The organism is Pseudoalteromonas sp. SR43-7 (assembly GCF_014163785.1).
In the GTDB taxonomy this organism is placed as follows: Bacteria; Pseudomonadota; Gammaproteobacteria; order Enterobacterales; family Alteromonadaceae; genus Pseudoalteromonas; species Pseudoalteromonas distincta.
Genome location: NZ_JACJDY010000007.1, coordinates 1 through 57,671 on the forward strand (window position 1 = coordinate 1; position 57,671 = coordinate 57,671).

Sequence of the window (57,671 nt, forward strand, 5' to 3'; positions counted from 1 at the left end):
CTCGGCAATTGCTCCTGCATTGCTCTACCTTCTGCATCCATGCAGTCGTAAATGAGAATTTTTTAACACAGGTAGCGACACGTTTAGCCCCGCAAAATGATTAAGTATTATTGCGGATTGGTATAGAATAAAAGAGTGCATAAAATTACAATTAAGCTGGCTGATTTATTATGTAAACATTTAATAAAATGATAGTTTATAAGTAGGCAACACTTTCAACTTTACTTAGGCGAACCCCATCAGCAATCAATATCTTAAACAGTTAGATACAGATTTAAAAAGTGATGAATCTGGAATTATTAACACCCAACTAAAAATAGCCACATTTAACCTGTTTAACTATCTTGAGCCGCCCAATGCATACTATGAGTTTGAGAAAATTTATACCGCGCAGCAGTGGGCTAAAAAGCAGCGTTGGATTGTTGATTATTTAACAGAACATGCCCCTGATGTGATTGGTTTTCAGGAAGTGTTTAGTATTGACTCGTTAAAAGAGCTAGTAGGCGAGCAAGGTTATAATTACTTTGCTGTAGTTGATACGCCAGAGGTGATTGATGACTTTATTTATAAACGCCCTGTAGTGGCAATCGCCTCTAAATACCCCATAGTTGAAGTAGCAGCGGTTGAGCACGATAGTGAGCTTGCAAATGCGCTTGGCCTTAATAGTGAGTTTACTTTTAGTCGTAAAGTACTAAGAGCAACTATAACGCTGCCGCATATAGGTAATACCGATTGTTACGTGGTGCATTTTAAATCTAAGCGCCCAATGATTAATGTTGATGAGCATAATAAAGAGCTTACACCCGAGCAAAACATAATTGAAATTTTAAAAGCGAATGTAGCGGGTGGGTGGGGCTCAACTATTCAGCGTGGCAGTGAAGCTACATTACTAATGATACAAATGATTGCCCGTCGCGAAGCTACGCAACAACCCATGCTATTAATGGGGGACTTTAATAATGAACTAGCGGATGGCGTATTAAGCCATTTGCTGACAAGTACGCTACGCTTTGCGCCTGCATTTGATGCTAAAACCTACCTCGCTAAATATTGTTTAAATGATTCATGGGATTTGTTTGTTAAGTCGCAGCTAAGCGAAGATGACCTATTAAATGGTCGGGCAATGACTAGCGATGAAATAAGCGACAGTGAAAGCAATAGCATTTTTGATTTAGCTGATGAAAACGAAGCAAAAAATGTTAATGCAACTAAGCTTATGCCTTTAAGAGCACCAACACATTATTATGGCGCGAGCAGCTCCGTGCTTGATTATATTTTATTATCTTGTGAGTTTGATGCCAGCTACCTTGGCAGTTTTTTTGAGGTGATTGAGTATAATACTTATGATCGTCACTTAATTAACCCCGAATTTGAGCGTGATGATTTAAGTACCGATCATGGTATTGTGTTAGTTACACTAAAACTAAGAAGCTAGGCTTGCTCTATGCATAATTATGCTAAAATTATAAATTAAAAGTATTCATATAGCAGCAATACTTGATGTATTGCGCCGGTTTGTATATTTTATCATCAGCCTTTTGAATTGTATTAATAATAAATTACTAAAATGGTAAATATGGAATTTTATACCTACTTGAATCATAAGCGAAATATGGATTTACCTTCGCAAATACATAGTTTCATTGTAAAGCGAATTTATAATTTTACATTTTTAGTGAAAGCTTTGCTTTTTGCTTTGTTTGTTAGCTTAAACAGCGCTTACGCACAAGAAACCACCTCATACAATTTAACTAATGAATCTAATGCAGGGCTGCTAAAAAGAGCTGAATTACTTATAGATACTGACGTTATAACAAGTATTGAACTAAGTAAGTCGTTGTTGTCACAAGCGCAAAGTGCTGATGACACGTTACTCAGCGCAAAGCTACATAACTTGCTAGGTAGGGCGAATAAAAAGAATAACAATATTAATGAATCTCTCGAGCACTTTTTACAATCCTCTGTTTACTACAGCAAATTAAATGATTCACGAAACCAAATAAAGGCATCTATTAATTATATAAATATATTATTAGAAGAAAAACGCTATGACGAACTTACTACCCGCATTGAAACTTTATTACCAACAACCCTTGTGTATGGCGATGACTTTTTTATAGCGCAAGTGCTCCTTACTAAGGGGGATTCGTTTTATGAACAAAAAAAGTACAATAACGCGAACGCGCAATATACATCTGCTTTAAAATACCTTGTTGACGAAGACGAATTAATACAAAGACAGTTAGGTGAAACGTATAAAAAATTAGCTCAGTCGTATAAACGCCTCAAAAATAGAGAGCAAACGGCTCACTTTTATACAAAAGCTTTAGAGGTATATTCTAATTTAGGTGATTTAAAGCTAATGGCGCGTACTTTAAATACACTAGCAGAAGCCCACCGTTATTTAGATAACTTAGTTTTAGCCCTTGATTACTCCACTCGCGCATTAGAAATACATAAAGACATTGACGATCCTGTTGGCTTTGCTAAGGCATTACTAGGGGCGGGTATTATTTATCGTCATATAAATCTTTATGAAAAATCACTTGAACATATAAATGAGGCATATTTATATTATAAAAAAGTAAATAACATGCTTGGGATTGCTAAAACATCAAATCAAATGGGACTGGTATATACACGATTAAGGCAGTTTGATCAGGCCGAATTTTTCTATCAAATAACCATTGATTTACCAAAAGGTATGGTCGAGGAAAAAACGCTCGCTTCAGCTTTAAGAGAAATGGCTGTTATTAACCTCGAATCTGGCGACTTAGCATCAGCAATGCAATATGCTAAAAAAGCTTATATCACTTATAAAAACAAAAACCTTACATCGTACATTTCTACAACAGCACGTATTATTGGTAATATTTATCGTGCCCAAGGAAATAACAACAAGGCTATAGAGTATTACAAAGAGTCATTGTCGTTTGCCAGAGAAACAGGTGGTAAACTTTATGAGATAAAGTCGCTTACTGCGCTTGCGGGCATTTTAATTGGTATTGATACAAATGAGGCGATTACTTTACTGAAAAGGTCACTCGCTTTATCAACCGAAATAGATGATAAATTACATATGCTATATGCCTATCGTGAAATTCGAATAGCAGAAAAATTGCGTGGTCGTATAGAAGAGTCACTTCGTTATGCAGAAGAAGAAATAGCCCTAACCGATATTATTCAAAATGAAAGAAATGAAGATAAATTGGCGCTTGAAAAAGCACATTTACATTCGCACAAAATGGAAATAGAGCTTGAGACGTTAAGAGAAAAAGAAAAACGCCATCAGCTTGAGCTTGAAAAGAAAAATAATCAAATTGAAATCGCCGCCCAAGCTAGAGTTATATCAGAGCTAGAGCTTTCAAAGAATAAATACGCCAGTATTGCGCTCGCATTTTTATTAGCCGCTTGTTTAGCTATTGTATTACTGGTTTATAGAAGTTTTATTGCCTCTAAAAAACGTAATGAAGAGTTAGACTATTTGGCAGCAAGAGACCCTTTAACCAATTGTTATAACCGTCGTATTTTATTTGAGGTTATGAATCGCGACTTTTTGGATTTACCTCAGATTGAAGAGTACTGTATTTTAATGGTCGATATTGATCATTTTAAAAGCGTTAACGACACCTATGGGCATAGCATTGGCGACACAGTACTTTGTGGCGTAGCCGAACTTTTACAAGCTAATATACGTAAAAGTGATAGCGTGGCCCGTTTTGGTGGCGAAGAATTTTGTATTATTTTGCCCAACACAACTCAAGAGCAAGCAATACGTATAGCTGAGGCTATTCGTATTAAAGTTGAAAAAGCGACATTTGATGATATTCCTGTTACGTGTAGCTTTGGGGTTACGTCTATTAAATTTAAAGCCAGAACACCTTCTGAGTTGATTGAACAGGCTGATTTAGCTCTTTATGAGGCTAAGTCCTTGGGGCGTAATCAGGTAGCGTTATGGGATGCTTCGCTTGAAGAGTTTAAACTTTATAGATCGGAGTAAACCCAGCAGTATACAGTTTAGTTTTGATGTTATTTTTTAAAATTATAACAAGTAAATTTTATACAATGCTGTGTGTTACTTACATATGTAATTAGGCTTATTAGATTAACTCTTTTAATATCAGTGTATTAACTTAGGCTTTAAAATTGCAATCAATACTAAGTTAAAAACAAAACAAGGGATTTTATAATGACTGAAGTTGCACTTTCGGCCTATTTGGCATTTTACCTCTATTTAATTATGTTGCTTGTACAGTGGGCTGTGGCTACGTTTAGCAAAGCTAAAGAACCAAATGCTGTACCAGGTAAAATTGACGAGGATTTATCGCACGACAGCTTTATATTTAGAGCACATCGTACGTTTCATAATACGCTTGAAAACAGTGCATTATTTATAGGTACGGTGTTATTTGCGTTTGTAATTAATTATCAAAGCCCGATTTTTGCAATGTGTATTTGGGTGTATTTAATTGCGCGTTTAATTCACATGGCGCTGTACTACGCTATAGCAACGGAGAAAAACCCAAGCCCACGTAGTTACTTTTTTTTAATCGGCGTACTTGCTAATGTGGTTATGCTGATAATGATAGGGTTAAGACTAATCTCTTAATTTATAAAAAAGTTATAAAATTTATTTATAACGATAAAAAAAGCGAAGAGCCTCTAAGGCATCTTCGCTTTTTTGTTTAAAGTAGAAGCAGAATAAAACTACCTCTACTGTAAGGTAATATTAATGGCTAATCGACGCCTATAAATCCGCCTGTTTGGTGTGTCCATAGGGCTGCGTATATTCCACCCTTAGCGATTAATTGTTCATGAGTGCCTTGCTCAACTACGCCGCCGTCATCAAGTACAATTAATCTATCCATTTGTGCAATGGTTGATAGCCTGTGCGCTATGGCAATAACTGTTTTACCTGTCATTAAGTCATCAAGACTTGCCTGAATTGCGGCTTCTACTTCTGAGTCGAGTGCGCTGGTGGCTTCGTCGAGTATAAGTATGGGTGCATTTTTAAGTAGTACACGTGCAATAGCAATACGTTGACGTTGACCGCCTGAAAGCGTAACACCGCGTTCGCCAACTTGTGCATCAAAGCCTTTATTGCCTTTGCTATCTACTAAGTCGTTTATAAACTCAAGCGCCTTAGCTTGTTTGGTCGCGTTGATCATCTCATCGTGGGTTGCATCGGGGCGACCATACAAAATATTGTCTTTTACTGAACGATGAAGCAAGGAGGTATCTTGCGTTACCATAGCTATATATCGGCGTAGGCTTTCTTGGCTTACGTCTGTGATGTTTTGCCCATCAATTTTTATTGTTCCAGAGTCGGTATCGTAAAAACGCAGTAATAAGTTAACAAGTGTTGATTTACCCGCGCCAGAGCGACCGACTAAACCAATTTTTTCACCAGGTTTAATATTTAAGTTTAAACCGTTCATTACAGGGCTGCGATTAGTCTCGTTTTCAGCTTTGCCGTAGTTAAAGTGTACGTTGTTAAACTCAATAGCACCTTGGCTTACGTTAAGCGTATCAGCATTTGGTTTATCGGCAACTTCAATAGGGTTAGAAAGTGTTTTCATACCATCGGCTACGGTGCCAATGTTTTCGAACAAGCTGCTTATTTCCCACATGATCCACTGCGCCATACCGTTTAATCTGAGCGCTAAGCTGACAGCAACTGCAATGGCGCCGGCGCTAATTGCACTAAGTGACCATAAATAAAGTGATACAGCGGCAACCGAAAAAACTAATAGGTAATTTAAGCTTTGAATAACAAAGTTTAAGCTGGTTACTAAGCGCATTTGCTTGTACACAGGCTGTAAAAATACATCCATGCTTTGTTTTGCGTATTGCTCTTCACGCTGGGTATACGAAAACAATTTAATAGTTGAAATGTTAGTGTAACTATCAACAATACGGCCGGTCATTTCTGAGCGCGCATCGGCTTGTGAGCTGGCAATTTTTTTAAGGCGCGGTACAAAGTAAAGTTGCACGCAAATGTATAAAACCAACCAAACTAATAAAGGGATCATTAAGCGCCAATCGGCTTCGGCAACTAAAAATACCATTGAGCCAAAATAAACCACTATATACATTAATACATCGAGTAGTTTGGTCACTGTTTCGCGAACGGCTAAAGAAGTTTGCAGTACTTTGGTGGCTATTCTTCCTGCAAATTCATTTTGATAAAAGCTAACACTTTGGCGCAGTAAATAACGATGCGCTAACCAGCGAATTGACATAGGGTAATTGCCAAGCAATGCTTGGTGCAAAATAGCAGAATGAAAAAATACGACTACGGGCAATACTAATAGCAGCATGACAGCCATTTTAATAAGCTCTGACTTTTGCTCTACAAACAAGGTTTCGGGCGTGTAGGCTGTTAACCAATCAACAAGCTGCCCCATATAGCTAAATAAAGAAACCTCTAAAATAGCGAGCATGGCGGCACTGATTGACATAAGCAGCAACGACAGTTCCATTCCTTTGGTGTAGTGGCGACAAAAAGCAAATAAAGTCGAAGGCGGCTGAGTGGGTTGGTCCTCAGGAAATGCTTTTGTCATTTTTTCAAATAATCGATACATTTTAAAAACTTAAATGGCAAATAATGACGAGTATCATACCATTTAAGTATTTTTAAATGCAGTTTTGTAGGGTATTAATTATGAGTATTATTTTTATTTATTGCGTTGGGCTACTTAGGTTTATTCCTTCGCTCATGTATAAATCGTCATATCTGAGACCACCATTTCCGTAAGGCTTTTTTATTGGGCCTGTATTACAGTTTGCTAAAAAGTATATAAGAGGTTGTTCGCGCTTCATTCTAAATTGTGCATTTTTATATACCAGTGTTTGCTTTTTAAATTCACCACCTCTTACGTAAACATCATATTGCTGACCTTGCTCTGAGGCTGCTGCGTTATTAACAACGTACCATACGTCGTACCAGGTATTTGTTTGCAGAGGTTTAGCTGACTGTTTTGTAGTGTAGTTTTGAATGTTGCTATACCCGCTGTCGGTTTTAACCATTAAAGCGCCATCGTTTACAAGACCGTTTGATTCTGTTTTATCGGTTACGCGAAGTGTTGGCTCAAACGCATCGTACGCATGTTTATTAATTAACTCTGGAGTAAGATTACTCAGTCCAAAAGCATGATTATTAGGAAACGCAGCAACGTTTATACGTATATAAAATGTGTAGGTTTGACCAACTTCAACCGCTTGTGGAAGCTTTGTATAAGAAAGTGCTTTACGATTGCCAACAATACCATCGCGTGCGGGCTTTTTTAGTAAATAATGATTTGTTGATGAGTTTGCTTGTTCTGATTGTATAACCGTTATTTGTGGGTTTTTAACTTGTGGCTTAATTTCATTTTGGGTATCGACACTTTGCCAGTCACTAAGAGAGTTTTCAAAATTATCAATAAGCAGCCAATCGCTCGATGTGTTTTTGTGAATGTTTGAACACGCAGATAGCGCGCTGAATAAGCAAAGAATTAAAATGTGTTTGGAATGCATAATTGGCTCTCAGTAAATTTAGGTTTTTGGTTAACCAATTATTGTTTTGGCTATAACTTTAAGGTAAAGGTTATGTAACCAATTTAATGTTTTTATGTCAATCATTAAAAATAGGTATGGCGTGGTAACTGCACAAATATAAAAATTATTATTTCATTCAGAAAATTAACCAGTAAACTTATCCATTAAATCAACTCAGCAAATTTCAGCTGAGTATAAAACAATCTAATAGTTAGGATGTTATATGTATACGGGTTCGTGTTTGTGCGGTGAGGTAAATATTGAAGTGTCGGGCAGTATAACTAGCATTATTCATTGTCATTGTTCACTGTGCAGAAAAAACAGTGGGACTGCATTTGCAACCAATGGCTTTGTAAATACAGGTGACTTTACAATAACAAAAGGGCAAGAACGACTTAGTGAATATAGTTTTAAAGCAGGGCGCACACGTTATTTTTGTAGATGTTGTGGCTCGCCTGTTTACAGTAGCAACAATGATGACAAAAGCAGAATACGAATTCGTTTAGGAATATTCGATACCGATATTACTGAGCAGGTATTATCGCATAATTTTGTTACGTCTAAAGCTAACTGGGAGCAGCTCGAAACAAGCTTACCGTGCTATGAAAAACATGAACCTGGTCGATAAAGCGTTTTATTCAATGTGGTAAATGCTGTTAATACTTTTATAAAGGTCTGGCGCAAAGTTTATAAACACCGGTGAGTTTTGTATTTCATCAACGTTTATATGCATTAATGTTTGCTGGCTTAGTATGATGACTATATTTTTGTATTCGTTAAACTCTATTATCGCTAAGCACTTAAAGTGTTGTCTTAAAAGTACTAAAAGCATTTGCAGCTCTTGGCCTGTTTGTGGGTTTAAATTAATGATTACTTGCGTATTTTGCTCACTGCAGCGATTTATATTTTGCCAAAAGCTATCGCTGGTTAAAAAAGGCTGATGATATTCACCACTAAAAATATCGATAGTGATTACGTTAAAGTGATCAGTGCATTGGGTAATATATTGCTCGGCGCATTGTAAATAGCTGCTGTGCTTAATTGGTAACTTAAAGTGCTGGGCTGCAATTAAGGCAATGCTTGGGTTTATTTCTACCGTGTTAAATGTATTGATGGTGTTTATGTAAGGCGTATTACTTTGTAAGTGATACATAATTCGCTCAAACCCTGCCGTGCCTAAACCTAAATTTAATATATTTAGTGTATCTACTGGTTTAAGTAAAAATAACATCATACATTGGTTTACAGGCACTATTACTTGCTCAGGGTGTATAAGGTTCATAACGCCTTGAATTGTTATATCTTCATTGGTTTTTTGTGCAAGCGTTAACCAACGGTATTCTTTGTTTTGATACACGCATACTGGGCCGTATGCACTTTGCTGCGACTCAATAAGGTTACTTTTAATTGTATCTTCTTTTAGCTGACGCATAACTTAAACTATTAATGTATACACAATTACAGTGTGCCACGAAAATCGCATTTTTTTATAGATTATTGTGTAACAAGGTTTGTAATTTAACCTCTAAATATAATATTGTATTAGCAATTAATTACTTAGACGTTATTCAAGGATTGGAAATGGGGTTGATTCTAGGGCCTGCTGTTTTAGCGTGGTTTGCGGTATTTATCTATTCTTTACGATTAGGGTATGTGCTTATTTATAAAAATATGAGCGTGTTAACCACAGTGTCTACTTTTGCAATTAGTATTGTTGGTATGTTGGCTTTTATGACGTATGGATATAGGCAGTTTTTAAACAATACCTCTGTTTGGGCATTTGAGATCCCGAGTTACTTTTTATTTAGCAAAATAGCCTTTATAGGTGTATTGAGTGGTTTTTTACTTAACTACTATATTAATCCTGAAAATAGTTCGGAGTTTTTGAGCTGTTTAGCATTTGTATTAATATTTATGTTTTCTGCTGGTGTGCTTGCAAGCTTAGGAGGACATGAGGACTTTTTGAAAGAATTTGATATTAAAACTACTCATTAAAAGTATGCATAATAAATTTTGGCCCAGTACCTATAAAAGGTAGTGGGCTTTTTACTATCCTAATAACCTCTTGTAAATGCGCTTTAGCGTGATCCTTTCTACATCTACCTCAAATGTATTGCCATAAAACCTTAGTTAAGTAATGGTTACACTATAATAATTAGGAGCTAATAGATGCTTAAAACACCTTTGAAAATCACAACAACGTTACTTAAATTTACTGCAATTGCAGGCGCCTGCACACTTGCATTATCAGCACATGGGAAAACACAACTTCAATACACAGAACAGCAAAAATTACGTGATATAGCAGCTCAAGTATCAGCCGAACGTATTGGTAGTGACATTCAAACGCTGGTGGATTTTGGTACTCGCCATACGCTTTCAGAAACTAAATCGGATACTCGAGGCATTGGTGCGGCTAGGCGCTGGATAAAAAATGAATTTGAAAAAATATCCGCGCAGTGTGGCGGTTGTTTGGAAATTATTGAAGTAAAGGACACTATATCGGGCGAAAAGCGCATTCCTAATCCTGTTGAAGTGGTTAACATTGTGGCTATTCAACGAGGGTCAAGTGAGCCTAATCGCATGGTGATTATGTCGGGTGACATAGACTCTCGTGTAAGTGATGTTATGGACTTTACGAGTGATTCACCTGGGGCAAATGATAATGCATCAGGTGTGGCGGGAGTAATTGAAGCAGCTCGTGTTTTAAGTAAATACAAATTTAATGGCTCAGTCGTTTACGCGGCGCTTTCGGGCGAAGAGCAGGGTTTGTTTGGCGGAAAAATATTAACGGCTTATGCACAAAAGCATGACTGGCAAGTTCATGGCGTTTTAAACAACGATATGATTGGCAATATTACCGGTATTAATGGGGTAACTGATAATACAACTGCGCGTATATTTTCAGAAGGTACCCGTGTTGTAGAAACAAAAGAGCAAGCTAATACTCGGCGCTTTACGGGTGGTGAAGTTGATTCGGCGAGTCGAAATTTAGCTCGCTACATAGATACTATTGCTGACAGATACATTCCTAACTTAGATACAATGCTTGTATATCGATTAGATAGATTTGGCCGTGGTGGGCATCATCGTCCATTTAATGATGCAGGTTTTGCAGCAGTGCGTATTATGGAAACTAACGAGCACTACGATCGTCAGCATCAAGATTTACGCACTGAAAATGGCGTTGAGTATGGCGATACTATTGAAGGCGTTGATTTTGATTATACGGCTAAGTTAACTTCACTTAATGCGGTAACGATGGCATCTATGGCATGGGCGCCCGCACCGCCAAAAGAAGTTAAAATAAAGGGCGCTGTTACAGCTGATACGTCGTTTTCATGGCAACAAAGCAGTGATGAAAATATTGCTGGCTATAAAATTTATTGGCGTTACACGAGCGAGCCGCAATGGCAGTTTAGTAAATACGTTGGTAGGGTTTCACAGTACACACTTAAAAACGTAGTGATTGATAATTATTACTTTGGTGTAGCGTCTGTTAGTAAAGACGGTGTTGAATCGCCAGTAGTATTTCCGGGTGATGTGGGGTCGTTTTATCACAATATAAAATAATAGTTTGGCTAAAAACACAGCAAACAGAGCGCTTTAAGGTGCAAATGACCGTTTTATACTTGCACCTTATTTACTAAGCCCTTAGAGTGTTAAAAAAGAAGTAAAAGGTTAATAAAAATGCAGCAACAAGAAAAAAAGTCGTTAACAGCAAAAGAACAAGTTATAACTGATGAGCAAAGAATGCAGTGGCAACGCGAATGTTTTCAAACAGCGCAAAAGCATCTAGCTGAAAAGGGCATTATGCCAAAGTCAGTAGTTGATAAAGACAGTCGGTTTTTAGCACCACTTTGTGCAATGTGGAAATTTAAAGCACAGAACGGTAAAACATATTGGGTAGTAACAGGGCGGTTACCTACAGATCATGCTGAGGTAAGTGCAGCTACAGATGCTCGTGATGCAATGCGTTACTTTTCTTTGCAGTGGCAATTAAAAGCGGATCAGATTATGAGTACAGGCGCGCGTGATAAAACGCAGGTAGATTTTGCTAACTTACTTATAAATAGAGCACATGGCTTGTACGAAATGTATGATAATGAACCGCTGTGGGCAAATGAGGCAAAGTAACGACAGTTTGGGTTAAGTAAAAAAGTAGAGGGTGATAGCTTATTTATTGCCCTTTCCTTTATCTAATGGAGAAGTGTGAAGGGGGTTGTATTAAACGCTGAAACAGGGCATTGCATACGTTGCCTAGGAATTCCCGCCTCCATAAATACATTCCCTTGCTGAATAAAGCCATTTCGCTTAAAACGCTCTACTTCATTTAAAATACAATTAATGCTTACTTCTTCAATACCTTGTTTTGACGCTAATTCTACAATAAAGTTGAGAAGCGATTTATATACTTTGCGATTACGGTGCTCAGGTAATACAGCTATTCTGCCGATTAAGCCATCTTTACATAATCTACCTGTTGCTATTGGGCAGTTTGCATCGTCTGTAACAAGTACATGTAATGCAATTTTATCTAGGCTATCAAATTCGATGTGTTTGGGGATATGTAACTCGTAAACAAAAACTCGCTCTCGAATTTTTTGTAGCATATCTTTTTTTATATCCCATTCAACCTTATCAACCAGATAGCCCATTGCAAACTCCTATTGATACCAAATTAGAATGAGTAAGCAATCACAGCAAAATTATTTAAGCCAATATCAGATGAAAATTAAAAATTTTAACTGACCTGTATACATCATATTTTACGCTGAAAAATGCTCATCATTATTAATATAATTGGCATTATTACTCGTGGTCTATATTAAACCAGATCCCCTCATTAACAAGTGTAGTAAAAGTTTGAGTAAAAACTAAACTTGGATTTGTTAAATTTAATGCTGAAGTTTCAAACTCAGTATGATCGGTAAGTAGTTTTACCGCCGCTAAGTCGGTTAGCGGCATAGCGTAATTTTCGCCATTTACACTTAGTAAAACTTCTGTATCGAGTTGCTGATAAATAGCGCGTGTGCCGCCTAAGCGTTCAAACACTGTTTCTTCATCACTTAAATCATCGCTTATTTGCTCTGACGTAAATGGAGGCTCTACTGGCGCTAAATCCATTTCATGTTTGGGCTGACTAAGTGTTGAGCCTAACCATTGTTTAAATAAATCGTCATTTTCTAAAAGTGCTGCCATCAGTGTTTTAACTTTATCAACTTCAAGGCTTGTAAGTTCACCTTTAGATTTTCTTAGTGTGATGTTGTGATCGGTATAACGTTTTTGGCCGCTTTCGGTATCAATAATATGATCGGCAAAGCTCGATAATAAATCTTGTTGATTTGGCGCTCTAAAACCAACTGAATAATTGAGCGCGTTTTCTACGGCGTAACCTTCGTGAGGGCACCCTGGTGGAATATATAAAATATCGCCAGGCTCTAATATGCAATCAATTACGGCTTCAAATGCTTCTACTTGCAGTAATTTTTTGTTTTGAGCAAACTGCTTAAGGGTTGGATCGGGCAGCCCTACGCGCCAATGACGTTTGCCTTCGCCTTGAATAATAAACACGTCATATTGGTCTAAGTGTGGGCCAACACCACCATTAGGCGTTGAGTAGCTGATCATTAAATCATCTATGCGCCAGTTTGGAATAAATCTAAATGGCTCTAGTAGTTGCGCAGCTTCGCTATGCCAGTGATCAACTGCTTGCACGAGCAGTGTAGAATGATCGTCTGTTAACTGCTCAAAGTCTTCAAATGGACCTTGGTAGGTTTGCCAATCATTTTTATGATTAGTGATAATACGTGACTCTATGCTTTCTTCCATTGCGAGGCCGGCAAGTTCATTAGCATCAAGTGGGTCTTGAAAGTCTGCAAAACCTTGTTTGATTAAAAGCGGCTTTTTTTGCCAAAAATGGCTTAAAAACTCTTGCTCAGACAAATTATTTATTTTTAATTGATACATACATTATGCCTACTAGTTAGTGCAATGGGTTAAAACAAAAAAAGCGAAAGGATAATCCTTTCGCTTTTTAAAAGAGTAATTTAGTTTTTAAACTAAGTCATCAATAAACTCAACAGCACGACCAATGTAATTAGCAGGTGTTAGTTTTTTCATTTCTACTTTAGCGTGCTCTGGAAGGTCAAGACCATCGATAAAGTCAGCCATTATTTCTTGATTTACACGTTTACCGCGTGTTAAATCTTTAAGTTTTTCGTATGGCTTTTCAATACCATATTTACGCATAACTGTTTGAATCGGCTCGGCTAGCAATTCCCAGTTTTGATCAAGCTCGTCTGCTAAACGTTGCTCGTTTACTTCAAGCTTGCTCACACCTTTAAGTGTTGATTGGTATGCAATAATCGCATAACCCATACCTACACCTAAGTTACGTAATACCGTTGAATCGGTAAGGTCACGCTGCCAGCGAGAAACTGGTAATTTTTGTGCAAGGTGAGCAAAAATAGCGTTTGCTAAACCTAAGTTACCTTCTGAGTTTTCAAAATCAATTGGGTTAACTTTATGCGGCATTGTAGATGAACCAATTTCGCCCGCAATTGTTTTTTGCTTAAAGTGATTAAGTGCGATGTAACCCCACATGTCACGGTCAAAATCGAGCAAAATAGTGTTAAAACGTGCAATTGCGTCAAACAACTCTGCAATATAGTCATGCGGTTCAATTTGTGTAGTAAATGGGTTAAGTGTTAAACCTAAGCTTGATACAAATTTATCTGCGTGAGTATGCCAGTCGTAATCTGGGTATGCACTAAGGTGAGCGTTGTAGTTACCAACAGCACCGTTAACTTTACCTAGCATTTCTACTTGTTCAATTTGGTCGCGTTGACGCTTTAAACGCATGTATACGTTAGCAAACTCTTTACCCATCGTTGATGGTGTAGCTGGTTGCCCGTGCGTACGAGTCATCATTGGGATTGCTTTGTATTCAATCGCTTTTTCTTTAATTGCACTTAAAAGTTCATCGCAATAAGGAAGTAAAACCTTGTTACGTGCTTCGCTAAGCATTAAACCATGAGATAGATTGTTAATATCTTCTGAAGTACAAGCAAAGTGAATAAATTCATTGATTGCATGAAGCTCACTGTTATCGGCTACTTTTTCTTTTAATAAGTATTCAACCGCTTTAACATCGTGGTTTGTAGTGCGTTCAATATCTTTAACGCGCTGTGCATCAGCTTCGCTGAAGTTATCTACAATAGCGTTAAGTAGTGCATTTGCTTGCTCACTAAATGCAGGTACTTCTTTTATATCGCTTGCTGCAGCTAACGCTTGCAACCAACGCACTTCAACAATTACGCGGTATTTAATTAAGCCAAATTCGCTGAAAATACTGCGTAGTTCAGTGGTTTTGCTGCCGTAGCGACCATCCACTGGAGAGATAGCCGTTAACGCTGAAAGCTCCATAATAACTCCTAAATTTTAGTTTGAACGATAGTTAAATTTTTGTTTTAGCAATGGCGAGTATTTTTCTTTTTGAAAAGAAAAAGTGACGGCGTTTACCGCCCATTTGTCGCCATAATACTGCACTTCTAACACCGGCTAGTAATAGGGCACGGATTTTATTTTGAGTGAGCTGCTGTTTTAATAACTCGGGTTTACCATAAACCTGTATTCGGTGCCCAAGGGGGCTCAGCACCGACGAGTATATATCTGCTAAACCGGCAACAACGCTCTCGTCGGTAATAGCAAAATGATCTAAACGACGATGAATATCATCAATTCGTTTGCCTAATTCGTTTAAGCTCTTGTCGTTTGCATTTAGTGCACGCTCAAGCTGCATTAAACCACCTACGTACTTTACTATTTCAACATCTTTTTGAGCGCCTGCAGTAAGCTGCGCCATTAATGTTTTATAGCCATCACGCAGGTTATCTGTACCTTGATAAACGTCCTCTGGAGATTCAGGAGTTGTTTGAATAATACATGAAAGTAAGATTTCTAAATCGTGTTCGTTGTTGCTGCCGTATTGGGCAATTTTTTGAACTTGTTTAGCAACCTGGCACATGGCGGCAAGCGCCATGACTTGGTATTCATTCATTACTTAATCACCGAGTCAATAATACCACCACCTAAACACACATCTTCTGCATAAAATACGGCAGATTGACCTGGCGTAACTGCTTTTTGTGGTTCGTCGAATAATACACGAGCCATGCCGTCTTCACCTACAAGTAGGGTACAGCTTAAGTCTTCTTGACGGTAACGTGTTTTAACTGTGCAGCGAGTGGTACCTTTAGGGCCAACGCGGTCTACCCAATGTAATTGGTTTGCATTAAGACCATTACTGTATAGGCGAGGGTGATCTTTACCTTGACCAACAACAAGTACGTTACGTTCTAAGTCTTTATCAACTACGTACCATGGTTCACCAGAACCTTCCTTCATACCACCAATTAACAAGCCTTTGCGTTGTCCAAGCGTGTGGTACATTAAGCCTTCGTGCTCGCCTACGTTGTTACCGTCAGTGTCTTCGATAACGCCAGGTTGAGCTGGTAAGAACTTTTGTAAAAAGTCTTTAAATTTACGCTCACCGATAAAGCAAATTCCGGTGCTGTCTTTTTTATCGTGAGTGATTAGGTCTTGTTCTTCTGCTATGCGGCGTACTTCTGGTTTTTCGATATCGCCTACAGGGAATAACGTTTGGCCAATATGTTCATGGCTTAGGGTATATAAGAAGTAGCTTTGATCTTTATTGTTATCAAGCCCGCGACACATTACGTATTTGTCATCGCGAAGTTCACGGCGAACGTAGTGTCCGGTTGCAATAAAGTCAGCACCGAGTGCTTGAGCCGCAAATTCTAAAAAGGCTTTAAATTTAATTTCTTTATTACACATTATATCTGGGTTTGGCGTACGACCAGCTTTGTACTCTGCTAAAAAGTACTCAAATACATTATCCCAATACTCTGCTGCAAAGTTTACTGTGTGAAGCTCAATGCCTAATTTGTCGCACACGGCTTGTGCATCTTTTAAGTCATCAGCGGCGGCACAGTATTCATCATTGTCGTCTTCTTCCCAGTTCTTCATAAACAGGCCTTCTACTTGGTAGCCCTGTTGTTGTAATAAATATGCAGATACAGAAGAATCAACACCGCCGGACATGCCAACAATGACTTTAATGTGACTATTTTCGCTCATGAATAATTTCGCTTATACAGATTGCTGTTAACTTGGAAAGGCCGCGATTATAGCATGTATTTTGTTTGTGCTTAAAGAGCGTAGGGCGGCAAAGGACATAATTTGTCACTATTTTATTTGTATAACAAATAGCAAACTAGACTTAAACGCATTATCAGGCTGTAACTTTAGTAATATTAAAGTGATCTTTACTAATAAATTAAGACTATAGAATAATTCATGTAGTTATTGAGTTTTATTAATAGTATTTTCTTTCAAAACTACTAGGGTAAATATACACTTAATAAAAATAAAATAGTGGTGGGTATATGGTTGTAAACCATTTTAAAGCCGCTTGAAATATAGTCAATGGAATGAATATATGAATTATGCCTATCAAATAAACAAGATAAATTCTTTAGTCGAGCATTACACACAAAAATCTGATTTTGTGGATAGCGAATTACTTTCTAGCAAGACGACAGAGTTTAAAAAATCAGCCTATAATCTTTTTTATGAGTTAATAAAACTCAAAAACCCTCATATTTACCAAGAGCCAAACCATGTACATGAGTTATTTAGCTTAATAAAAGGTTCAACAGTTAAAAAGAACGTTGAGTTAAAGGTGCTTGAGCATTTAGAGCACTGGTGGCTTGAGTGGTATTTCGCTTTAGAAATGGACGAAAAGCTTAGTATAGAAAAAAATGATATGCCAATGAGTTACTTGCCTCAAAGTACACTCAACCCTATGCGCAAACATGAGATAAGCCACTACGCTAGGTTATTTACCGTTTTGCCAATGCCAGTATGTAATGTATGTGCTAAGACGGGCGATATTTTGAAAGTTAATCAACGTTTTGTAGATGTTTTTGGTTATACAGTAGAAGATGTGCCGAATCTTAAATCATGGTGGGAAAAAGCGTATCCAGATCCCCAATACAGAGCACTTGCAAAAGAGCTGTGGCAAGACTCACTTGAAAAGGCACTAAATAACAATAACGACATACCTGCAAATAACTATCGAGTGTCTTGTCGTGATGGTTCGCAAGTGATGATGGAAATTTCAGGGATTGATATAGGTGAAGAGTTTTTAGCTGTTTTTAATGATGCAACAGAGCGTTTAGAAGCAGAGGATATACTTAGGGATATGGCCTTTTTGGATGCATTAACCAAAATTGCAAATAGGCGTCGGTTTGATGAAAAGCTAACGCATGAGTATGAACGAGCAAAAGAATGCGAAGGCATGCTATCGATGATTATTATCGATATTGACCATTTTAAACAATTTAATGATCGGTATGGGCATGTAGCGGGCGATACATGTTTATATGACGTGGCTCAAAAAATTGCTTCAACGGTTAGTCGCCCAGAAGATTTTGTGGCGCGCTATGGTGGAGAGGAATTTGTTGTTTTACTTCCACAAACAGATAGGCAAGGAGCGCTGTTTATAGCAGAGCAAATACAAAAGGCTGTAGAAAGCTTAGCTATTGCTCACCAGGATAGCTTTACCGGATTTTTATCAATAAGTATGGGCATTAATACAATTAGCAACTATACAAATAGTAATGAAATCAGCTTTGTTAAAGCCGCTGATAACGCCCTTTATTATGCTAAAAAACAAGGACGTAATTGTATAGCGCTAAGCTCAGAGTAAATCAATTATAAATAGTTTCTAAGCTTAACGGTGGTCGATTCAAGCTGTCATTAATGCACTTGAGCACTAAAGGGCTTCTAAGAGGTAATGATTTTATTTGCTCTAATGTATGCCAGCTAGCGCTAATGATGTCGGAATCCATTGGTGTTGGTGCTTTTATATTATTAGGCGCTTCAAATAAAAAGCAGAACCGTAAATAGTGCACTGCGTTATCAGCATGCAAATTATAAACACCTAAAAACCCAATAGGCTCAAGCGCTAAGCCGGTTTCTTCAAGTAGCTCTCTGCTTGCAGCTTGTGCAAGCGTCTCATTTTTCTCTAAATGACCCGCAGGTTGATTGTAACAAATTTGCTTTGTAAATTTATCGCGCTCTTTTACAAGTAAAAACTCATTTTGCTTTTTTACTATTGCTGCAACCGTAACATGCGGTTTATGCATCAACTACGCCCTTAATTACTTTGTATTCACCACAATTAATATCATCCAACGTATAGTTGCCAATACTGTAGCGAATAAGGCGAAGTGTAGGGTGGCCAATATGCGCGGTCATTCGACGAACTTGTCTATTTTTACCTTCATTAATGGTAATACTTAGCCAAGTAGTGGGGATTGCTTTTCGTTCACGTACAGGTGGATTACGAGCCCAAATTGTTGGTTCATCAATTATTTTAACGTTAGCGGGGAGTGTAAGCCCGTCTTTAAGTTCTACGCCATTACATAAATCATTAATTGATTCACTCGTTGGTTCACCCTCAACTTGTGCCCAGTAGGTTTTATTCGTTTTTTTATCAGGAGCAGTTAAGGAGTTTTGTAATTTTCCACAGTTTGTTAAAAGCAATAAACCTTCACTATCTCTGTCTAACCTTCCTGCTGCGTAAACTTCTTTAATAGGAATAAATTCAGCAAGCGTTTTTCTGTCTGCGTCATCTGTAAATTGGCATAGCACATCAAACGGTTTATTGAATAACACAATTTTTCTGTCTTTAGATGCTATTTGTGGCTTTATTTCTCTTTTACCTGAAGGCGTTTTATTAAGTGCACTGCGAGAATAAGTACGCCCAGTACTTCTTTTTGGCTTGGCTTGTGATGCTTGATTATTACCTGATTTAGCTCTCATTATATGCACCTAGCTGGTTTTGGTAATCCGGCAATTTTTGTTGCTTGCTTGGCTGGGCCTTTAGGAAATAATTTATATAAATAAAGGCTATTTCCTTTATCTTCACCGAGTGCTTTAGCCATTGCTTTTACAAGCATTCTAATTGCTGGACTGGTGTTATATTCAATGTAAAAATCACGAACAAAGTTAATAACTTCCCAGTGCTGCTCACTCAGTGTGATGTTTTCTTGAGTAGCAATTATAGGCGCCAGCTCCTTTGACCATAAAGTATGGTCGAGCAAGTAGCCTTGTTTGTCGGTTTCAATCTGTTGGTTGTTAAATTCAAGCATGAGTTACCACGTAATTGATTGATTAGTTGATAAAGTGATTGCCACAAAGTCTTCATAGCTAATTGCTTTATCGTTATCTGCTAATTTTATTGCACGTACTTGCGCGTCTTGTTCAAGTATTAACAGTGTATCTGCAAATTGCCTAAATTGTTTTTTTGCAAAGCAGGCATCACCAACAAGTAGTACCTTATCGCCTGATAAAATTAAATTCTCAAGCTGATTTGCCGAGTAATAGTTAAGCGGCTTTGAAAAAATATGTAACGTACTCATAGATTCACCACATGTTGCTGCGCTTTAATTAGTGTTTGTTGTTGACTAAAGTTAAGAGCTTTTGCCTCTATAAGTAAATCATGTTTATTTAAACCATAATCAAGCAATGATTTTTCACACACGAAAATATTTTCAACATCATAAATTTCGAGCGTTTTAATATTTTTAAAAAAGTCTTTTAAGCCAATAATGTTTGGTAGCTGATGCTTTTTTAAAGCCAAAACGGCGGGGCCGCTAAACAACCAACTTACATTTTGGTCAACAGCAGCAAATATCAATGTCATATCTAGTGCATCACGAATATTTAAATCGTCAAATGGGCTGCACTGACTCATTACTAATACGTTTATCATTTAAATTGCACCCATTTATCTGCGTCGCTTGCAAGCATTGCAAATTCAGCTAACCCTGCGACTTTAAATACACCTGTGTTTTTAATATCCAACCCGCGCTTTTGAGCTGCGGTAACACACAGCATTAAATTTAGTTCTTGATCAGCGAGTTGCTGCCAAAGTGCTGAAATTTGAAGTTCGTCTGAGGATAAATCAAAGTGGGTAGATGCATGATAAATACCTTGCTGGTATAAAAAAATAGCATCAATGGTGTGCCCTTGGGCTAAACATGCATTCGCAAATTTAACTATGCGTTGCGTGGTATCGTGATCGGATGGTGGTGTATGTAATGAAAGAACAAAGCGTGCCAAAACAATTCCAATAAAAAAGCCCCAATAAAGGGGCTATTTTAACAGAACTATTTAATTAGTCATCACTTGCGCCAAGTAGAGCAAGCAAAGAAGTAAATAAGTTATATACGCTTAGGTATAAAGACACTGTTGCACGAATGTAGTTAGTTTCACCACCGTTTATGATTCGGCTTGTATCAAATAAAATCAAACCAGACATAATCAGTACAACTGCTGCATTAAGCACCATAAACATCAATGAACTGCCAATAAAAATATTAACGATGCTTGCTACAATCACAACGATTAAGCCAACAGTTAAAAAGCCACCCATGAATGAGAAGTCTTTTTTAGTATTTAGTGCATAAGCAGATAAACCAAAAAAGATAAGCGCTGTAGAACCTAAGGCTTGCATAATAAGCATTGGGCCATTTGGTAATGCTGCATAATGGTTAAGCAATGGACCTAAGCCTGCCCCCATTAAACCTGTGAAAGCAAACACCCAAAATACACCAGATGCTGTATCTGCTTTTTTATTGACAACAAATAATAAACCGAACGAAACGAGTGTAAACACAATTCCCATAAAGTAAGGTAATTGTAGTGCCATTGAAATACCGGCTGTAACTGCACTAAATGCAAGTGTCATAGCTAGTAAAAAGTAGGTGTTTTTAAGTACCTTGTTTGTTTCAATGGTAGACATTACCGGTTTCGCGGTATTGTACGATTGATTAAACGCCATTGTAGAGCTCCTTTAAGTGAAACGTGTGTGTTTCGATAATTTAACTAAAATTAGATTACCAACTCTTATATGTTTGGGCAAACCTTTGTAGATCAATAGAGTTAAATATTTAAATAAAAGTATATTGACGGCTAAATTAAAAACACTTTGTTTTATCTTTAAACAAATTAATTGTTTTTTAAGCACTTAAACAATTAATTTAAAAAAAAGCTTCACAAAAGGGATGGGTTTCCCTATTATGCAGGCCGTGCGGAGAGATGGCAGAGTGGTCGAATGCACCGGTCTTGAAAACCGGCATGGGTTTATAGCCCATCTAGGGTTCAAATCCCTATCTCTCCACCACTTATTTATGAGTGTGTGGTAATTTATTTATCATTCATTTAAAAGTTATTAGTACACTCTTACTTTTAACTTAGCAGTATCGGAGAGATGGCAGAGTGGTCGAATGCACCGGTCTTGAAAACCGGCATGGGTTTATAGCCCATCTAGGGTTCAAATCCCTATCTCTCCACCATATAACAAAATAGCCCGCTAATTTGGCGGGTTTTTTTGTGCCTGTAAAATAAATAAGTGCAAATAGAAATTGTCCGTTTTGTCATCATAAATTACGACCATAGTCTCTGTTTCTAACCTTTAGATCTTGGTGCATGCTTTATACACAGAATTTAGATTTGTGTATTAAGGATTTTAAATGAAACATCAGCTAGCAAAAAGCGTAGGGCTTTCGTTATTATCGCCTATTATTGTAGGCAGTTTACTTGGTGTTTATTACTCTCTTACGCTTGAAGGCGAGTTTGTATCAATATTTCTTACCTTATTAATGACCGCTATATCAAATGCACACATAGTAGGCTTAACAATGGCTGCTTTTGTTGTGCCAGGGTATTTACTCATGTTTAAGTATTCTAAAGTTAATTATTCAGGGGTATTAACTCTTGGATTACTAGGCGGAGCGATATTTAGTTACTTATTAAGTGCCACAACTGGCGAGATATTTTTGATCAATAGTGTAATGTCAGCATTCGCTGCTGGGCTGTTTTTGTTTGGTCTTCGTAAAACAGCAAAAAAATAATCGCAGCATTATTAACCAAGCACACTGATAAACGGTGCGATTTCCTTTTTTTTACCTCCAAAAGGTTCCAATTTTTCACGACAAAGAGTACCTTTAGCTACTGTATGTTTAATAAGAAGTAGTTTGGTATGCAAAAGCACGATTTTTACCAGTCATTAGTTAAGCAAACGCAATCGCTGATAGCTGGTGAATCTAATGTAATTGCCAATATGGCAAATATAAGCGCGCTGTTATTTACCTCTTTAGAAGATGTAAATTGGGCGGGTTTTTACTTTATGGATTCTTCTACTGAATTAGTACTTGGCCCGTTTCAAGGCAACCCTGCATGCATCCGTATTCCAGTTGGAAAAGGGGTATGTGGAACTGCCGCTGCAAACGCAGAGACACAACTAATTGAAGATGTTCACGCTTTTGACGGGCATATAGCCTGCGATGCAGCGTCTAACTCTGAAGTGGTTGTACCTATCATGAAACATGGTAAAGTATTTGCAGTTTTAGACATTGATAGTCCAAGTATTGGCCGATTTGATGCTGACGATAAAGTGGGTCTAGAAGCATTAGTAAAATGCTTAGAGGCGAGCTTGTAATGAAAGATTTGCTAAATGTTCAAGACTACCTATTTGCTGTACAAGATGTCGGTGACTGGGAAGGCGATGAAGAACATGTAGCGGAAACGCTCAATGATTTGATTCATATTGCATGGGATCGTCTTCCAGATGATTCAGAATGTGAATTTATTGATGAAACAATTAATGGTATTTGGGAACACCTTCGAGGTGATATGGCTGTTATAGAAGCCGATTTCGAAGAGTTGGTCGACTGGGTAATACACTACGTCGATTCGTCCCTTGATGAAAAGATGTGAAAAATAGGTTCTAAAATGGAAACCACAAACAAGCTAAAAGATATTAATGAAGTGTTGGAATTTTTATATCAAGAATTTCCACAATGTTTTAAACAAAAAGATGGCATCAAGCCGCTTAAAGTCGGTATTTTTAAAGATATTGCTGAGCGTATTGAAGGGTCTGAAAAAGTAAGTAAGACTCAAGTTCGTCAAGCGCTTAGAAAATACACGTCTAACTGGCGTTATTTAGAAGCTGTGACTAAGTCAGAGTTTCGTATTGATCTTGATGGCAATCAAGGTGAAAAAGTTGAGCAAGAGCATATCGACCATGCGCAAAAAGCATTGGAAGAAAGCCGCGCTAAAATGGCTAAACGCAAAAAACAACAGCGTCCTCGCCAAGATTCTGATTCTAAATCTTTCAAGAAAAAACCAGCTCATGCTAGCAAACCAGGCGATAAAAACGCTCCTGCAGCTAACAAACCTGCTAAAGCAGCGCCGGCTAAGCGTTCAGGAAAAATTGAACCTTTGCCAGCAACTGAGGTCAAGGTTAATAATAAGGTTAAGGTTAAACTTGGCCAAGCACTTGTAAATGCAGTAATAACTGAAGTGAACAAAGATGATGTTCATGTTGAGTTAGTAACAGGTATGCAAGTTAAAACCAAAGCTGACAGCTTATACATTGTTTAAGTTGTAAATAAATTAAGGAGTTGTGTATGAGTAAAAAGTTTACGCTCATTCCGTTAGTTGCTGCCCTGTTTTCAGGTTCATTATTTGCTGCTGTAGAAGCCGTCACTATTGACGATTTACCTCAGCTCAAGCAAGAGAGTCAACATGGTACTGCTAGCAAACGAGTGGCTAGCTTATTTGCTCGTTCACACTATACACCGGTTCGATTTAACGATGAGCTTTCTAGTAAAGTGTACGATCGTTATATCGAATCCCTTGATTTTAATAAAAGCGTTTTCTTAGCCAGCGATATCGCCTCATTTGAGCAATATCGTGATGACTTTGATAACGCTATTACTACCGGTAAATTAGATTTTACGTTTGATATTTTTAACTTAAGTCTTAAACGCCGTTTTGAACGTTACGAGTATTCACTTACTCTGCTTGAAAAAGAGATGACGTTTGATAAAGAAGATAAATACTTTTTTGACCGTGAAGATTCAGCATGGCCTGCGTCACAAGCTGAGCTTGATGAAATTTGGCGTGAGCGTGTAAAGTACGACGCACTGCGTTTGAAAATGACGGGTAAAGATTGGGAAGGCATTAAAGAGGTGCTGACCAAACGCTACAAAAATGCAGAAAAACGTTTAGTACAATCAAATTCAGAAGATGCTTTTCAAATTGTTATGAATTCGCTAGCACGCAGCATTGAGGCGCATACGTCTTATTTATCGCCACGTCGTGCAGAGCAATTCAAAATGGATATGGACTTAGAGCTTGAGGGCATTGGTGCCGTATTAAGCCCTGATGAAGATTACACTGTTATTCGCAGCTTAGTGCCGGGAGGCCCTGCAGATAAAACAGATCAAATTAAAGCTGATGATCGCATTATTGGTGTTGCTCAAGATGGCGAAGAGTTTGTAGATGTAATTGGCTGGCGTTTAGATGACGTAGTTGATTTAATTAAAGGTCCTAAAGGGACTAAAGTACGTTTACAGTATTTAAAAGGTGTTGATGCTCACGGCGCTCCGAAAGTTGTAGAAATCACTCGCGATAAAATTCGACTTGAAGATAGAGCGGCTAAATCAGAAGTATTTGAAGCAAAATATTCTGATTTAACAAGTAAAATTGGGGTGATTGAAATTCCTGGCTTTTACAATAATCTTTCGAAAGATGTAAAAGTAGAACTTGCTAAGCTTAAAGAAGAAAAGGTTGATGGTATTATTATCGACTTGCGCCAAAATGGTGGTGGTTCATTATATGAAGCAACACAATTGTCAGGTTTATTTTTTGACCAAGGCCCAGTTGTTCAAATTCATACCTTAAATAACCGTATAGAAGAGCAAAAAGATCGTGATGGTATAACTTACTATGACGGCCCTTTAACTGTGTTAGTTGATCGTTACAGTGCATCTGCTTCTGAAATATTCGCAGCAGCAATGCAAGATTACGGTCGCGCTGTAATTATTGGTGAGCAAACATTTGGTAAGGGTACTGTACAGCAGCACAAAGGCTTAGGCCGTGCTTATGATTTATACGATAATGCGCTAGGTAGCGTTCAGTATACTATTGCTAAGTTTTATCGTATTAACGGTGGTAGCACGCAACATAAAGGTGTGATCCCTGATATTTCGTTTCCATCAGCAATTGATCCTGCAGAGTGGGGTGAGAGTAAGCAAGATAATGCACTTCCTTGGGACAGCATTGTTAAAGCGAAATATAAAAAACTAGGTAATTTAACCCCTATTATTACGTACCTTGAAAAACAACACGAAGTACGAATTAAATCAGAGCCAGAATTTGGTTATGTATTTAATGACATTACCTTATACAACGAAGAGAAAGACCGTAAAACTATCTCTTTAGTTGAAGCAGACCGTATTAAAGAAAAAGACGAAGGTGAAGCACGTGCACTTGTACGTACTAACGAACGTCTTAAGCGTTTAGGTAAAGATCCGGTAGAAAACTTAGACGATATACCAGAAGTAATTGAAGAGCTTGACCCATTTTTGGAAGAGGCTGCATTAATTACTCAAGATTATATAAATTATGGTCGTATAGCTAAGAAGTAATAACTGGTTTTACCTCTGTAAAAAAGGCGCATTGGCGCCTTTTTTACTACCTAAAATTTACTAAATTGTTATAATCTTCGATTACATAAAGTTGAGCTGAATTAATGACGCTCAATTAATGCGCTTTACGTGCTAAAAATAATAATTAAACACACAGCAAGTGTGTGTAGGAGTCTCTATTTTGAAGCCATTGGAAGATAAACCAATCAAACCCGCCTCGTTTTTTGATGCATTAATTCCTATCTCTGTATTAATCTGTTTACTTGGCGCGGCTGTATACTTATTCGGTGACAACTCTTCATCCGGTCCTAACCAAATAGCACTTTTATTTGCCACTTTTGCAGCGGCTTTAATTGGTCTTAAAAACGGTTACACATGGAAAAAATTAGAACAAGCTATGATCGAAGGCATAACGCTTTCACTTGGTGCGATTTTAATTTTACTTATGGTAGGTGCATTAATTGGTACTTGGCTACTTTCTGGGACTGTACCAACTCTAATTTATTATGGCTTACAAGTTATCAATCCAAGTTGGTTTTATGCAGCGAGTTGTTTAATTTGTGGCATTGTAGCAATGAGTATTGGTAGTTCTTGGACCACGGCTGCTACGATAGGTGTTGCTTTATTAGGTGTTGCTACGGGTCTTGGACTTGAGCAAACAGTAACCGCAGGTGCAGTTATATCTGGTGCATACTTTGGTGATAAGCTAAGCCCGCTGTCAGAAACAACCAATCTGGCACCAGCAGTTGTTGGCGCTGATTTGTTTGAGCATATTCAACATATGCTGTGGACGACAGTACCAAGTTTTGTAATTGCACTGATTATATTTATATTCATGGGGTTTAATGCAACAGCTTCAAGCGAAGCAGGGCGCATTGATGAAATAACGGCTATTTTACAGCAAAACTTTAATATTGGTTTTGAAATGCTCATTCCGTTAATTGTACTTTTAGTTTTAGCTATTAAAAAAATGCCAGCATTTCCTGCTATCTCAATTGGTGCTGTTGTGGGCGCTGTTTGGGCTATGTTGTTTCAGTCTGATCTAATTGCTAGCCAAATTGATGTTTCTCAAGGACAGCTAGTTGGCTACTTTAAACTTGTTTGGACTACTTTCTTTGATGGTTTTAGCATAAGTACCGGCGATGATAAGATGGATTCGTTACTCAGCGGTGGCGGTATGGCCGGTATGCTTACAACTACATGGCTGATTATGACTGCACTGATGTTTGGTGCCATTATGGAAAAAACAGGCCTTTTGGATATTTTCGTAAAAAGCATACTTAAAATAGCTAAAAGCACGGGGTCGTTAATTGCGGCGACAATAGCTACGTGTATAGGAACTAACGTAATAGCGGCCGATCAATATATAGCGATTGTTGTACCTGGACGTATGTTTAAAGATGAATACGAAAAACGTGGTTTGAAGCCTGTTAACTTATCTCGTACATTGGAAGATGGCGGTACAATTACTAGCCCACTAATTCCATGGAATACGTGTGGCGCATACATGCAAAGCGTTTTACTTATAAACCCTTTTGATTATGCACTCTACGCTTTCTTTAACTTAATTAACCCTGTTTTAGCGGTTGTTTATGCCTACTTAGGCATTAAAATTTTACGTATTAAGCCAAAACAATCTGCCTAATTTTAAGCAGCTCCTTTTAACTTAAAAGGAGCTGCTTTGGAGTATCTATGACTGAATCAAGTAAACCTCAAGCACAATATCTTAAAGACTACAAAGCTCCTGACTTTCTAATTGACCACACAGAGCTAACATTTGACCTACAACCTTTATCAACCAAAGTAAGCTCTTTACTAACACTTACCCGTGTTGGTGATAAAAAAGCACCTTTAGTGCTTGATGGTATTGATTTGCGTTTACTGTCTTTATCTGTTGATACAGTTGATATAACGGATTATGAAATTGTTGGTGAGCAGCTAATAATTAATAACCTACCGGATAGTTGCCAATTAAGTATTGTGACCGAGATATCACCTGAGACGAATACTTCTTTAGAAGGTTTATATTTATCGGGCGGTGCGTACTGCACACAGTGCGAAGCGCAGGGATTTAGAAAAATCACCTATTACATGGATCGCCCTGACGTACTTGCCACGTTTGATGTAACTATTATTGCCGATAAAAAGTATCTACAACTTCTTTCTAATGGTAATCAAGTAGATAGCGGTGAAACATCAGATGGTCGTCATTTTGTGAAATGGCAAGACCCATTTAAAAAGCCGAGCTATTTATTTGCACTTGTAGCGGGCGATTTTGATGTTTTAAAAGATACGTACACAACTAAAAGCGGCAAAGACGTAGAGTTAGCATTATTTGTTGATAAGGGTAATTTATCTAAAACACCTCATGCTATTGCTTCACTTAAAAAAGCAATGCAATGGGATGAAGAACGCTTTAATTTAGAGTATGACCTTGATATTTATATGATTGTAGCCGTCGATTTTTTCAACATGGGCGCGATGGAAAATAAAGGGCTAAACGTTTTTAATAGTAAATGTGTATTGGCCAATCAAGAAACAGCGACAGACAAAGACTACCATACGATTGAATCCATTGTAGGGCATGAGTACTTTCATAACTGGACAGGTAACCGAGTTACTTGTAGAGATTGGTTTCAGTTATCGCTAAAAGAAGGGTTAACCGTATTTAGAGACCAAGAGTTTAGTAGTGATTTAGGCTCTCGTGCACTTAACCGAATTGATGCAGTTAAAGTAATGCGTACGCATCAGTTTAGCGAAGATGCAGGCCCTATGGCGCATCCAATTCGTCCTGAAAAAGTTATTGAAATGAATAACTTTTATACTGTAACAGTATACGATAAAGGTGCTGAAGTTATCCGTATGATGCACACGTTACTGGGTGAAACTAATTTTCAAAAAGGAATGACACTTTACTTTGAGCGCCACGATGGGCAAGCAGTAACATGTGATGACTTTGTCAGTGCAATGAGCGATGCATCAGGTGTAAATTTAGAGCAATTTAAGCTGTGGTATAGTCAATCGGGTACCCCGCGCTTAAATGCAATACAACATTTTGATAGCAGTTCAAATACGTATACATTAACAATAGAACAAGCAGCACCGGACAATCAGCCATACAATAAACCACTTCATATACCTTTTGCTATTGAACTACTTGATGCGAATGGGGAAAGTATTGCTCTGCAATACAAAGGTAAAAAACTAGATCATGTGCTTGATGTAACAAGTACAACTCAAACATTTAGCTTTGATAATATCTTAGAAAAGCCTGTTGCGGCTTTACTCGAAGATTTTTCTGCACCTTGTATTTTAAATCAGCAAACAACAGAGCCCGAACTATTACATATTATGCGTTTTGCACGCAGTGATTTTGCACGTTGGGATGCACAACAGCAGCTATTTATTAAAGCGGTTAAGTCTCAGATTACCGACACAACTAATAGCATGTTAAGCAGCGAAACTATAAATGCGCTACGTGTACTTATAAATACCAAAGAGGGCGATTTAGCCTTAATCGCAGAGCTGTTTAAACTGCCAAGTTTTGATACATTAGCCGCTGAATTTGAAGTAATACCTGTTGATGAGATTATTGAAATAACAGAAAAGTTTGAGCAACAAATTGCTGACGAACTTGCTGATGAACTGCTTGCTTGTTACGAATCTCTTGAAGATGATGGCAGTATAAGTGCAAGCTCCGTTGCTAAGCGCGCTTTAAAACAAATATGCTTGCATTATTTGGCTAAAACTCAAAAGCCAGAGGCTGTAAGCTTTATTAAAGAAGCCGCAAATTCGACTAATATGACCAATGTACTTGGTGCACTAAGCGCAGTGGTAAAAGCATCCCACCCTATACAAGAAGAGCTTTTGAGTCATTTTGATAGTCAGTGGCGTCATGATGTTTTAGTGATGGATAAGTGGTTTGCACTTCAAGCTATGCAATCAGGCAATAATGCTATAGACAATATTAAGGCACTTTACGAACATCCGTGTTTTGACTTTTCAAACCCGAACCGTGTACGTGCACTTGTAGGAAGCTTTAGTCACTTTAATACCGCACAATTTCATCGCTCAGATGCCCAAGGTTATAAGCTATTAGGTGACTTGTTAATAAAACTTAATGCAATTAATCCACAAAATGCGTCTCGTATGCTAACACCGTTCATGTCATGGAAGCGTTACGATGATGTTCGCTCTCAAGCAATGAAACTGCAATTACAACGCTTAGCTAATCTAGATGGGCTAAGTGCTGATTTGTATGAAAAGGTTGAAAAAGCGCTCGCATAAATGATTGAGTATTATTTTACCTTAAGATTGAGCTATAACGAGTGCTTGGATTACTACCATGGCCGTTTTAGCTCTTTACAAGTTGTAGAAGATGGCGGTAAAACGATTCGTTTTGCTGCTACACATTTGAGGCCCTTCATCTCAAGTTTAGGTGTACGTGGTCGTTTTAGACTCTTATTAACCCCCGAAAACAAGTTTATCCGCCTAGAGCGAGTGGCCTGACACTCGGTTTTTATGTTATATATACATAAAAATATTGTATTTTTGTTAATTTCAATTTGTCCTATTGTTAAATTACGTGTATAAATTATCTGGTACGACGTCTTACCAATACGTAAGCGTCAACCAAAATATAAAGTATACGGAAGATTAGAGCGAGTATTTGTAATTTCACTGATTCGCTTCTATCGTTATGATTACACTAAAAACAATAACTTGATCACACAAAATGACCCGCGACAGGGGGGAACCAAAATGATAAGAAGATCGCTTTTTGTTAAAAATAGAATCGCTATAGGTATAGCAGCCGCTAGCTTAGGTTTATCTGCAGCAAGTACACAAGCTGTAACATTTGAAGCTGGAGGTTTTGATATTACCTTCGATTCAACCTTTTCATATGGGCAAAGTGTTCGCGTAGAAGACAGAGACTTTAGCCTAATTGGTAAAAGTAACAATCCGGCATTTGATTGGACAGGTTACAACCCTGCGCTAAACAACACTATTTACTCATCTCAAGATGTATGGGCTCAACCTGGCTCTTATTCAAATAATGGTGATGCTGGTAATTTAAATTTTGACAGTGGTGACTCATTTTCAAAACTTTTGAAGGGAACACACGACCTTTCAATAAATAAAGATAACTACGGTTTGTTCACTCGCTTCATGTATTTTTATGACTTTGCGTTGATGGATGGCTATCATGCATATTCAAATCCTACATCAGGGCAGGGGGTTGATCCGTGTGATGATAAAGACACTAAAGCGCAAAGCTGTGCAGATATTCGTTTATTAGATGCGTTTGTGTGGGCTGATTTTGATTTAAATGATGGTAATAACCCTTTATCTGTCCGTTTAGGTCAACAAGTAGTTAACTGGGGTGAGAGTACACTTATATCTCATGGTATTAACGTAAACCCAGTTGATATTGACCGATTGAAAGCGCCAGGTGCTGAGCTTAAAGAAGCATTCATACCTGTAGGCATGCTTTGGGCATCGCTTGGCATTACTGACAACATTACCCTTGAAGGTTTCTACCAATACCAATGGCAAGAAACGCGTTTACCCGCAGCTGGTACGTATTTTTCGACTAATGACTTTGCAGCAGAAAATGGTTATCAGCAGAATGTTCAATTAGGTTTTACGTCTAATCCTGATATTGATGTTGCTTTTTTAACAGATAGCTTGAATAACTTAACATCTGATTTTGCATTAGCCGCAGCAGCACAAGGTATTGATCCTTCAAGTGCAGAAGGAAGTGCTTTATTAGCTCAAATGTATCTTGCATACCCAACTAAAGTTGCTTTAAAAGGTAAAGGGGATAATGGTAAAACAGAGCCTGAAGATGGCGGTCAGTATGGTTTACGTTTAGGTGTATTTTTACCTGAATTTAATGATACTGAAATTGCACTCTATCACGTGAATTATCATAGCCGTCGTCCGCTTATATCTGGTCGCGTATCAAACTTTTCACAAGCTGCAATTGCCCAAGATTTAGCGATGATCATGACAACAGAAATCACGTCAGATAATGTTGCTGATTTAACTGCTTTTTCTAAAGCTGAAAACGAGTACCCTGAAGATATTAAGTTATATGGTTTAAGTTTTAATACGACTATCGGCGAAACAGCCTTCGCTGGTGAATTTGCTTTTCGCCAAGATGAACCGCTACAAATTGATGACGTAGAGTTACTTTACACAGCTATGCCTGAACAATTGGCGGTTGCTGGTATTCGTCCTGATTTTGCGGGTATTTCGCAAATGAGTATAGGCGATGCGGTAAGCTCAGTTGGTGCAGGTGAAGTTGCCAAAGGCTACATTGAACGCGATACATCACAAATTCAATTTACAGCAACACATTTATTTGGTCCTTCATTAGGTGCTGATAGTTGGGCTGTAGTTGGTGAAGTGGGTGCAGTTAAAATTCACGATATGCCTGACTATGACGAAATGCGTTTAAATGTATCAGGTACTGGCCGTAGTGGCACAATAACAGGCCCAGGTACTACTGATTATTCAACATTGCAACTTGGTCTTTCAAATGGCGCTGAAGAAAAATCATTCGCTACAGCATCTTCTTGGGGTTACCGCCTAATTGCTAAAGGCGATTACTTCAACTTTTACAAAGGTATTAACTTTTCACCACGTTTTGTATTTTCTCATGACGTAAACGGTAATACACCAGATCCTATGTTCTTATTTATTGAAGATCGTAAATCTTTAGGTGCTACGATGAACTTTAACTACCAAAATGCGTGGTCACTTGATGTGAGCTATAACTCGTTTTGGGGCGGTGGCGGTGTTAATACATTCTCAGACCGCGATTACGTTTCTTTTAACTTAAAATATTCTATTTAGGGGTAACATTACTATGATTAAAAAACCTACCCTCATCGCTACAGCATTTTGTAGTTTGTTTGCAAGCAGCGCAGCTTTGGCTAAATTAAGCGCTGATGAAGTTGCTCAATTAGGTCAAAACTTAACGCCAATGGGTGCAGAAAAAGCTGCGAATGCTGATGGTTCTATTCCAGCGTGGAATAACGGAATTACAACAGCGCCTGCAGGTTATGAAGCTGGTATGCATCACCTTGACCCGTTTACAGCTGATAAAGTACTTTTCACTATCGATAAAAGTAATATTGAAAAGTACAAAGCCAATTTAAGTCCGGGTCAAATTGCTTTATTTGAAGCATACCCAGATACATTTAAGATGCCAGTGTATGAAACACGCCGCTCAGCTTCTTACCCTCAGTTTGTTTATGACGCGACTAAAAAGTTTGCATCAACTGCTGAATTAATCGAAGGCGGTAACGGTATTAAAAATACGGCGATTGGTATTCCTTTCCCTATCCCTAAAACAGGTTTAGAGGCAATTTGGAATCACTTATTACGTTACCGTGGCCAGTCTATTGAGCGTTTTGGTGGTCAAGCTGCACCGACTGCATCTGGTTCTTACAACTATGTTGGTTTTGATGAGCAGCTATTAGTTAAATACTCAGACCCAAGCGCTACACCAGCAGAGCTACAAGACTCAAACATTTTGTTTAAGTTTAAACAAAGCGTTACAGAGCCTGCACGTTTAGCGGGTACTGCATTATTAGTTCATGAAACAATGGACCAAATATTAACGCCGCGCCAAGCATGGACTTATAACTCGGGACAACGTCGTGTTCGTCGTGCACCTAATGTTGCATATGATGCACCAGGCACAGCTGCAGATAGCCTGCGCACTACCGATGATTTTGATATGTTTAATGGCTCACCAAATCGTTACAACTGGACGCTGAAAGGTAAGCAAGAGTTATATATACCTTATAACAGCTACAAACTTCATAGCGACAAGCTAGAGTACGATGATATTTTAATGCCTGGCCATATTAACCCAGAACATACACGTTACGAAAAACATCGTGTTTGGGTTGTTGAAGCTAACTTAAAAGATGATACACGCCATATCTATAAAAAACGTGTGTTTTACATTGATGAAGATAGCTGGCAAGTACAGGTAACTGATATTTATGATAACCGCGACCAACTTTACCGTGTAGCCATGGCTTATGGCCTTAACTATTACGAAGTTCCTACACAGTGGAGTACGCTTGAGGTTTATCATGATTTGAATTCTCGTCGTTATTTAGCAATTGGTTTAGATAACCAAGAAAAAATGTACGATTTTTCACAGTCGTTTAACGATAACGAATTTACTTCAAGCGCTTTACGTCGCGCTGGTAGATAGTATTAAACTAGGCACTTAACAATATGTTAAGTGCCTTTTCCTTTCTCATCGCGTTTGTCTTACAGCGCGCAACGCACTCCCTAGTAAAAAGACAAACAACTCTCTCGTACAAGGCGATTAAAATTTATGAAGTATTTGGTATATGCCAGCCTGATAATAAGCGGTGCGAGTGTTGCACAAGAAGCCCCTAACTATGCAATCAGTGCAACAAATGCAGCTAAAACCTTACTCACCGATATAACTAACACGGGTAATGGCTTAATTGCTGTTGGTAAACACGGTACTGTTATTAAAAGTACATCGGGTGATTCATGGCAACAAGCTGAGCTAGTTCCAACTCAAGTGCTCTTAACTGCCGTTGATTTTAGTAACGAAAATAATGGATGGGCGTGTGGCCACGATGCAACAATCATAAATACTACTGACGGTGGCGTTAATTGGCACCTACAACAAGCATTACCTGAATTAGATAAACCATGTTTAGATATTTTATTTGAAGATGACTTAAAAGGTTTTGCAGTGGGCGCATATGGCATGTTTTATCAAACTACAGACGGTGGTCAACATTGGCAAAAACGCTTTTTAGATTCGCTACTTTTTAGTGATGATCGTGATTACTTAAACGATTTAAAAGAAAATGACCCACAAGGATACGAAGCGGAAACTGCTTCTATTTTACCGCACTTTAATCGCATAGAAAAAACAGACAATGGATTAATGCTCGTTGGTGAAATGGGTTTAATGGCCAGAAGCATTGACGATGGTCAAACTTGGCAAAGAATAGAAGAAGTTTATCCCGGTTCATTCTTTGCAGTTGCCTCTGATAGCACACAAGAAATTGTGGCGGGGCTACGAGGTAATGTTTTTGCAAAGCAAAGTGGCGAAAAGCAGTGGCAGCATTTTGAAAATGTTAAAACAGCGACGATTAACAACATCATTAATTATAATAACAAACAATGGCTCATGCTCGCTAATAGTGGCGTTATTTTTCATCTTCAAGATGGGTTACTCACCCATGAGCAGCTTGCTGACGGTAAAGCGATTCTTGATGGTGTAATTTTAGATAACAGATTGATCATGGCTACAGAAGATGGCATTAAAGTGAAGGAGTTAACCCCTTAATGCATAAGTTACTCGATTTTATTGAAAAGGCGATTTTTAGACATCGCTTAATTATGCTTATAAGTTTTGCACTTATAACCTTTTTACTTGTATTTAAAGCGACTCAAATTCAACTTGATGCATCGTTTAATAAAAATATCCCGTTAAATCACGATTACATGAAGGTATACACTAAACATGAAAAACAGTTTGGTGGTGCAAACAGTATTTTAATTTCAGTATGTGACGAGAGCGGAGATATATTTAATCCAGAATTTTTTACTCAATTAAAAGCGGTTCACGATCAGCTTTATTTTATTCCTGGTGTAAATCGTCCTTTAGTGAATTCTATATTTTCACCTAGTGCTCGCTTTGTAGAAGTAGTAGAGGATGGCTTTGCCGGTGGTCCAATTATTCCTGCAAACTTTAAAGCAGATACGCGTGGATTAGGTGTAGTAAAGGAAAACATTGAAAAAGCAAAAGTTGTAGGGCGTATGATTGCCAGCGATTACTCGTGTGCAATGGTAACGGCTCAACTTTTAGAAACAGATCCTCAAACACAACAAAAATTAGACACATTAGCTTTTGCACAAAAGCTAGAAAGTGATTTAAGAGAGCCTTTAAGTACAGACAAAGTAAGTATTCATATTATTGGCTTTGCAAAAATGGCTGGTGATATAGCTGAAGGCGCAAAAGGGGTAGTCGTATTTTTTGCCATTGCTATCGCCTTTACCTTTATTATGGTTTGGCTATTTTGTGGCAGCTTAAAGCTAACTATTTTGCCTATCGCGTGTTCTATTATTGCCGTTATTTGGCAATTAGGCCTGCTTTCAAGTTTAGGGTTTGGACTAGACCCTATGTCTATTTTGGTGCCGTTTTTAGTCTTTGCTATTGGTGTAAGCCATGGTGTGCAGATGATTAATGCGATTGGCAAAAAAGTAGGTGAAGGAAAAAGTACGCGAATTTGTTGTCAGTCAAGTTTCAGGGCTTTATTAATACCAGGTGGTATTGCACTGCTTTCAGACACCGTAGGCTTTTTAACGTTACTTACTATTGATATTGGTATTATCCGCGAACTTGCTATTACAGCGAGTTTAGGTGTGGCAGTAATTATATTTACAAATTTAATTTTGCTGCCAGTTTGGGCGTCGTACATGAACTTTGAAAACAGTGTACATATTCAATCTGGTGATGCTGAGAAGCCTAATATACTTGATAAGATCAGAGACATTTTAGTAAAAGCAACCGATCCTAAAATCGCTAAAATGATTATCGGTTTTACTCTTGTTTTATTTGCTCTAGGCTACTGGCAAGCAGATAAAATGCGTATAGGTGACTTACACGCAGGCGCACCATCTCTGCATCAAGGTGCCCGTTACAACCAAGACACGTTTTTAATATCAGATAAGTACACTATCTCATCTGATATTTTAAAAGTAATTGTAGAGGCGTATCCTGCAGCATGTACTGAGCATGATGTGATGGAGCGTATAAGCCGTTTTCAATACAAAGTTGAGAATGTGGCCGGTGTGCAGTCTGCTGTAAGTTTGAGCTCTGTAGCTCAATCGGTTAACGCGGGCTACAACGAAGGCAATTTAAAATGGCAGAGTTTGCCAAGAAATTCAGCAAGCTTAGTACAGTCAACGTCTCGAGTTGAAACTAGTACAGGTTTACTTAACGGTGATTGTTCTGTTATGCCTGTGATTATATTCTTAGATGATCATAAAGCACAAACTATCGATACCGTAATTAAGAGTGTTAAGCAATTTGGCCAAGAAGAGGGCACTGATAAATTGGCATTTAAATTAGCGTCAGGACCTGTGGGCGTAATGGCCGCGACTAATGAGTCTGTATCAGAAGCACAAATACCCATGATGCTTTACGTTTATGGTGCCGTTATTATTTTATGTTTAATGAGCTTTAGAAGCGTAAAAGCAACAGTAGCCGTGGTATTACCGCTTTATATTGTATCAACCCTTGCCCAAGCACTTATGGTACAGCTGGAAATAGGCTTAACTGTTTCTACTTTACCTGTAATTGCATTAGGTGTAGGTATTGGTGTTGATTACGGTATTTATATACTGTCGTCGATGATGGGGCAGCTTAAGCAAAACGTACCGCTTAGTGTTGCTTATCGAAATGCGCTTGTTGAGCGTGGCAGTGCGGTTCTATTTACTGGTATTACATTAGCTATTGGTGTGAGCACTTGGATATTCTCAGATCTTAAATTCCAAGTTGATATGGGTATACTATTAACCTTCATGTTTTTAGTGAATATGTTAGGTGCAGTGTTGTTATTACCTGCAATTGGTAGCCTTCTCTGGACTGACCAGAAAAAATAATGTGAATACTTTTGCTCCTAAATGGCCAGTAATGGCCATTTATATCTATATTTTGTGAATAGATGACCAAATAGCTGAAATGCTTAAAATGTTTTCATCGAAAAGGCTGTTTATTAGCTGTAAAAGGGTTAGAATTTAACTGACTCCACGCTAATAATACGCTGTACAAATATTCTGCTTTTAGCAGTAATAGATTAAGGAACATACAATGACACGAAATGAAGGCCAAGCCTCGGTTATCCTAGATAATGTCTGTAAGCTGATCCAGAAAAAAGTTCGCGCTGATAATGTGTTACTCGTTGAGAAATTCGCCAAAGCCTTGTACAGCAATATGTCTAAAGAGGATTTGGCAAACCGCAACGATAGTGACCTATATGGCGCAGCATTAAGCCTTTGGAACTCGCTAGAAAAAAATACTACTGACGATGCAGTTATCCGCGTTTTCAATCCAGAAGTGGCAAAAGATGGCTGGCAGTCATCACATACAATCGTTGAAATTATCACTAAAGATATGCCGTTCTTAGTTGATTCTGTTCGTATGGCCATGACTCGTGAAAATATCGCCTCTCACTTATTACTTCACTGCCCATTAAAAATTAAGCGTGATGAAAACGCTAAAATTTCTGGATTATCAAATTTAAAAGCAGAGCAAGAATCTTCATCTACTAAAACAGTATTTTTTATTGAAATTGACCGTCAAACAGATTCTTCTGTGATTGAGTCTTTCAAAAAAGAATTAGAGTCTGTGCTTGTTGATGTATCAGTTGCTGTTGATGATTGGCAACCAATTCGTAAAAAATTGATTGCAGTGACTAAAGAATTACCTAAACGTCATCATAATAAAAGTAAAGATGAAGTTTCAGAAACAACTGAGTTTTTAGATTGGTTAGCTAAAGATAATTTTACCCTAATGGGTTACCGTGAATATGAGTTAAGCCCAGTTCAAGGTGATTACCAACTAAAAGGTAAAATGGATACAAGCCTAGGCTTGATGAAAAACTCAACTGAAGAACACACTCGCTTATTATCAGAATTACCTGAAGTTGCACGTCAAGAAGCTCGTAGCAGCAACCTACTGATCTTAACAAAAACTAACTCTGTTTCTCGTGTTCATCGTCCAGCTTACATTGATTATGTAGGTATTAAGCGCTTTGACGATGAAGGCAATGTAATTGGTGAAGATCGCTTTATCGGTTTATTCTCATCAAGCTTTTACAATAACAGCGCTACAGATGTGCCTGTGTTAAAAAGTAAAATTAATCGCATTATGGAAATGTGTGATTTTGCTAAAGGTACTCACGCTTACAAAGCTGTTTTAAATATTTTAGAAACCTACCCACGTGATGAGCTAGTTCAAGCGCGCGAAGGTGAGCTACTTGAAGTTGCTATGGGTGTGTTACAAGTACAAGAGCGCGATATGTGTCGCTTGTTTGTACGTAAAGATGCGTATGGTCGTTTTTTATCTTGTATGGTTTATGTACCTCGCGAGCGTTATAACACGGCTCTTCGTCGTGAAACGCAAGATATATTAGCTAATGCATTTAATTCTGACGATAAAGTCGAATTTACTACTTATTTCTCTGAGTCAACACTGGCGCGTACTCATTACACCGTCCGTGTGACCGACAACAAGATCGAATATAACGTGAAAGACATCGAAAACAATTTAGTAGAAGCAGCACGTACGTGGGAAGATAAACTTCAATCTGCTCTTTTAGAGTCTGCGGGTGAAGCGCGTGGTAACGATTTAAATCGTAAATACTGTAATGCGTTTGCACGCTCATACAAAGATGAAGTGCTTCCAAGTGCTGCGGTTGTTGATATTGAGAAGTTAGAACTACTTAGCGATGAAAACAAACTAGAAATGCTGTTTTACCGTCCTCAAGAAGAAGCAAACAGCAATATTGTACGATTAAGCTTATTCCATAAAGATGAGCCGATCCACTTATCTGATGTTATGCCAATGCTTGAAAACTTTGGCCTTCGCGTTGTGGGTGAAACACCGTATTCAGTTAAAACTAGCGATGGTCGTATCAACTGGATCATGGACTTCTCGATGCTTATTGACAGTAAAGGGATGGCAGATTTTGATAAAATTTCAGCACGTTTTCGCGCTGCATTAACAAATGTTTGGGGCAACCGCCTTGAAAACGATGGTTTTAACCGTTTAGTGTTAATGGGTGGCCTAACAGGCCGCGAAGCATCTATTTTACGTGCGTACGCTAAGTACATGCGTCAAATTGGTGTAACGTTCTCACAAAGTTACATAGAAAGTACATTTGCAAATTATCCAAATATCGCAGCGCAAATTGTTAACTTGTTTGCTAAAAAGTTCTCAGTTAAAAGCCCTGCAAGTGCTAAAACACTTGAAAAGCTAAGCACGCAAATTTATTTAGAGCTTGAAAATGTAGCAAACCTTGATGATGACCGTATTATACGTTTATACGTTGATATGATTGTTGCGACGCTGCGTACTAACTATTTCCAAAAAGACGATGCCGGACAGTTTAAGTCTTATGTGTCGTTTAAAATACAACCTAGCTTAATTCCTGATGTACCACTTCCTTTACCTGCGTTTGAAATTTTTGTTTATTCTCCGCGTGTAGAAGGAGTGCATTTACGTTACGGTAAAGTAGCGCGTGGTGGTCTGCGTTGGTCTGACCGTCGTGAAGATTTCCGTACTGAAGTACTTGGCTTAGTTAAAGCACAACAAGTTAAAAATACAGTAATTGTACCTGTTGGTTCTAAAGGTGGCTTTGTATGTAAACAACTACCGACTGAGCGCGAAGCGTTTATTAAAGAAGGCCAAGAGTGTTACAAAATCTTTATCCGTGGTCTTTTAGATATTACTGATAATATTGAGCGTGGTGAAATAGTACCAGCGCGCGATGTTGTTCGTCACGATGAAGATGATGCTTACCTAGTAGTTGCAGCGGATAAAGGAACAGCTACTTTTTCTGATATCGCAAATGGCATTGCTAACGAATACAATTTCTGGCTAGGTGATGCATTCGCATCTGGTGGCTCGGTTGGTTATGACCATAAGAAAATGGGTATTACAGCGAAAGGTGCATGGGAGTCAGTTAAACGACATTTCCGTGAAATGGATATTGATTGTCAAACTACCGACTTTACAGTAGTAGCAATTGGCGATATGGCAGGTGATGTATTTGGTAATGGTATGCTGTTATCTAAGCATATTCGTCTACAAGTTGCCTTTAACCATATGCACATTTTTGTTGACCCTAACCCAGATGCTGCAACTTCTTATCCAGAGCGCGAACGTTTATTTAATATGCCGCGTTCATCTTGGGAAGATTACAATAAAGAGTTAATTTCTGCCGGCGGTGGTGTGTTCTCTCGTGCAGCTAAATCAATTACGCTTAGCCCAGAAATGAAAAAAATGTTGGGCACTAAAAAAGCTAGTATGACTCCAAATGAGTTAATGAAAGCCTCATTAATGATGGAGTTTGATTTACTGTGGAATGGCGGTATTGGTACATACATTAAACACTCTAAAGAAACTGATGCCGATGTAGGGGATCGTGCAAACGATGCACTACGTATCAACGGTCGAGATTTAGGCGCTAAAATAATAGGTGAGGGCGGTAATTTAGGTGCAACGCAATTAGGTCGTGTTGAATTTGCAGCTAAGGGTGGTCGTGTTAATACTGACTTTATTGATAACGTAGGGGGTGTTGCCTGTTCAGATAACGAAGTTAACATTAAGATATTACTTAATGGCTTAGTTGCTGAAGGTGATTTAACACGTAAACAACGTGATGAGCTACTTTACTCAATGACAGATGAAGTTTCTGAATTAGTACTAAAAGACTGTTACCGTCAAACACATACTATTTCAATTACGCAGTCTAAAGGTACTTCAACACTCAAAGAAAAGATTCGCTTTATTCATGCGCTTGAAAAAGAAGGCAAGTTAAACCGTGCTATCGAATTTATTCCAAGTGATGAAGAATTGGCAGAACGCGCTGCTGCAGGTAAAGACTTAACTCGTCCTGAACTTTCAGTGCTAGTGTCTTACGCAAAAATGGTATTAAAAGAGTCTTTAGTAAGTGATGAAATTACTGAAAACCCTTACTATCGTCAATTGCTTGTTAAGTCATTCCCACGTCCATTGCGTGAGAAGTTTAACGATGCGATGAACAACCACCCACTTCGTAAAGAAATTATTGCAACTAAACTTGCAAACAGTATCGTTAACGATATGGGTTTAAACTTTATGGTCCGTATGCATGAAGAAACCGGTGCTAATGAAGCTGAAATAGCAATGTGTTATTCAATTGCTAGCGAAATCTTTGAAATGCGTGAAACATGGTCTTCTATTAGTGCACTTGATAATAAAATACCAGCAGCTGTTCAAACTGAAATGCTTTACCAACTTCGTCGTACTGTGCGCCGTGCAACGCGTTGGTTCTTACGTCACCGTAATAAGTCACAAACGATTGAACAAGGAATTGAATTCTTTGCGCCAACATTCAAAGATTTAAGCGATAACTTAAATACATATATGATTGAAAAAGAAAATGATCGTATTGTAATTGAGGCCAATAAGTTAATTGACGCGGGCGTTCCAACAGATATAGCTAATCGTATTGTTTCTTTATCAAGCTTATTCTCTGTGATGGATTTAGCAGAAGTTGCGAATAGTTCAGGTAAGAGTATTTCGATGGTGTCCAATACTTACTTTAAACTAGGTGCAAGAATGGGTCTGCATTGGTTCTTAGAGCAAATAACTAAGCAACCAGTAGCAAATCATTGGCAAGCACTTGCTCGCTCGTCTTATCGAGAAGAGCTTGATTGGCAGCAACGTACGTTATCTGAAGTTGTATTAAATAGCTTTGAAGGTGATGAGAGCGATGTTGATAGTCAAATAGACGAGTGGATGGATAGTCAAGATTTATTACTTCAACGCTGGAAACAAATGCTGGCTGAGTTTAAAACATCACAAAGCCACGACTTTGCTAAGTTCTCGGTAGCACTTCGTGAACTTATGTTGTTAAGCCACAATTGTGATACATCAGGAAAATAATTTAGCTTTAATCAGTTAATTGTTTAGTAAATAAATAACTGATTGTTAAAATTGTTATACAATACCTCAGCCTTGTCTGAGGTATTTTTTTGTCTAAAATTAAAAAAGAGGATTATATTGATGTTTTATGATTTAGCTCGCCGTTTTATGTTTACCCGTGATGCGGAGTGGGCGCATGAGTTTGCACTTAATAATCTTCGTCGTTTTACCAATACACCTTTAAATTTAGCTTGGTCACAAAATATTTCTGATAAGCCAGTCGATTTTTTGGGTCTGAAATTTAAAAACCCTGTAGGGCTAGCAGCTGGCCTTGATAAAAATGCGGAATGTATTGATGCATTTAGCCAAATGGGCTTCGGTTTTATTGAAGTTGGCACTATTACGCCGCGTGCTCAAGCGGGTAATGATAAACCTCGTATTTTTAGGTTGCCAGAATCAAACGCTATTATTAACCGCATGGGTTTTAATAATAAAGGCGTTGATAACTTAGTCGCAAATGTAAAAGCAGCAAAATACAGTGGCATACTCGGTATTAATATTGGTAAAAATAAAGATACGCCAAATGAACAAGGTAAAGATGACTATATTCATTGTATGCGTAAAGTATTTGAACACGCCTCATATATTACGGTAAATATTTCATCACCAAATACACCTGGCTTGCGTGATTTGCAATATGGCGCTGCACTTGATGATTTACTGCAAAGTCTTAAAAACGAACAGTTAGATTTAGTTGCAAAGCACAATAAACAAGTGCCTATGCTTGTAAAAATTGCACCGGATCTAGATCAAATACAAATAGAGCAAGTAAGTGAATCACTTTTAAATAATAAAATCGATGGTGTAATTGCCACCAATACCACGCTTGAGCGAGCTGCAGTTATGGGCCAGCAATATGCAGAAGAAGCCGGCGGTTTATCAGGTCACCCTGTTAGAATGCGTTCTACAGAGGTAGTGAGTGAATTGAAACGCTTAACACAAGGTAAATTACCAATCATCGGAGTAGGCGGAATAGATGATGCGCAATCTGCAAAAGAAAAGTTCGATGCAGGCGCAAATTTAGTCCAGGTTTATACTGGGTTCATCTACAAAGGTCCACAATTGGTAAAGTCGATCGTTAACGGCTTATAAGGATCAGTTATCTAAGCTTTTGATCGTTCGATAAATGTTCTAAGCAAGCATTTTAAAAGTGGTCAAAAGCGGTTATACTGTGAGCAATAATTATTCAACATACCCAAGGAGGAGTAAATGTTACAAGCATCAAAGCAATGGCAGTGGATTACTTGTCCTAATAAAAATCGTTTGTTACTTGATTTAAATGACGACATGCAATTATGTACGCCCTATAAGTTAAGACAACTCACCGATTCTGTTTTTAAAAATCCACGTTTTAGTTTAGAAGATGCTGCATTTTATGAACAAGTTTATAACTATTTAGATGGGTTTGAATTGTGGTCTGCTGCTCAAATTTGTCAAATATCGCTAAATGCGACTGCTGTTAAGTATCACTTAAAACCCGTTTTAGCAAAAAGTTGGTTTTTTGAAGAATACACAGGGACAGAGCCAAGCGTAGAGGCAATAGTAAAATTAATATCTAAAGCGCAGACTGGCGATTTTTTAATTGTAGAGCATTGCCCTGATGCATCTATTTGTTTGAATTTAAGTGAAACCTTTAAATTAGACGAAAATTTATCTTTAGCGCAATTTGAAGTAATCCGTATTTTGAATAATCGAGTACACCCCATCCTAAATCAGCAATATCAAAGTCAAACCGCCTAACCAAATTTAAGTCTTAAGCGTGTCTTTATGGCGTGTTTGTCACTCAACCTATGTTATAATCCTGCGCAATTAGCTATTAAGGGTTATTACTTTGCAATTTATCGCACTTACTTCTATCGGAATCGAAAATTTATTGGTTGATGAACTAACAGAGCTTGGCGCAACTGTGTCTAAGCAAACTGTTGGTTCTGTTCGTTTTGAGGCTGACTCATTACTGGCGCAAAAGGTTTGTTTATCAAGTCGCTTTGCAACGCGTGTGCTTATGCTTATTGAAGAAAAAGAAGGCGTAGATGACAAAAATAGCCTGTACAATTTTGCGCGCTCGCAACCTTGGCAAGAGTGGTTTGGACCAACTCAAACATTCGCTGTCGACTTCAACGGTACCAATGACTCATTAAAAAACACACAATTTTCTGGTCTTGTAATAAAAGATGCGATTGTTGACTACTTTAATGATTTATACGAGCAGCGTCCTAACGTTGATAAGCAAGATGCAAATGTGCGTGTTGTTGCACGATTAAATCGTTACGGCGTTTCTATGTATATTGATTATTCGGGCCCTCGTTTGTCTGAACGTGGTTACCGTCAAGGTCAAGGTAAAGCACCAATTAAAGAACATTTAGCTGCTGCATTAATTAAACGAAGTGGTTGGCTTGATAATGTAAAACAACCTTTATTCGATCCATGTTGTGGTGCAGGTACTATTTTAATCGAAGCGGCTGGCATGGCACGAAACGAAGCACCGGGATTATTTCGTGAAGGCTTTGCTTTTGAACGTTTACCCAGTTTTAGAGCCGCTAAGTTTAAAGAACTTAAAGAAGAGTTACTTGCTAACATTACCGATCCTAAATTGTGGTTAATTGGCCACGATTACGATGAACAAGTTTTAAATAAAGCGATTGATAATGCCAAACGTGCTGAGCTTGACGATGTTATTAAGTTTAAGCAAAGTGATGCCACTAAACTTACTGCTGTTGCAAAATTACCGGGTGTTGTAATTTCAAACTTACCTTATGGTGAACGTATTGGTTCTATGGCTGAGCTTGTTGATTTACACCGTAATTTAGGTGTTGGCTTTAAAAAGCACTTTAATCATTGGAAACTTGCCTTACTAGGTATGGACGAGAGCTTATTTAAACTTTTAAAACTTGTGCGCCTTAAGCGTTATAAGTTTAAAAATGGCCCACTTGATGTTGAACTTAACTTATATCAATTAGATGATAAGCAAGTAAGTTTGACCACCGATGATAAAAAAGCGCTTAATTTTGAAGGCTCTACGTCATTCGCAAATAGATTGAAAAAGAATAAGCAAGGCTTAAAAAACTGGCTTAAACAAAATAAAGTAGACGCTTATCGTGTTTATGAAGCGGATATCCCTGAGTACAATGTTGCTGTAGATATTTACGGTGATTCAGCGGTTATTTTTGAATATGCAGCGCCTAAAGAAATTGATGAAAAAACATCAGAAAAACGCCTGCAAGACGTAATAACATTGACTTCGCAACAACTTGATATCTCGCCTGAAAATATTGCTGTAAAAGTGCGTAAAAAGCAAAAGGGTGAAGACCAGTATACGGCCATGTCTAAACAAAACCGAACTATGGTAGTTGAAGAGTTTGGTGCTAAGTTTAAAGTTAATTTATTTGACTACTTAGACACAGGTTTATTTTTAGATCACCGTTTAATGCGTCGTTATATTCAAGAAAATGCGAAAGATAAGCGCTTTTTAAACTTGTTTGCATACACAGGTACTGCCTCTGTGCATGCTGCACTTGGTGGCGCTAAAGCAATTACAACAGTTGATTTATCTAAAACCTATTTAAAATGGGGCCAAGATAACTTCGATTTAAACAATATCAGTAATACACGTTACCGTTTTGAACAAGCAGATTGTTTAAAGTGGTTAGAGCATGCGACAGCACAATATGATTTGATATTTTTAGACCCTCCAACGTTCTCAAACTCAAAACGTATGAAAGACGCGTTTGATGTGCAAAGTGATCACATTAAATTATTAACGTGGGTAAAAAAGATCTTAAGTCCATCAGGTACTTTGATTTTCTCTAATAACAAACGTGGTTTTGTAATGGATGAAGTTGGCCTGATTGGTTTAGGTTTAAAAGCCGTTAATATCTCAGATAAAACGCTATCACCAGACTTCAAACGTAATAAAAAAATCCATAATAGCTGGCTAATTACGCATGGCTAAATGGATTTTATATCATACTGATGGTTGCCACTTGTGCGAACAGGCTGAGCAACTTATCACTGATGTACTAAATGACAACAGTGAGTTATTACTAATCGATATTATGACTGATGAGCAGCTTATTGCTGAGTATCAAATTACTATTCCTGTATTAAAAAGTGAAAAAGGCGAGAAATTATATTGGCCTTTTACTTTACACTCTGTGCGCGAATTTTTAGCACAAGCAGAATAAGAGCAAATAAGAACTATGGATTTAATAAGAATTTTAAAAGCACAACTTGCTTTTGGTACACATGCTTTGCTTAACAAAGCAGACGCCGTTATAGAAAGTGGCGAAAGAGTGTGTGTAGTTGGTCGAAATGGCGCGGGCAAGTCAACGTTATTAAAAGTACTCGATGGACAAGTTGTTTTAGATGACGGTGAAATAAATCAGCTTGGTGGCATTCGAATTTCTCGTTTAGAGCAAGATCCACCAAAAGGTGCAAGCGGAACTGTATTTGATTACGTTGCACAGGGTATGCCGGAAATTGCTAACTTACTCATTGATTTTCATCATGTTAGCAACGAACTGCAAACACAATGTACTGATAAGTTATTAAATAAACTTGAACGTTTATCAAACCAACTTGAAGCCGCTGATGGTTGGCGTTTTGATAGCCGAATTCAATTAGTTTTGACACAATTAGAATTAACACCAGAGGCTAAGCTTGAGTCTCTTTCTGGTGGCTGGTTACGTAAAGTAGCACTTGCGCGTGCACTTGTAAGTGAGCCTGACTTATTATTACTAGATGAGCCAACAAACCATTTAGATATGGCAAGTGTAATGTGGCTTGAACAGTTTTTAAAAGAATTTAAAGGCGGCATTGTATTTATATCGCATGACCGTGCGTTTATTCGCGCTGTCGCTACGCGTATTTTAGATTTAGATCGCGGTAAACTTATTTCGTACCCAGGTGATTACGCGACTTATCTAGAGCAAAAAGCGCATGATTTAAAAGTAGAAGAAGCGCAAAATGCATTGTTTGATAAGCGTTTAGCTGAAGAAGAAACGTGGATTCGCCAAGGTGTTAAAGCGCGAAGAACGCGTAACGAAGGGCGTGTTCGAGAGCTAAAACAGCTACGTAATGAGCGCAAGCAACGTGTTGATCAAGTTGGAAAAACTGACTTTAATATTGAAACAGCTGATCGCTCAGGTAAGTTGGTATTTGAAGCTAAGAACCTTTGCCATGCATTTAAAGACAAAGTTATTGCTGATGATTTTTCGACACTTGTAATGCGTGGCGACAGAATTGGCTTAGTAGGCCCAAATGGTATTGGTAAAACAACACTATTAAAACTAATGTTTGGTGATTTAGAACCAGATAGTGGTATTACTAAGCAAGGTGTTAATTTAGAGTTTGCTTACTTTGACCAATACCGTGAAAAACTTGACGAAGAAGCAACTGTTCAAGATAACGTTGCCGAAGGTAAACAAGAAGTGATGATGGGCGGTCGTTCACGCCATGTCTTAGGTTACCTGCAAGACTTTTTATTCCCTCCAGCACGCGCTCGAACCCCGGTTAAAGCACTCTCTGGTGGTGAAAAAAATAGACTGCTATTAGCTAAACTGTTTTTAAAACCATCTAATATACTTGTTCTCGATGAGCCAACGAATGACTTGGACATTGAAACGTTAGAGTTATTAGAGGACATTATTAATCAATATCAAGGTACAGTGCTGATTGTAAGCCATGACCGAGAATTTATTGATAATACATGTTCTAGTGTATGGGCATTTGAAGGCAATGGTAAAGTAACAGATATCGTCGGTGGTTATAGCGACTATGAAGCTTATGTAGGTTACTTAGCTGAACAAGAAAAAAAAATTCAGCAACAACCAGTAAAAAAAGTTGAAAAAGTAGCCGCTCCAGCCGCAAAACCAGCAGCTAAGACAAATAAACTCTCTTACAAATTAAAACTTGAATTAGAGCAACTACCGAATAAAATGGAAAAACTAGAAGCTGAAATTGAAGCTCAACAAGCTGTAGTAAGTGACGCAAACTTTTTTAAACAAGAGAGTGATGTAACAACTAAAGCATTGAACCATTTAGCACAACTTGAGTCTGACCTTGAAGCTGCCCTTGAGCGCTGGGAAGAACTTGAAGAATTACAGAATCAGTAGTAAGGACTAAAATGAAATATAAATTACTCGCTGCCAGTATTTTAGCGACATTAAGCACTTCAGCAACAAGTGCGACGTACCAGTTAAGTGAATTAGGGACTCTTGAAGACGCTAAATATTCTTATGTAACAGATGTAAGCGAAAGCGGGCATATTATTGGTTTCGCAAATGGTTTATACAATTTACCTATTGATACCAGCTATATAGATTTTACTGAAAATGTTATTGAAAGTGCTTACGACAGCACAGAAGCAGCATATGAATTAAGTGATAAAGAAATTACTTTCACACTTGATGACATTGAAAATAATGATGCCGTAAGCACTAATCCTGATGCTCATGCTTTTATGGTTAGTTTTTTGGCAAATTCGAATTTAGGAATTCCGTCTAACTTTGAATATCAAAAAATGAGTTCTTTAGTTGGGATTAAATTTAACGAATCAGAGATTACTGAACAACCGATTTTTGATATAGCTTCTGTTGATTATGATGGATTAACTCGTTCTACTGTCAATCTTTTAAATGCAGTAAGTGAAGATGGCGTTACAGTCGGTTGGGGAAGCGCTCCATACGATAAAGTATCTTTTACACCTGATGGTGAAGATGATGCAGAAACGTGGTTTACTCATGAATTTATAGAACGTGGAATTGTAATAAGCGCTGATGGCAGTGTAAGTGTAGAGTTAGAGCCTGAGTTTAATGAATACGGTGGCACAAGCCGCGCTAACGATATTGTTAAAACTAACAGTGGTTATACCGTTGTAGGTAATATGTCTACAAGCATTCCAGATGACAGACAAGATAATATTGACGATAACTGTGATAATGAAGACGAACCTACGTCAGTATGTATCAACTTGTTAAATTCAAATATTACACGAGGCTTATTTAATAAGCGCGCTGTTAAATGGGAACTTGATGAATCACTTAATATCACGTCTGTTGAAGAGCTTGGTATGGCACTGACACCTGACGAAGGTGAAGCGGAAGATGACGCATTTACAAGTACTGCTTTAGCAGTGAACAGCAACGGGACAATTGTAGGTTCATCGAATACACGTTATTACAAAAATGACGATACAATTCTTACAATGCCAGTTTATTTTAAAGACGGTGCGGTTGTTGATTTTATTAATCAAGAAGATGACTGGCAGTCTGGTAAATCAATTGCTATTAATGATAACGATGTAATTACAGGTTATGCAACTAAACGTATTGAAGGTACTCTTCGTAATAAATTCTTTTACCATGATATAGCAACGGGTAGTACGGTTTTCCCTAATGATTACTTTTCAAGCTCAAGTTCTTACGGTAACGATATAAACAACCAAGGTTATATTGTAGGTGAAGGGGAAGTGGGTGTTTCTGATAGCTCGCGACTCAAAGAGGCCTTTATTTACAAAATTGGTGAAGACAAAATCACTAATCTAAACGATTTACTGCCTTGTTATGACACCGACGGTGAAACTGATTACGCTTATACTATGGTTGAAGCGACTGCTATCAACGAAAATAATGAAATATTTGGTACTGCGACTAAAACAGTTGAAAAGCTAGATTCATTAGGCGGTGTAGTAACTGATATTAATGGTGAAATTGAATATGAGAGTATTGCAATAGCAGTTAAACTAACGCCAATTGCAAATGGTGAAGTAGAAAGCTGTGCTCCAGTAGAAGCTGAAGTTTATGAGCGTAACTCTGCTAGCTTCCCTTGGTATACATTATTGTTATTACCACTGGTTGGCTTAAGGCGTGTATTTCGCTTTTAAAGTTTATTGATTATAAAAAAACCAACTTGATAAAGTTGGTTTTTTTTCGTCTATAATATTTTATTAGATTAGGATTGCAGCGATTATTTAGCTTTAACGCCACTAATTATTTCGTGATAACCATGCTTTTTTCACAGAGCGGCGCCAAATAATATCGATACCAAAATATCCTATAATTGATGCAATAGAAGCACATACTAATGAACCTAATAAAAATGCAGGACCAATTGTTTCTATACTTTCTAAAAACCAAGACCAGCTTGCTTCAAATACAAAGTGTTGTTCTGGCTGATTAAGTATTAACGTACCCACTAAGTATGAGCCATAAAAGATAGGTGGCATGGTTAATGGATTCGTAAGCCATACTAAAGCAACTGATATGGGTAAATTAACCCTAAATAATATAGCACCTGCTGCGGCTAAAACCATTTGAAAAGGAACAGGGATGAAAGCAAAAAATAACCCGACCGCGAAGGCCCCTCGAGCTGAACGTCTATTTAAATGCCAAAGATTTGCGTCTTGCAAAAGTCGTCCAAATATTTTTAGTGATTTATGATGTCTAATTTTATTTGGATCAGGTAAAAATCTTTGGATCGTTTTTTTAGCCATTTAAAGCAACCATTTACATCAGTGTGGATAAGTCTTGGGTTTGTAATTGGCTGTGTAGCAACCGTGTTTTATTATCAAACTCTCGAATTTACAGTCTTCACAATTTTCATTGTAATAGTGAGCGCTTATTTTAAGCCGTTTTTAAACGTATTGTTAGGCTTTATTTGTGCAATTTGCTTTGTTGGTATGCATTTTTACCTTTTTTATAGTTTTGAAATACCAAAACCGAACGAAAAGTATGCACTTGATTCTACATTAGTTGTTGAAGAGATTATTTCTGATAGAAAACCTCAGTATATCAAAGCCAAAATAGTGGCATTAGACGGGAGTAGTTTTTCGAATTTTAGAGCACCCAAAGCAATGCTCAGTGTTAATTCTGCACAGCCTTTTACAGTCGGCGATGAATTCTCTGCATTAATCCATTTAAAATATTTTCGCAGTAATAAAAATTTTAATGTGTTTGATAATGAACGTTATGCATTTATAAATAGAATATTATTTAAAGGCAAAGTGCTCAATAAAGAGCTTAATATAATACACAGCGATAAACAAAGCATCGTGCTAGATTATCAAAACTTCATTAAAAATACCTATACAAATACAAGATTGCAGTGGCTCTATTATGCATTACTCAGTGGTGATAAATCGTTGATGAGCTATACAGATAAACAATTAATGCAATCACTTGGGTTAAGTCACTTACTGGCTATATCAGGCTTACATATTGGTTTGATTTTTAGCTTTGGTTACTTATTCATTCGATTTATCTGTACGAAAATAAACTTTTCAATTGGTCAATCATTTAACCTTACACTTTACTACATTTCGTTCGGTTTTATAGCTGCATTAGTTTACGTATATTTAAGTGACTTTTTAGTATCAGCAACGCGAGCGCTAATTATGCTGGGTTGTTATTTGTTACTTTATTTTCTTGCTAAACAGCCGCTGCGTTGGCGTAGTATTTTATTTGCCTTGGTTATAGTGCTTGCTGTTAACCCATTTAATTTACTTAATCCAGGTCTGTATTTTTCATTTTTAGCGGTCGCTATAATTTTTACTGTTATTAATAAATTACCAATATTAAATACACGAATAAAAAACAAAATTATTGCGTTATTTGTTATTCAAGTAGCATTGTTTATCGGTTTATTACCACTTTCACTTTATTTTTTTAATGGCGTAAGTATTGCGGGACTAGTGATTAACTTAATTGCGATACCGTTTCTTTCCATCATTATTTTGCCATTTTTGATTGTTTTTACATTACTGAGTACTTTTATAGATATAGGTAATTTAATACATTTGTTTGATACAGGGTTATATGCGTTATTTAAATTACTTTATGAAATACCCGAGCCGTTAAGATGGCTGACAACAGGACGAATCGAGTTAATATTCGTCATTTTTACCTATATTACTATGTTGATGATTTACTTCCTCCCCTATAAGTTGCTTTCTTTCATTCCTTTAACAGTACTTTTATTGAATAACCTTCTAAAAGAAAAGCCCAACTGGCAGCTTCATGTGTTTGATGTTGGGCATGGTCTCATGGCATTAATTGAAAAAGATAACCAAGTGCTTATCTATGATTTTGGTCCAAGTTATTTTAATCGTTTTAGTCGTACGCGAAGTATCTTATTGCCTTATATAAAAGCAAATAATTTCACAGTAAAAACAGCGATTCTAAGTCATGAAGACAGCGATCATGCTGGAGGAATACAGCATTTTATTGAAGCTGGATTTGGGGAAACATTAAAGCAATTTCATCCTGAAAATACACTTAATGTGTGTGAAGTCCAAAGTGTTGATTTTGTCGGTTTAAGAGTGGAAAGCTTTAGCACTAGAGGGTATGGAAATGAAAACGACGATTCATGCGTTGTTAGAGTATCAAGTAATACTTATAGTGTGTTATTTACAGGTGATATATCAAAATCCCGTGAAGCCTCTTTATTAGCTAATAATACATCGTTGAAAAGTACAGTCATGTTAAGCCCGCATCATGGCAGTGATACATCCTCAAGTGTTAATTTTATTAGTGATGTAGCTCCTAAAGTTGTGATTCATTCAAGTGCTTATAAAGGACAGTGGGAATTTCCCAAGCCAGTTGTTGTCGAGCGTTACAAAGCAATAAGCGCCGAGCAATTTACAACAGGCGTTGATGGACAAATTAGTATTAAATTCTACTCAAACAATTTGGTCATAGAAACAGCAAGAGGGCAGGAAAGTTATTGGTTTATCAAAGATTGACGTTTAGTTTTATCTCATCGAAGGATACAATACAGGGAGTTACTGTATTTAGAGAGTGTTATGGATCAAAGTACTGCACAAATTTATAAACGTCTTGTCTCGTATGTTGGCGCATACAAAAGCGTCGCTTTTATCGCAATTGTTGGGATGATAGGCTATTCAGCAATGGATGCTTTATTCATTCAATTAATGAAGCCGTTTATTGATCAAGGTTTAAACCAACGAAATACAGAAGTTTTAAAGTACGCTCCTTTTGTAGTTATCGCGTTAGTACTAGGGCGTGGTGTTTTTAACTTTATGTCTTCGTACTGTTTAAGTTATGTGGGCTCTCAAGTTGTACGCTCTTTACGCCAAGAGTTATTTGAGCACATATTGCATTTACCCGTTTCTTTTCATGACAAAAACTCAACAGGCGATTTAATTTCAAAAATCACTTTTGACACAGAGCAAGTTCAACAAGCAATTACTAAAGCGTTACTTATTGTTGTACGTGAAGGAGCCTTTGTTGTCTTTTTACTTGGTGTAATGTTTTATACCAGTTGGAAGCTCTCACTTATATTTTTAGTCATCATCCCTCTCGTTGCAATTATTGTAGCGGTTGTATCGAAACGTTTTCGCCATATTTCTAAAAGTATCCAATCAGCTATGGGGCAGGTTACACGTAGCTCTGAGCAAATGCTTAGCGGACATAAAGTTATTCATGGATTTGGCGGACAAGACCAAGAAATAAACCATTTCTCAAAGATTAATAATCATAACCGCCAGCAGCGCATTAAAATGGATGCGACAAAAGCTTTAAGTGTATCAATTATTCAAATATTAGCTGCCAGTGCCATGGCTGTTATTTTATGGGCTGTATCTCTTCCATCAATGATTGATACGATTACCTCAGGTGACTTCATGGCATTAATTGCCTCCATGATGATGCTATTGCGCCCACTAAAACAACTCGCCAATGTTAATAGTGATATGCAGCGTGGTATCTCTGCTGCACAAAGTATTTTTTTAGTGTTAGATGAAGAAATGGAAAAAGACACTGGCACCGTTTCAGTCGATAAAGTTAAAGGGTTAATTGAAGTTAAAAATGTAACCTTTAAGTATCCAACAAAAGATGAAGCCGTATTAAATGATTTGTCGCTAACGATTAAAGCGGGTGAAAGTATTGCCTTAGTAGGGCGCTCAGGCTCTGGTAAATCAACAATTTCTAATTTATTACCACGCTACTATGACTTAGAGTTACCGAGTGAAATATTACTTGATGGTATAGCCCTGCAGGATTATAAATTAACAGATTTGCGTCGCCAATTTGCTTTAGTGTCTCAACAAGTCGTGTTATTTAACGATACGATTGCTAACAATATTTGTTATGGCATAAAGCATGATGTGTCTGAGGAAGAATTAGAGCAAGTTGCTAAACAAGCGCATGTTTGGGAGTTTATTAAAGACCTGCCAGAGCAATTAAACACCATGGTAGGTGAAAATGGCGTAATGCTCTCCGGCGGTCAACGCCAGCGTATAGCGATAGCACGGGCAATATTAAAAGACGCACCTATTTTGATTTTAGACGAGGCTACATCAGCACTTGATACCGAATCTGAAAAGCTTATTCAGCAAGCATTAGAAACGCTAATGAAAGATAAAACCTCAATTGTTATTGCGCATCGCTTATCTACTATCGAAAACAGTGATCGAATCTATGTTATTGATAATGGTCGTGTAATAGAAAGTGGCGATCACAATAGTTTATTAGCAAATGACGGTACTTATTCAGCCCTTTGCAAAATGCAGTTTGGTGATCAGGCGTGAGTAAAATAGAACAAAGCTGGTATAAACCATTTGGTCTAATTACTTTACTGTTATTACCATTAAGTGCTTTGTTTTGGGTTGTATCGTCATTTCGAAAATACTTATACAGCGCTAAAATACTTAAACCTTTTGAGTGCAAAACGCCTGTAATTGTAGTTGGCAATATAAGTGTTGGCGGTAATGGTAAAACGCCTTTTGTTTTGTGGCTGTATGGTCATTTAACACAGCAAGGTTTATCAGTGGGAATTATTAGTAGAGGATATGGTGGGCAATCAAAAAATTACCCGCTGTTAGTTACTGAGCTTGTAGATGCTCAGCAGGCTGGAGATGAGCCCGTACTTTTATACCATCGTTTAAAGTGCCCAATAGCGGTTGGGCCTAATAGACAACACAATATCGATTTATTAGAAAATAATTTTACACTCGATGTTATTATTTCTGATGATGGAATGCAGCATTATAAAATGCCTCGTAGCATTGAGTGTTGTATTGTTGATAGTGAGCGTCGTTTTGGTAATGGCTTTGTTATGCCAGCAGGGCCACTTCGTGAAACAACTAAACGTTTGCAAAGTGTCGATATAGTAATTGAAAATGGTGGTGAGGCTAATAATAGCTACACATTACAAGTAAGTAATCTTCGCTTGGTTAATTCAAGCGATTATGCAAAAAGTAACGTAAGTGAAGCACATGCAATAAGTGCAATTGGGAACCCTAAACGGTTTGAAAACTCATTAGAAGCACAAGATATTACGTTATTATCGACTCATCATTTTAGAGATCATTATGCTTATACAGTAGATGATTTTGCACAATTTGGTGATGATTGCATTATAATGACCGAAAAAGATGCCGTTAAATGTAAGTCCTTTGCAAAGCCTAATTGGTATTATTTACCAGTAGATGCACAACCTACCGATAGCGTAATAAACAAATTAAATTCAATATTAAAAGAAAAAGGAATACTCAATGGCCTTTGATACAAAATTACTCGAGATAATTGCGTGCCCTGTTTGTAAGGGAAAATTACGCTTTGACAGAGAAAACAACGAACTAATTAGCACAGCAGCTAAGCTTGCTTATCCTGTTCAAGATGATATTCCAGTATTACTTGAAAATGAAGCTCGAGAACTATCTCTAGAAGAGGTTGAAAAGTGGAATTCGTAGTTGTAATTCCTGCTCGTTTTGCATCGACCCGACTACCAGGTAAACCGCTTGCTGATATTTGTGGCAAGCCAATGGTTCAACACGTTTACGAAAAAGCATGTTTATCAGGTGCTAGTAAAGTAGTTATAGCAACCGATCATCAAAAAGTATTTGATGCAGTAAGTATGTTTACTAATGATGTAGTAATGACGCGTGAAGATCACCAGTCGGGTACTGAACGATTAGCTGAAGTGGTTGATTTTCTTAAACTTGATAGCAATACAATTGTGGTTAATGTACAAGGCGATGAGCCATTACTTGCACCAGAAAACGTATCTCAAGTTGCTGCACTATTAAGTGATTCAACAGCACCAATGGCAACGTTAAGTGTTGCTATTGAAGAACGTGATGAAGTATTTAATCCTAATGCCGTTAAAGTGGTTAGCGATATAAATAAAAATGCCCTGTATTTCTCTCGTGCAAGTATACCGTTTGATAGAAATACGATGATGGATGATAGCACTGCCCTTAATTTAGCACCATTTCAACGCCATGTAGGTATTTATGCGTACAGAGCGGGTTTTATTAAACAATACATAGAGCTGAGTGTATCACCATTAGAATTACTTGAATCACTTGAGCAGTTACGTGTTTTGTATCACGGTTATAAAATTAAAATAGAACAAGCTCAAATAGCCCCTCATGCAGGTGTAGATACGCCTGATGACTTAGCTAAAGTGATAGCGCATATTAAAAGTAAAAACGTGTGAGTGAGCAAGCAAGTAAGATATTAAAAGTTGTTCATACACATAACGACTTTTATATTTTAGAAAAGCCAGCGGGTCTTAATTTTCATTCAGAAGAGGGACCCGGCTTTGTTGTTTTAGCCGAACAACAATTATTGCAAAAGCTTTATGCCGTTCATCGTTTAGATAAAGTGACATCAGGGCTGATTATTTTAGCGCGAAACAAAGCCTCTGCAGCCGCCTTTACTGTTATGTTTACTGAGCATGCGATTAATAAATTTTATTTAGCGATTAGTGATGCTAAACCTAAAAAGAAGCAAGGGTGGATAAAAGGCGATATG

Annotated in this window: 49 protein-coding genes and 2 tRNA genes (1 of these 51 running past the window's edge); 35 read left to right on the forward strand and 16 right to left on the reverse strand. The window is 37.7% G+C overall.

Annotated features, from left to right (window positions below; all coding sequences use genetic code 11):
- The first annotated feature begins 331 nt into the window (after window positions 1-331).
- From H5087_RS07030 to H5087_RS07040, 3 genes are all read left to right on the forward strand, one after another.
- Complete coding sequence (locus H5087_RS07030) at window positions 332-1,435, forward strand: endonuclease/exonuclease/phosphatase family protein (RefSeq protein ID WP_182671653.1); 1,104 nt, start codon at window positions 332-334, stop codon at window positions 1,433-1,435.
- 177 nt (window positions 1,436-1,612) lie between these two features.
- Entirely contained in the window at window positions 1,613-4,000 is a 2,388-nt protein-coding gene (locus H5087_RS07035) for a GGDEF domain-containing protein (protein WP_182671564.1), read from the forward strand.
- Window positions 4,001-4,189: 189 nt separating this feature from the next.
- A complete protein-coding gene (locus tag H5087_RS07040; RefSeq protein ID WP_002963227.1) occupies window positions 4,190-4,609 on the forward strand; it encodes an MAPEG family protein in 420 nt (139 codons plus the stop codon).
- 127 nt (window positions 4,610-4,736) lie between these two features.
- Here H5087_RS07040 and H5087_RS07045 read toward each other — a convergent pair whose 3' ends face one another.
- Together H5087_RS07045 and H5087_RS07050 are read right to left on the reverse strand one after the other, a co-directional pair.
- Window positions 4,737-6,584 carry an ABC transporter ATP-binding protein gene (locus H5087_RS07045; RefSeq protein ID WP_182671565.1) on the reverse strand — a complete coding sequence of 616 codons (1,848 nt, stop codon included), beginning with the start codon at window positions 6,582-6,584 and terminating at the stop codon, window positions 4,737-4,739.
- A gap of 97 nt (window positions 6,585-6,681) precedes the next feature.
- Window positions 6,682-7,518: a hypothetical protein gene (locus tag H5087_RS07050; RefSeq protein ID WP_182671566.1), complete on the reverse strand. Its 837-nt coding sequence runs from the start codon at window positions 7,516-7,518 to the stop codon at window positions 6,682-6,684.
- Between the two features lie 244 nt (window positions 7,519-7,762).
- Between H5087_RS07050 and H5087_RS07055 the strand changes: the two genes are divergently transcribed.
- Window positions 7,763-8,167, forward strand: a complete 405-nt coding sequence (locus tag H5087_RS07055; RefSeq protein WP_182671567.1) for a GFA family protein — start codon at window positions 7,763-7,765, stop codon at window positions 8,165-8,167.
- A gap of 6 nt (window positions 8,168-8,173) precedes the next feature.
- Here H5087_RS07055 and H5087_RS07060 read toward each other — a convergent pair whose 3' ends face one another.
- Complete coding sequence (locus tag H5087_RS07060) at window positions 8,174-8,971, reverse strand: hypothetical protein (protein WP_024594954.1); 798 nt, start codon at window positions 8,969-8,971, stop codon at window positions 8,174-8,176.
- A gap of 149 nt (window positions 8,972-9,120) precedes the next feature.
- Between H5087_RS07060 and H5087_RS07065 the strand changes: the two genes are divergently transcribed.
- The 3 genes from H5087_RS07065 to H5087_RS07075 all read left to right on the forward strand — a co-directional run bounded on the left by H5087_RS07065 (window position 9,121) and on the right by H5087_RS07075 (window position 11,676).
- The gene (locus H5087_RS07065; RefSeq protein ID WP_182671568.1) at window positions 9,121-9,534 is read left to right on the forward strand and encodes a hypothetical protein; all 414 of its coding nucleotides are present in this window, start codon (window positions 9,121-9,123) and stop codon (window positions 9,532-9,534) included.
- A gap of 174 nt (window positions 9,535-9,708) precedes the next feature.
- A complete protein-coding gene (locus H5087_RS07070; protein ID WP_182671569.1) occupies window positions 9,709-11,112 on the forward strand; it encodes a M28 family peptidase in 1,404 nt (467 codons plus the stop codon).
- A gap of 117 nt (window positions 11,113-11,229) precedes the next feature.
- On the forward strand, window positions 11,230-11,676 hold the full coding sequence (locus H5087_RS07075; RefSeq protein ID WP_182671570.1) for a DUF4826 family protein: 447 nt from the start codon (window positions 11,230-11,232) through the stop codon (window positions 11,674-11,676).
- Between the two features lie 62 nt (window positions 11,677-11,738).
- Here the strand turns inward: H5087_RS07075 and H5087_RS07080 are convergent, their stop codons facing one another.
- The 5 genes from H5087_RS07080 to mnmA form a co-directional block, all read right to left on the reverse strand.
- Window positions 11,739-12,197, reverse strand: coding sequence for a GNAT family N-acetyltransferase (locus H5087_RS07080; RefSeq protein WP_182671571.1), 459 nt, complete (start codon window positions 12,195-12,197; stop codon window positions 11,739-11,741).
- Between the two features lie 154 nt (window positions 12,198-12,351).
- Entirely contained in the window at window positions 12,352-13,509 is a 1,158-nt protein-coding gene (locus tag H5087_RS07085; protein ID WP_182671572.1) for a cupin domain-containing protein, read from the reverse strand.
- Between the two features lie 87 nt (window positions 13,510-13,596).
- Window positions 13,597-14,967 carry an adenylosuccinate lyase gene (purB, locus tag H5087_RS07090; RefSeq protein WP_182671573.1) on the reverse strand — a complete coding sequence of 457 codons (1,371 nt, stop codon included), beginning with the start codon at window positions 14,965-14,967 and terminating at the stop codon, window positions 13,597-13,599.
- Between the two features lie 31 nt (window positions 14,968-14,998).
- Window positions 14,999-15,601: a high frequency lysogenization protein HflD gene (hflD, locus tag H5087_RS07095; protein ID WP_182671574.1), complete on the reverse strand. Its 603-nt coding sequence runs from the start codon at window positions 15,599-15,601 to the stop codon at window positions 14,999-15,001.
- A complete protein-coding gene (gene mnmA, locus H5087_RS07100; protein ID WP_002962705.1) occupies window positions 15,601-16,701 on the reverse strand; it encodes a tRNA 2-thiouridine(34) synthase MnmA in 1,101 nt (366 codons plus the stop codon). The genes hflD and mnmA overlap by 1 nt, the downstream gene beginning before the upstream one ends.
- 361 nt (window positions 16,702-17,062) lie before the next feature.
- On the opposite strand from mnmA, the gene H5087_RS07105 reads away from it, so the two are divergent.
- Window positions 17,063-18,334 carry a sensor domain-containing diguanylate cyclase gene (locus H5087_RS07105; RefSeq protein WP_182671575.1) on the forward strand — a complete coding sequence of 424 codons (1,272 nt, stop codon included), beginning with the start codon at window positions 17,063-17,065 and terminating at the stop codon, window positions 18,332-18,334.
- A gap of 1 nt (window position 18,335) precedes the next feature.
- On the opposite strand, the gene H5087_RS07110 is transcribed toward H5087_RS07105, so the two are convergent.
- Genes H5087_RS07110 through H5087_RS07140 form a run of 7 tightly spaced genes read right to left on the reverse strand, consistent with a single transcriptional unit; the run spans window position 18,336 to window position 21,475 of the window.
- Window positions 18,336-18,773 carry an NUDIX hydrolase gene (locus H5087_RS07110; protein ID WP_182671576.1) on the reverse strand — a complete coding sequence of 146 codons (438 nt, stop codon included), beginning with the start codon at window positions 18,771-18,773 and terminating at the stop codon, window positions 18,336-18,338.
- Window positions 18,766-19,452 (reverse strand): pseudouridine synthase, encoded by a 687-nt coding sequence (locus tag H5087_RS07115; RefSeq protein ID WP_182671577.1) that lies wholly within the window; start codon window positions 19,450-19,452, stop codon window positions 18,766-18,768. Before H5087_RS07115 ends, H5087_RS07110 begins: the two co-directional genes overlap by 8 nt.
- A complete protein-coding gene (locus H5087_RS07120) occupies window positions 19,452-19,781 on the reverse strand; it encodes a TusE/DsrC/DsvC family sulfur relay protein (protein ID WP_002962700.1) in 330 nt (109 codons plus the stop codon). Before H5087_RS07120 ends, H5087_RS07115 begins: the two co-directional genes overlap by 1 nt.
- A gap of 3 nt (window positions 19,782-19,784) precedes the next feature.
- Complete coding sequence (locus H5087_RS07125) at window positions 19,785-20,051, reverse strand: DsrH/TusB family sulfur metabolism protein (protein WP_002962698.1); 267 nt, start codon at window positions 20,049-20,051, stop codon at window positions 19,785-19,787.
- Window positions 20,048-20,404, reverse strand: a complete 357-nt coding sequence (locus H5087_RS07130) for a DsrE family protein (RefSeq protein ID WP_182671578.1) — start codon at window positions 20,402-20,404, stop codon at window positions 20,048-20,050. The genes H5087_RS07125 and H5087_RS07130 overlap by 4 nt, the downstream gene beginning before the upstream one ends.
- Complete coding sequence (gene tusD / locus H5087_RS07135) at window positions 20,401-20,754, reverse strand: sulfurtransferase complex subunit TusD (RefSeq protein WP_182671579.1); 354 nt, start codon at window positions 20,752-20,754, stop codon at window positions 20,401-20,403. The genes H5087_RS07130 and tusD overlap by 4 nt, the downstream gene beginning before the upstream one ends.
- A gap of 55 nt (window positions 20,755-20,809) precedes the next feature.
- Window positions 20,810-21,475: a Bax inhibitor-1/YccA family protein gene (locus H5087_RS07140; RefSeq protein ID WP_008133668.1), complete on the reverse strand. Its 666-nt coding sequence runs from the start codon at window positions 21,473-21,475 to the stop codon at window positions 20,810-20,812.
- A 251-nt stretch (window positions 21,476-21,726) separates the two neighbouring features.
- Here H5087_RS07140 and H5087_RS07145 point away from each other — a divergent pair.
- The 21 genes from H5087_RS07145 to H5087_RS07245 all read left to right on the forward strand — a co-directional run bounded on the left by H5087_RS07145 (window position 21,727) and on the right by H5087_RS07245 (window position 50,779).
- Window positions 21,727-21,817, forward strand: a tRNA-Ser gene (locus tag H5087_RS07145).
- 81 nt (window positions 21,818-21,898) lie between these two features.
- Window positions 21,899-21,989: transfer RNA gene (locus tag H5087_RS07150), tRNA-Ser, on the forward strand.
- Window positions 21,990-22,166: 177 nt separating this feature from the next.
- Window positions 22,167-22,547 carry a hypothetical protein gene (locus H5087_RS07155; protein WP_182671580.1) on the forward strand — a complete coding sequence of 127 codons (381 nt, stop codon included), beginning with the start codon at window positions 22,167-22,169 and terminating at the stop codon, window positions 22,545-22,547.
- Between the two features lie 128 nt (window positions 22,548-22,675).
- On the forward strand, window positions 22,676-23,134 hold the full coding sequence (locus H5087_RS07160; RefSeq protein ID WP_182671581.1) for a GAF domain-containing protein: 459 nt from the start codon (window positions 22,676-22,678) through the stop codon (window positions 23,132-23,134).
- The gene (locus tag H5087_RS07165; RefSeq protein WP_149592688.1) at window positions 23,134-23,412 is read left to right on the forward strand and encodes a hypothetical protein; all 279 of its coding nucleotides are present in this window, start codon (window positions 23,134-23,136) and stop codon (window positions 23,410-23,412) included. The genes H5087_RS07160 and H5087_RS07165 overlap by 1 nt, the downstream gene beginning before the upstream one ends.
- 15 nt (window positions 23,413-23,427) lie before the next feature.
- Window positions 23,428-24,078, forward strand: coding sequence for an RNA chaperone ProQ (proQ, locus tag H5087_RS07170; protein WP_002961909.1), 651 nt, complete (start codon window positions 23,428-23,430; stop codon window positions 24,076-24,078).
- 26 nt (window positions 24,079-24,104) lie between these two features.
- The gene (prc, locus tag H5087_RS07175) at window positions 24,105-26,129 is read left to right on the forward strand and encodes a carboxy terminal-processing peptidase (protein WP_182671582.1); all 2,025 of its coding nucleotides are present in this window, start codon (window positions 24,105-24,107) and stop codon (window positions 26,127-26,129) included.
- A 181-nt stretch (window positions 26,130-26,310) separates the two neighbouring features.
- Complete coding sequence (gene nhaC, locus H5087_RS07180; RefSeq protein ID WP_002961908.1) at window positions 26,311-27,774, forward strand: Na+/H+ antiporter NhaC; 1,464 nt, start codon at window positions 26,311-26,313, stop codon at window positions 27,772-27,774.
- Between the two features lie 47 nt (window positions 27,775-27,821).
- Window positions 27,822-30,416, forward strand: coding sequence for an aminopeptidase N (gene pepN, locus H5087_RS07185; RefSeq protein WP_182671583.1), 2,595 nt, complete (start codon window positions 27,822-27,824; stop codon window positions 30,414-30,416).
- The gene (locus H5087_RS07190; RefSeq protein ID WP_182671584.1) at window positions 30,417-30,638 is read left to right on the forward strand and encodes a DUF2835 family protein; all 222 of its coding nucleotides are present in this window, start codon (window positions 30,417-30,419) and stop codon (window positions 30,636-30,638) included.
- A 252-nt stretch (window positions 30,639-30,890) separates the two neighbouring features.
- Entirely contained in the window at window positions 30,891-32,990 is a 2,100-nt protein-coding gene (locus H5087_RS07195; RefSeq protein WP_182671585.1) for a DUF1302 domain-containing protein, read from the forward strand.
- A 13-nt stretch (window positions 32,991-33,003) separates the two neighbouring features.
- The gene (locus H5087_RS07200; protein WP_138489130.1) at window positions 33,004-34,368 is read left to right on the forward strand and encodes a DUF1329 domain-containing protein; all 1,365 of its coding nucleotides are present in this window, start codon (window positions 33,004-33,006) and stop codon (window positions 34,366-34,368) included.
- A 126-nt stretch (window positions 34,369-34,494) separates the two neighbouring features.
- Window positions 34,495-35,490, forward strand: a complete 996-nt coding sequence (locus H5087_RS07205) for a YCF48-related protein (RefSeq protein ID WP_182671586.1) — start codon at window positions 34,495-34,497, stop codon at window positions 35,488-35,490.
- Entirely contained in the window at window positions 35,490-37,811 is a 2,322-nt protein-coding gene (locus H5087_RS07210; protein WP_182671587.1) for an RND family transporter, read from the forward strand. The genes H5087_RS07205 and H5087_RS07210 overlap by 1 nt, the downstream gene beginning before the upstream one ends.
- A 208-nt stretch (window positions 37,812-38,019) precedes the next feature.
- Window positions 38,020-42,861, forward strand: coding sequence for an NAD-glutamate dehydrogenase (locus tag H5087_RS07215; RefSeq protein WP_002961899.1), 4,842 nt, complete (start codon window positions 38,020-38,022; stop codon window positions 42,859-42,861).
- A gap of 120 nt (window positions 42,862-42,981) precedes the next feature.
- Window positions 42,982-43,992 (forward strand): quinone-dependent dihydroorotate dehydrogenase, encoded by a 1,011-nt coding sequence (gene pyrD / locus H5087_RS07220; RefSeq protein WP_002961897.1) that lies wholly within the window; start codon window positions 42,982-42,984, stop codon window positions 43,990-43,992.
- A gap of 117 nt (window positions 43,993-44,109) precedes the next feature.
- Window positions 44,110-44,640: a cell division protein ZapC domain-containing protein gene (locus tag H5087_RS07225; RefSeq protein ID WP_008172639.1), complete on the forward strand. Its 531-nt coding sequence runs from the start codon at window positions 44,110-44,112 to the stop codon at window positions 44,638-44,640.
- A 91-nt stretch (window positions 44,641-44,731) separates the two neighbouring features.
- Entirely contained in the window at window positions 44,732-46,849 is a 2,118-nt protein-coding gene (gene rlmKL, locus H5087_RS07230) for a bifunctional 23S rRNA (guanine(2069)-N(7))-methyltransferase RlmK/23S rRNA (guanine(2445)-N(2))-methyltransferase RlmL (protein WP_008133692.1), read from the forward strand.
- Entirely contained in the window at window positions 46,842-47,081 is a 240-nt protein-coding gene (locus H5087_RS07235) for a glutaredoxin family protein (RefSeq protein ID WP_002961779.1), read from the forward strand. The genes rlmKL and H5087_RS07235 overlap by 8 nt, the downstream gene beginning before the upstream one ends.
- Window positions 47,082-47,096: 15 nt before the next feature.
- Entirely contained in the window at window positions 47,097-49,010 is a 1,914-nt protein-coding gene (locus tag H5087_RS07240; protein ID WP_002961781.1) for an ABC transporter ATP-binding protein, read from the forward strand.
- A gap of 11 nt (window positions 49,011-49,021) precedes the next feature.
- Window positions 49,022-50,779 (forward strand): DUF3466 family protein, encoded by a 1,758-nt coding sequence (locus H5087_RS07245; RefSeq protein ID WP_182671588.1) that lies wholly within the window; start codon window positions 49,022-49,024, stop codon window positions 50,777-50,779.
- Between the two features lie 102 nt (window positions 50,780-50,881).
- Here H5087_RS07245 and H5087_RS07250 read toward each other — a convergent pair whose 3' ends face one another.
- On the reverse strand, window positions 50,882-51,388 hold the full coding sequence (locus H5087_RS07250; protein WP_024595571.1) for a DUF2062 domain-containing protein: 507 nt from the start codon (window positions 51,386-51,388) through the stop codon (window positions 50,882-50,884).
- On the opposite strand from H5087_RS07250, the gene H5087_RS07255 reads away from it, so the two are divergent.
- The 6 genes in view from H5087_RS07255 to H5087_RS07280 are tightly spaced (at most 60 nt apart) and all read left to right on the forward strand, a layout consistent with a single transcriptional unit that may run on beyond the window.
- Window positions 51,368-53,635 (forward strand): DNA internalization-related competence protein ComEC/Rec2, encoded by a 2,268-nt coding sequence (locus tag H5087_RS07255; RefSeq protein ID WP_182671589.1) that lies wholly within the window; start codon window positions 51,368-51,370, stop codon window positions 53,633-53,635. The genes H5087_RS07250 and H5087_RS07255 overlap by 21 nt on opposite strands.
- A 60-nt stretch (window positions 53,636-53,695) precedes the next feature.
- Complete coding sequence (gene msbA, locus H5087_RS07260; RefSeq protein WP_182671590.1) at window positions 53,696-55,441, forward strand: lipid A export permease/ATP-binding protein MsbA; 1,746 nt, start codon at window positions 53,696-53,698, stop codon at window positions 55,439-55,441.
- Window positions 55,438-56,418 carry a tetraacyldisaccharide 4'-kinase gene (gene lpxK / locus H5087_RS07265; RefSeq protein WP_182671591.1) on the forward strand — a complete coding sequence of 327 codons (981 nt, stop codon included), beginning with the start codon at window positions 55,438-55,440 and terminating at the stop codon, window positions 56,416-56,418. The genes msbA and lpxK overlap by 4 nt, the downstream gene beginning before the upstream one ends.
- Window positions 56,408-56,605: a Trm112 family protein gene (locus H5087_RS07270; protein ID WP_002961789.1), complete on the forward strand. Its 198-nt coding sequence runs from the start codon at window positions 56,408-56,410 to the stop codon at window positions 56,603-56,605. The genes lpxK and H5087_RS07270 overlap by 11 nt, the downstream gene beginning before the upstream one ends.
- The gene (gene kdsB / locus H5087_RS07275) at window positions 56,593-57,354 is read left to right on the forward strand and encodes a 3-deoxy-manno-octulosonate cytidylyltransferase (RefSeq protein ID WP_165743201.1); all 762 of its coding nucleotides are present in this window, start codon (window positions 56,593-56,595) and stop codon (window positions 57,352-57,354) included. The genes H5087_RS07270 and kdsB overlap by 13 nt, the downstream gene beginning before the upstream one ends.
- Window positions 57,351-57,671, forward strand: the 5' portion of a protein-coding gene (locus H5087_RS07280; RefSeq protein WP_182671592.1) for a TIGR01621 family pseudouridine synthase. The gene runs 360 nt beyond the window's last position; the window shows 321 of its 681 coding nt (coding positions 1-321); it begins with the start codon at window positions 57,351-57,353; its stop codon lies off the right edge, out of view. Before kdsB ends, H5087_RS07280 begins: the two co-directional genes overlap by 4 nt.

What these genes read in the sequence shown, in the direction of transcription:
- H5087_RS07035 (WP_182671564.1), top strand. Translation starts at nt 1,613, where the DNA reads ATGGATTTACCTTCGCAAATACATAGTTTCATTGTAAAGCGAATTTAT.
- H5087_RS07040 (WP_002963227.1), top strand. Translation starts at nt 4,190, where the DNA reads ATGACTGAAGTTGCACTTTCGGCCTATTTGGCATTTTACCTCTATTTA.
- H5087_RS07045 (WP_182671565.1), bottom strand. Translation starts at nt 6,584, where the DNA reads ATGTATCGATTATTTGAAAAAATGACAAAAGCATTTCCTGAGGACCAA.
- H5087_RS07050 (WP_182671566.1), bottom strand. Translation starts at nt 7,518, where the DNA reads ATGCATTCCAAACACATTTTAATTCTTTGCTTATTCAGCGCGCTATCT.
- H5087_RS07055 (WP_182671567.1), top strand. Translation starts at nt 7,763, where the DNA reads ATGTATACGGGTTCGTGTTTGTGCGGTGAGGTAAATATTGAAGTGTCG.
- H5087_RS07060 (WP_024594954.1), bottom strand. Translation starts at nt 8,971, where the DNA reads ATGCGTCAGCTAAAAGAAGATACAATTAAAAGTAACCTTATTGAGTCG.
- H5087_RS07065 (WP_182671568.1), top strand. Translation starts at nt 9,121, where the DNA reads ATGGGGTTGATTCTAGGGCCTGCTGTTTTAGCGTGGTTTGCGGTATTT.
- H5087_RS07070 (WP_182671569.1), top strand. Translation starts at nt 9,709, where the DNA reads ATGCTTAAAACACCTTTGAAAATCACAACAACGTTACTTAAATTTACT.
- H5087_RS07075 (WP_182671570.1), top strand. Translation starts at nt 11,230, where the DNA reads ATGCAGCAACAAGAAAAAAAGTCGTTAACAGCAAAAGAACAAGTTATA.
- H5087_RS07080 (WP_182671571.1), bottom strand. Translation starts at nt 12,197, where the DNA reads ATGGGCTATCTGGTTGATAAGGTTGAATGGGATATAAAAAAAGATATG.
- H5087_RS07085 (WP_182671572.1), bottom strand. Translation starts at nt 13,509, where the DNA reads ATGTATCAATTAAAAATAAATAATTTGTCTGAGCAAGAGTTTTTAAGC.
- purB (WP_182671573.1), bottom strand. Translation starts at nt 14,967, where the DNA reads ATGGAGCTTTCAGCGTTAACGGCTATCTCTCCAGTGGATGGTCGCTAC.
- hflD (WP_182671574.1), bottom strand. Translation starts at nt 15,601, where the DNA reads ATGAATGAATACCAAGTCATGGCGCTTGCCGCCATGTGCCAGGTTGCT.
- mnmA (WP_002962705.1), bottom strand. Translation starts at nt 16,701, where the DNA reads ATGAGCGAAAATAGTCACATTAAAGTCATTGTTGGCATGTCCGGCGGT.
- H5087_RS07105 (WP_182671575.1), top strand. Translation starts at nt 17,063, where the DNA reads ATGAATTATGCCTATCAAATAAACAAGATAAATTCTTTAGTCGAGCAT.
- H5087_RS07110 (WP_182671576.1), bottom strand. Translation starts at nt 18,773, where the DNA reads ATGCATAAACCGCATGTTACGGTTGCAGCAATAGTAAAAAAGCAAAAT.
- H5087_RS07115 (WP_182671577.1), bottom strand. Translation starts at nt 19,452, where the DNA reads ATGAGAGCTAAATCAGGTAATAATCAAGCATCACAAGCCAAGCCAAAA.
- H5087_RS07120 (WP_002962700.1), bottom strand. Translation starts at nt 19,781, where the DNA reads ATGCTTGAATTTAACAACCAACAGATTGAAACCGACAAACAAGGCTAC.
- H5087_RS07125 (WP_002962698.1), bottom strand. Translation starts at nt 20,051, where the DNA reads ATGAGTACGTTACATATTTTTTCAAAGCCGCTTAACTATTACTCGGCA.
- H5087_RS07130 (WP_182671578.1), bottom strand. Translation starts at nt 20,404, where the DNA reads ATGATAAACGTATTAGTAATGAGTCAGTGCAGCCCATTTGACGATTTA.
- H5087_RS07140 (WP_008133668.1), bottom strand. Translation starts at nt 21,475, where the DNA reads ATGGCGTTTAATCAATCGTACAATACCGCGAAACCGGTAATGTCTACC.
- H5087_RS07155 (WP_182671580.1), top strand. Translation starts at nt 22,167, where the DNA reads ATGAAACATCAGCTAGCAAAAAGCGTAGGGCTTTCGTTATTATCGCCT.
- H5087_RS07160 (WP_182671581.1), top strand. Translation starts at nt 22,676, where the DNA reads ATGCAAAAGCACGATTTTTACCAGTCATTAGTTAAGCAAACGCAATCG.
- H5087_RS07165 (WP_149592688.1), top strand. Translation starts at nt 23,134, where the DNA reads ATGAAAGATTTGCTAAATGTTCAAGACTACCTATTTGCTGTACAAGAT.
- proQ (WP_002961909.1), top strand. Translation starts at nt 23,428, where the DNA reads ATGGAAACCACAAACAAGCTAAAAGATATTAATGAAGTGTTGGAATTT.
- prc (WP_182671582.1), top strand. Translation starts at nt 24,105, where the DNA reads ATGAGTAAAAAGTTTACGCTCATTCCGTTAGTTGCTGCCCTGTTTTCA.
- pepN (WP_182671583.1), top strand. Translation starts at nt 27,822, where the DNA reads ATGACTGAATCAAGTAAACCTCAAGCACAATATCTTAAAGACTACAAA.
- H5087_RS07190 (WP_182671584.1), top strand. Translation starts at nt 30,417, where the DNA reads ATGATTGAGTATTATTTTACCTTAAGATTGAGCTATAACGAGTGCTTG.
- H5087_RS07195 (WP_182671585.1), top strand. Translation starts at nt 30,891, where the DNA reads ATGATAAGAAGATCGCTTTTTGTTAAAAATAGAATCGCTATAGGTATA.
- H5087_RS07200 (WP_138489130.1), top strand. Translation starts at nt 33,004, where the DNA reads ATGATTAAAAAACCTACCCTCATCGCTACAGCATTTTGTAGTTTGTTT.
- H5087_RS07205 (WP_182671586.1), top strand. Translation starts at nt 34,495, where the DNA reads ATGAAGTATTTGGTATATGCCAGCCTGATAATAAGCGGTGCGAGTGTT.
- H5087_RS07210 (WP_182671587.1), top strand. Translation starts at nt 35,490, where the DNA reads ATGCATAAGTTACTCGATTTTATTGAAAAGGCGATTTTTAGACATCGC.
- H5087_RS07215 (WP_002961899.1), top strand. Translation starts at nt 38,020, where the DNA reads ATGACACGAAATGAAGGCCAAGCCTCGGTTATCCTAGATAATGTCTGT.
- pyrD (WP_002961897.1), top strand. Translation starts at nt 42,982, where the DNA reads ATGTTTTATGATTTAGCTCGCCGTTTTATGTTTACCCGTGATGCGGAG.
- H5087_RS07225 (WP_008172639.1), top strand. Translation starts at nt 44,110, where the DNA reads ATGTTACAAGCATCAAAGCAATGGCAGTGGATTACTTGTCCTAATAAA.
- H5087_RS07235 (WP_002961779.1), top strand. Translation starts at nt 46,842, where the DNA reads ATGGCTAAATGGATTTTATATCATACTGATGGTTGCCACTTGTGCGAA.
- H5087_RS07240 (WP_002961781.1), top strand. Translation starts at nt 47,097, where the DNA reads ATGGATTTAATAAGAATTTTAAAAGCACAACTTGCTTTTGGTACACAT.
- H5087_RS07245 (WP_182671588.1), top strand. Translation starts at nt 49,022, where the DNA reads ATGAAATATAAATTACTCGCTGCCAGTATTTTAGCGACATTAAGCACT.
- H5087_RS07250 (WP_024595571.1), bottom strand. Translation starts at nt 51,388, where the DNA reads ATGGCTAAAAAAACGATCCAAAGATTTTTACCTGATCCAAATAAAATT.
- msbA (WP_182671590.1), top strand. Translation starts at nt 53,696, where the DNA reads ATGGATCAAAGTACTGCACAAATTTATAAACGTCTTGTCTCGTATGTT.
- H5087_RS07270 (WP_002961789.1), top strand. Translation starts at nt 56,408, where the DNA reads ATGGCCTTTGATACAAAATTACTCGAGATAATTGCGTGCCCTGTTTGT.